This window comes from Carboxylicivirga sediminis, assembly GCF_018156225.1.
GTDB lineage: Bacteria > Bacteroidota > Bacteroidia > Bacteroidales > Marinilabiliaceae > Carboxylicivirga > Carboxylicivirga sediminis.
Window position 1 is genome coordinate 1 of record NZ_JAGTAR010000009.1, and the last position, 55,815, is coordinate 55,815.

Consider the following 55,815-nt stretch of genomic DNA (forward strand, 5'->3'; position numbering starts at 1 on the left):
TACTAAACATCAAGCATCTAACCAAATAATCAAGGCAATAATCTATTGATTATGAATACAAAAGAGGGCATCCGTTTTTTGGACACCCTCTTTTTATTGCCTTTTACCATATAATCGAGGAGCTGTCATATAACTAAAATATATAACAATACACATATGAAAATATATAAATAAAACAATATATTTGTCGTTCAAATTCGAAAATATAACTAAGACAACTATGCAGGCAGTATTTATCCAAAAACTTCAATCCCTAGCACATTCGTTTCATCCTGTAAAAACTGAAGCTCATACTATTTTAATTCTGAAACCCTTTTCAAGGCCTTAGTTTTGTTTCGATAGTCATCAATTAAGAATGCCCTAGCTAAAAATTAATGAAAACGTCAAGACCTTTTGTATTCTTTACCGCTATTCTGGTTAGTTTAATAACTTCCTCATGCGAAGAGGTGATAGAGTACAGCCCATATCAGAACATTGTTCCTAAAAAGTGGAAGAATCAGAACATAAGTAATTACAACGCATTACTGCCCGCTGCTAATGAGGAGTTTGAACCATTTAAAGTGGCGTTGATTGCCGATACGCATACCTACTACGATGAATTTGAGAAGCAGGTGAAGTTTATCAATTCCTTGGCCGATATCGATTTTGTGATCCACCTGGGAGATGTCACCCTGAGTGCCAACAGCCGCGAGTTTGAATGGTACAGCGATATTATGAATAAGCTGAATGTGCCTGTTATAACCATTATCGGCAATCATGATTGTTTGGGTAATGGTTATAGTATCTACACCGACATGTTTGGGGATTCCAACTTTTATTTTGAATACCGTGATGTTAAGTTTGTTATTTTTGATGATATCATCTGGGAGAAGCATATAGCCGACCCTGATTTTACATGGTTTAACAATGCTCTAAACAACGATGGGCGATATAAGCATGTTATTCCATTTGCTCATATTGCTCCCTGGGACGACCAGTTTTCAATGGGGAATGAGTTGTATTACAATTATATTCTTGAAGAAAACCACATCTCGTTGTCGGTGCATGGGCATGATCATCACTATAAGTGGAAACAGCCCTATGGCGAGGTGAATTATATGACGGTACCATCTCCCGATAAGCAGGAGTTAATCATTCTTGATATCCAAGCTGAAGATGTGATGGTGGAACGCTTATATTATTAAAGAGATATGGGAACTTTCTTGAAAGACGTTGCAGATCGTACAATGCTGATTGGTATGTTGTTGCTCCATGCTTTTTTTGCTGAATCGCAAGAGCAACTTAATAAGGTATTAAGACAGGGAGAAGTCGATACAACCTCAACTGTTGAGACATACATCGTAAAACCAACTGATGATGAGATAAGTGTTAAGAATGGTCGCAAGTGGTATGTGCCATCTCAATACAAACTACAATATGCAGGTAGCATTGGTTTTATGTCGGCAGGCTTTGGTTATGAAGTTACACCAACCTATCAGCCTGTGTTATTTGTAGGCTATCTGAGTGAGGATTTTGGAGGGAGTAAAAACCGTGTGTTAAGTATTTCGGTCAAAAACAGTTTTTACTTTACCAGGGAACCGCTCCTTAATTATTTTAATCCATATGGCGGTTTATCAATTACTTGGGGTAATACCAATAATACCTTTCGTTCTTTACCTGATTATTACCCAGATGAATACTATTTTCAGAACAAGGTGCACTTTGCTCCATTTGTGGGAGGTGAGTTATACTTCAAATTAAAGTACATTAACCCATTTGAGGGTGTGGGCGTGTATGCCGAACTATCGGCCTTTGATGCTTATTTGCTGGAAGCTATACGAACCAAGTATGTGAAGCCTCACATGGCGTTGTCCCTGGCGTTGGGGGTAACGGTCTATATTAACTAAGTTGAGATTTTCAACCATTTATAATAGGTTGATCGGTTTGTTTCATTGCTTAATCTGTTGGCCAAAAGTTAATCATGGTTAAAAAATAAGACATATTACCAAATCCATACCCATATCTTATTGAATGCAGCGGCTTTTTTCTATTTTTAAATCTTTCTAATGCTTAACGATCAACTTATGAACCGGAAGTTTATATTAGTTTTTGCCCTGCTTGTGCTTGGTATCTTAGCAGGAAATTGGATTTATGGGAGTATCCTGGCAAAAAAAATAGAAGAGCGACTTGAAACCAGGGTAAAGGCACTAAAAAAGGATATAGTCTTAGAGATTGAAAAAGTGCATGTGAATCCGCTTCTATCGAAACTTCAATTGAAAGGTTTGCAAGTGAGTACTGTTGAAGGGCACCAATTGGCAGCCGGTCAATCGGTTGTTCTGGATATGCCATATAAAGAAGCCATCAGGTTGCTCAATAGCAAGGAAATAGATGAACTGAAATCGCTAAAGCTGAAGGTGGAAGAACTTCAGCTTTATATTGCAGAAGCTGATGGGGAGCTGCTTATTGATAATTTGCTGATTGATTTTGACGGTGACTTAAATAGGGCAGATATTGAAGCTATTCAAACGATCTTCCCTACCGAAAAGCAACGATTACGTATTCAGGCCAAAGGTGTTAAACTGGCACAAACGCCATGGATGGATGCACTGGGCTTCAGTAAAGAACAAAGCGCTAATATTAACCAATTTGAACAGCTGATTATTGATTGTCAACTACATCCCCAAAAATCACATGTGGAGCTAATTAAGTTTCAACTCAATTCTGATGTGCTTGATTGTCAGTCAAGTGGTCTGATTACTTATACGGGAGAAGGTTTAAGTGGAGCAAAGGCTGAAAAGGCGGAGACATCGTTTAAGTTATCGCTTAACGAAAAAGGACTGACTTGGGGAAATGCCGAGACAACTGGTAAATTCACATTAGATAAGTTAACTGTTGAAACCAATGCGCTTGTCTTATACAAGGATAATGTACCGTCGGTTGAATCGCAGAAAAGCAACATCTTGCTCGAAAACCTAACGTTGGAATATGCTGGAGAAAAACGGGCACAGCTCGAAGCTCAAACAGCCTTGCTGGGTTTGAAAATGGATAAAATTATCGTGTCAAAGCTAGCTTTTAGCTCCGAATTAGCTGAAGATTGGCTCACTATTACCGATTCTGAACTGCAGTCAACGTTCATGGATATTGATCTCAACGCAAAAGTGCACATTTCGTCTCAAGCACCAGGTGCATCGCAAATTGAATCAGCAACGCTGGTTGTAAGTAATCTGGCTCCTGGCATCCAGAATGGGATTGCCACTTTTGAACTAATGACCATGCAATCATTGCCACGTAATGGTGATGCTATTGTATTGGAGATGACCGGCCCTATATCACGTCCTGTAATAAAAGGCCTCAGGTACTAATGTAAATGACTAATCTAAGTAAAACGGCATTGGTGCTAGAAGGTGGCGGATTCAGGGGCATGTATACCTCCGGTGTGCTGGATGCCTTATTGACGAAGCGACTTGAATTTCCGTATGTAATTGGTGTATCAGCTGGGGCCGCCTATGGTATTTCTTATGTGTCCAAGCAATTTGGGCGTAATAAGGAGGTGAATCTTAAATATACGGCCGATCCTCGCTACATGAGTTGGGGTAATCTACTCAAAAAGGGCAACCTGTTTGATTGGGATTTTGTGTATGGTGAGGTGCCGAACAGATTGGTGCCTTTTGATTACACTACCTTTTTTAATACATCCACCGAGTTTATGGTGGGCGTTACTAACGTATTGAGTGGCAAAGCAGAGTATTTATCGACAAAAAGAATGAATCGTCAGCAGCTGTTGGCTGCTATTACTGCCTCATCGAGTCTGCCTTTTGTGTCAAAGATAGCCCGGCTTAATGGGCAATCATATATGGATGGCGGGTTGGCTGATTCCATCCCTATTGCACGGGCTCTTAACGATGGCAATGAACGTGCCGTAGTGGTGCTCACCCGCGATACTGATTATCGTAAGCATGCGCCAAAGGGGCAGTGGTTGATGAGAATGGCTTATCGAAAGTATCCAAATCTTGTAAAGGCTATCTTATCAAGAGCTGAGCGGTATAACCACACCCTTGATGAGCTGGCGCTGCTTGAGAAAGAAGGCCGTGTGTTTATCATCCGACCACAGGAGCCAATGCCCGTGTCACGCATAGAAAATAACCCGAAAAAGCTGGATGCACTCTATCAGGTAGGGTATGAATATATGCTTGAGCAGTTTGATGCCCTGCAACAATGGCTTAAGTGTTAGACTTTAAGGGGTTTTCTCACTATCTTTTTACTCAATCTTTAAATATTGAGCTATGAGTAAGAAGGTAACAGGAGTTGGGGGCATTTTTTTCAAATGTAAAAGTCCGGCAGAAATGCGGGCATGGTATAGCCAAAATCTGGGCTTAGCCACCAACGAATATGGTTCACTATTCGAATTCAGGGAAGTGGATAATCCAGATAAGAAAGCTTATTTGCAATGGAGTCCCATGGAGGAGGACACCAACTACTTTGAACCTTCAGTTAAGCCTTTTATGGTCAATTTCAGAGTGGAAAACATTGAAGCTTTGGTGGAAGAGCTAAAGCAAGTTGGCGTGACGATTTGCGATGAGATTGAGACCTACGATTATGGCAAGTTTGTGCATATTCTTGATCCGGAGAATAATAAAATTGAATTATGGGAGCCTGTTGATGAGGTGTTTACGCAGACGAATGAAGGGGAAACATCGTAAAGGGTTTCGAGTTGCCTGTGTTGAGTTTCGAGTTGGCGTGTTAATTTGATAATCAAGGATAGCTGTCAATTTCCTTTCTTCCACTCTTCAACTTTCAAACTATCTGGCAACTCCACAAAAGAATTACATTGGCTCGGTGCCTAAAGGACCGCGGGTGAGCTCAATAATGGTAATCTCTGGTGGCATACCAACACGTGCAGGCATTCCCAGATAGCCTAATCCGCGATTGACATAGAGATATTGACTGCCTTCGTTATATAAACCGGCCCAACGGCGGAATTTGTATTTAGCCGGGCTCCACTGAAAATTTTTAAACTCAATGCCGAACTGCATACCGTGCGTGTGGCCAGCCAGTGTCAGGTCGTAATCGTAGTCTTTTTTTACTTCGGCATCCCAATGGTCCGGGTCGTGTGAAAGTAGCAGCTTAAACGGAATATCCTCCACACCTTTCGAGGCTTTCTTTAAATCGCCATATTGCGGAAACGGTGGGTGGCCCCAGTTTTCAACACCGGTAATGACTATTTTATCGCCATTGCTTTCGAGTACTTGCGATTGGTTATTGAGCAGGTTGAAGCCCAAGCGCATATGCGAGCCTTTAATCTTATTCAGGTTGTCTGTTTTATCCTGTGGTGACGGCCACTTAGAATAGTCGCCATAATCGTGGTTACCCAGTATCGAGAATTTACCTATACGGGCTTGTAGCTTCGAAAATACCTTCTCCCAACCAATGGTTTCTTCGTAAAAATTATTGACCAGGTCGCCAGTGAAACATACCAAATCGGGATGCTCATCATTGATTAAGCGCACGGCTTCCTCCATCTCTTTATAGTTGGCATTCAAACTACCTAAGTGCAAGTCCGATATCTGTACAATCTTTAATCCGTCAAATGCTTCAGGCAGGTTGGGGAATGATAGTTTTGTATAGCGTTTGTTAAAAGCGAAGCGTCCTTTCATGACTCCAAACATAAGAGATATGAAGGGGGCTGAAGCCATAAAAATTCCCACCTGGCTTAAGAATTTCTTACGTGATATAGTGGGATAACGTCCGTCATTCATCTTCTTGATCTTACCATCGCTGGAGAATTTACTTTTTACCCTGATGGCGCTATGTGTAAGCTTATAGCCCAGGTAGTAAAAAAGTTTAGGCAGATAGATGGATAGATAGGCCACCAGCAACCATTGGAAAGTTACATACAGTTGCGGGCTATCAACCGTTTTGATTGTAGCAAAGATGCCTGAGAATGATAATATGAAAACGGTTGGCACACTGTAAAACCAGAATGTGCCTAATGGAAATGCAAAATGACCAATCTGTTTCTCGTCATCTTTGTGTACCAAACGATGAAGTAAAAAGTCTATTAGAACAGTAAAAATGATAAACCCCACATACGCTTCCAAACTGTATCTCATCTGTCAACTATTCGTTACTAATCAGATTAATTCTCCTGGTCCCGGTGTTTTGTTACGCAAGAATATATTAAAGGTTTGATATATCAACTGTTTATAAACAAATTTTAAGTTTTTTTATAGGCTTTATTAGCTTGTAAATAGCTCTGTAGTAAGTGACTGTGTGTTGTTATTTTCACCTGTTAGCTTGCTTACCTACCACTAATCCCGACAAGCCCATGGATAATAGAAATTCGTGATGGTTATTACTTGTGTCGGGTAGGCGGGCATAACGGTAGCCTACAGTGATAGGAAACACAAAACGGAAGGGATGTAACTCGCCCCGTATCTCGGTTCCAAAAGAGCTGACAGATGCAGTCTGTGTTATCCATTGGTTGGTTTCAGTCAACTGTAAGTGTTGTGTAGCTTGTGCATAGTCATAAAACAGGTTGGTGGTGATACGCTTCAGGTATAGTACCCCTGGTATATTAAAATCGGGGTTGAGCACCGGCATCATATAATCGCCCTTGAAAGAGTAGAGCTCATCGTTGTAGAATCGGTCTACGCCACGGGGGAAGTTGAGGTAGTCGCTGTACAGCCGATAGCTATTATAATTGCCCATTTGCCCGTTGGTATCACCTTTTGTTTTCTTTTGCCACCCATTGTCGATGCGGATGGCATGGTGACGTCCTATACCCGGAAAATATAAGCGTGTATGCAAACCTAAAATACTTCCGTAGTTCCAACCATCCATTGGTGTATGTCTATAATTTAACTCAATAACTTGCCCCCAGCGGGTAGCCACATCACGTTGAGTTGTCCGTAATAGGTTATAGGCAAACAGGCTGTAATCAACCGATTTAATATCAATGCCTAAGTAGTTGCGTTGTTCGGTATAATCAACCACATATTTGCCGTCTTCTATCACAGGTTCGCCATTATCATCCAATTCCAGGTAGTAGCGCGTGTAATTAAAATCAGCCGAATATTGGTACGACATTCCAAGCGATGGTTCAACACGTCTTAGGTATTTACCTCTTGTGAAGTTAAGGGGCAGCTTCATCTCCAAGTCAATAAGGGAATGATTGGGTTTGGCATCAAAGCTATTGATGTAGTATTCAATATCATTGAGATACATCCCTTCAATGGCTTCATTACCCAGCCGGATATCGAGCTCAAACACCGGCCACCATTCCTGGTAAGAGAGGTTAAACCTGAATTTCTCTCGTGAAAACAGCTTATCGGCATTGTAGCCAAAGGAGGTTAAAGTGGTTCCCAACAGGTTTTGTGACAGGATGCTGGCACCTGTTGATAGTTCAGCATCATTCACATTCATATATAATGGTGCCCAGCTGTGGAAATTAAATAGGTTCCATTTAGAGTATTTCTTAGATGCATATTCATTTGTGTTAAGCGAGTCGAGCTGCGGCATGCCCTTCTCATCCTTCTGCAACTTATTGATATAGGGTTCAACCGGTAGTTGTTGAGCTATTTCGCTGCTTGGCTGCAGTTGCTTGAGTGGTGCCGAAGCAATCAGGTAACCATCCGATGTATAATCCTGGAAGTAGATGTTATTATCACTATCCATAGTTGCATAGGCAGCACCAAATTTCGATTCAGTGAGTTTTTCGAGGTTTTCGCCATTGATTCCAATACGGTAGATGTTTTCAATGCCATTATATGAGCCACTGAAATAGATGTGCTGGCCTTTCCATTTAGGAAACCTTATCTCAGTATAAGCAGGTTGGGTGATGTCGGTCCATTGCTCATTTTCGAGCGATAGTATGGTTAGCTTCTTACCGGATGGATTAATCATGGCCATCACCAGTTGATCGCCAGTCTCATTCCAGTCTGGTGTTAGGGGATAGGCATTATCCGGAATCTTAATTTCCCTAATAATATTGCCAGTTTTTGTTTCTAGCAGATGAAGGCTGTATTCATTGCTATACGAAGTATGAACCACGGCAATGATGCTGGCATCGGGTGATAATGCTGGTGCCTTGTAGCGCGATTGAGAGGTGATTTTGGTTTGTTTATTGGTGCTTAAATCCAGGGTGCGAATGACGGTAAAATACTGATTGTTCCACCGTGGATGCTGCTCCAGCTCGGTCCAGGCCAGGACGCCATTGGCATACGAGAATGGTTCCCTTTCCCGGTTGCCTGTTATCAGCAGTTTCTCCTCTTCGCCTGTTTCAATATTAATTTTGGCAAAGTGATTTAACTCGCCGGGTCCATTGATTTCGGCCAGCAAGTGCATACTGCCAATGGGAGTGGGGTAGCGGTAGTTTTTGTAGCGCGTATCCCTTTTGCTAATATACCGAACTGGTGAGTAGTTAATGCTATCAAACTGCTGCTGCCAATTGTATTGCCAATCACTAAATACTTCATCGTAAAGGGGGACTTTGTGTTTGCCAGTCACTGATTTGATCCCCCGATTAAATGGCGTTACCGACCAGCTTTTGCGTCCGGCTTCATCCAATGCCCGTTCCCATACATCGGCACCGTACTTATGGCGTGCACCGGCTGTTAACAGATAGCCCATGTTGTAGTGATTGGGCACATAGTTTTTATAGGAACCAAAATAAGCTTTGTCGTAATGGTATATCTCTTTCTCAAGCAACTGCGCTCGCAACTCCTGCTCGAATGAAGGACGACGCCCCCGGCCCGATTGCGAAAGGGTAGTTTCAGTAAGCGTTGCATCACCTTCTAAAAACCATAGCGGCGCATATAAGCCAAGTACTGCACCAATGGCTTGCTGGCCAAAGGGGATGGTCAAAGCCTTGGTAAAGCCTTTGTTCAGTTTATCGATTTGCACCACGTGCCTGAATTCATGAATTGCCAGTTGAGTCAGCCAGTCCTGGGCAATCATATCCTGATGAGGGGTTGAGTAAATTTCGATGCGTTTGGGGGCCCAGGATACGAAGCCATTGGAGTAGGCCGAACGCGAGTGAATCAGCACATCAATTGGTTTGGGTGTATGATCTAAAGTATAACCACCGTAGGTATATAGCGAGTCCATGATGGCAATAAAGCGCTTGGCTTCTTGCTCAAACTCCTCTGGGTAAACAACTCTGAATGATTCGGAGCGCAGCTGTCGCCATTTGACATTGGCCGGGTCAGCCCCCGAACTATAATACTGGGCTTTGATATTAGTGGCAAAAAGTAAGAGTATAAGGAATGAAAATATATGACGCATGTTAGATTCTTTGTGTATAAAAGTAAGAAGAAAATCTGTAGGGCTTTTCTATATTGAATATCAATCTTTAATTAACGACAATTTTATCTATTTAGAATGAAGATAAATTGCTTTAATTAATCCTATCTGCCTTTACTTCATTGCATTGATGTCGTAATTTGCTTGTACCTAAACTAAAAGGAGGTTTACCATGTCACAAGTCAGTTTCACATTCACCGCTATGTTAGACGAAGATGAATTTATTCGTATTGATGAGCATTTGTACACAACGCGCAGTTCTTTGCAACGGGAAGAACCCAAAATTCACATGATTGACACTTGCTGCCTGAAAATAATGAAGGAGTTTGAAGGGCAGCTTGATCAGCCAATGGTTGAGGAATGGTTGTTATTAACAAAAGCATTGGATCAATCCTGTAGCTTTGAAAGCCAGTGGGATGACAAGAAGATTTTACAAGAACTAATTGCAGGTGCCGAGCATCCGGTTTCGTGGTATGCAAAGCATTGCAGACTTAGTTGAGGTTAACTTTTCATGGACGGTTACAGCGGCTTATTTAAGTCGCTGTTTTTAATTGCCTTGAGAGGGGTTGGATGTTGGTTGTTGCACATTATTTTCACACTTTCATGTGAAATTCGTGAATATTTGTTCGTATTTGTGCAAATACAAATATAAAAAAATCCGAGGGAACCACCCCTCGGAAATAAACCAATAACCATGAATCGAGCCTCAGGACGAGGCGATGTAAGTCGTTTTAAAATAGAGTTACCGTTTAAAAATATCCTTCATATCGGTTAAGCTCTTCTTTTCTTTTGTTCTTACTATGGAATAACCTAAATAACCGGTTCCGAATAGATACCATAATTCAGAGGGTAATGCTTCTAAATAAGCCTTAATGCCGGCGCTAATTGACCTTGCAATTTCCGGTTGAAATGCAGCCAATATACCCATTGGTATTGAAAACAACAGTAACATATAAAACACATACATAAACGAAGGACGTGCTCGGCTTGTCCACTTGTCTTGACTTTTTGCTTCAGCAATGATTGCTGACATACGCGTTTCAAGCTCTCTTAATTCGCCTTCTTTTTCCATTTCCAAAAGAGCCACTTTTGCTTTGTCTCTTTCTGATTTATCAGGGAATAACTTGTCAATTATCTTACTCCCAATACCAACAACCTCGTTTAAAATCATATCTCAAAGTTTAAGTTTTACCATCGTGCTTCCACTTCCCACACTTGAGGATGAGGCTCATTGTGGAACGGCTTGCCAGGTGCATAATATTCGGGGCACACATCATAATGAACGAAAGTGCTGCCATCCTTTAAGTATTTCTGATAGCCAATTCTGACTTTTATCCGAAGCCTTCTTGCCGCGTGTGCAATGGCCTTAGCAAGGATGATTACTTCTGTTGGATTTTTTTCATCAACGTCAGACGCCATCTTTGCAACGTGAGGACTAGTTGTGGCCGCTCTGTAACCACGCGCCCTTAAATCATCCTGTTCTTCCTCTGTTCTATCAAAGCTATTGATGATTGTCGGCTTACCTCGCAACTCACGAATCATATCATTCATGAGGATGACAAGCTCCGATATAACAAAGCCGTTCTTGATCACCACTTTCCCTTGTAGGTTCTTCTCACCAATCCGGAAGAAATTGCCTACTTTGTTTGACCCAACTTCAAGGCCATACATATGCTGCCAGTCCTGCAGGTTTATGCGTGAGCCATGCCGTAAAATAATTGTTCCTTCATACTTCATCACACTATCTTTTAATCGGTTATTTCTTCACTTACAATCCTGTGTTCACTCTGTATGAACACGCGCTTCTTATAGTGAGGGAGGTGGTCCTTCTGGTATTGATCAACGGCCTTTTTCTTTTCGATAATCACACGTAAAGCATCGGGCTTTTCTCGTCCAAGTTCCTGCATCATTTCAACCATGCTATTGGTTGTGAACTCTTGCGATTTGCTTGCTTCAAGCATAAATAGCAAGATGATATCCTGATTGTCGGATATCTTCGTCATGGTTGAATCTAGTTGTTGGATACTATGGTCGAACTTGTCATCTCTTGCATCCAGACCGGTAAACGTACTCCACACCTTCATGGATGGAATCGTGATTAATGCACCAGTCATGATGAAGAACAGAGCCCGAACCAATCCAACCGGCACACCAAACTTTTCAAGGCTATTAATCCAACTGAGCATCGGGGTGGTGTTTTAGGATTACTTTCTCATGTCTGTCTAATCGCCTTTTATTCTCATCAATTCGCCTTTTATTCTCACCAATCTTTGAATCCTGCTTAAACACTTTATCTTGCAGCCTTTCATTTACCAACTTGGAATCCTTCATAAACTCATTCATCGTGTCGTTAGTCTTTTTCTGCTCTGTTCTGAACTGCTCAAATGACTCATTGCTCTTCTCCAATTGCTTGCTGAATTTCTCAAACTGAATGCCGATGAACTTACCGGCTTTGATACCGAAAAAGCCAATAACGACAATGGCTAAAAGCAAGACAATACACAGGATGACAATGATGGCTGTTGTAAGCGTGTCAGGGGAGCTGGATGGCTGCACCTGGGCAACATTGAGGGCTCCTAATGAAAGGGTGGACAAATACATAGCTTTTTGTTTAAAATAGAACCTAACGTAATTATGAGAGGGTGAAACGGTATATCTTGTTATATTGGTCGCCAGACATGTATAGCTTGCCGTTGATAGCTGCTAATCCGAGTGCTCCGAGGTCAAGTGTGCTGGTATCGTAAGGATCACTGTCATCGCTCAAATTTCCATTGGCAGCAATTGAATAGCGGTCAATCCTATCCGCATCAGTACCACACATGAACAATTTGCCGTTGTAGGCGGTCAAGCCCCTTGGCGTACCTTCTAAGGCTGAGATATCAAAGGAATAGCCACTGTCATACGTCAAATCTCCATTGGCATCGATGGAATAACGGTAGATATTTTCTGGTGTTGAGCTACCGCAGACATATAGCTTCCCATTGTAGGCCGCTAGCTCAGTAGGTGAGCTATTACCGTCGGTTATTGTTATGGAATAATCGTCATAGGTCAAATCTCCATTGGCAGCAATTGTAAACCGAAAAGCCTTGTCGGTGTCGAGTCCGCAGAAGTATAGCTTTCCATTATAAGCGGCCAAACCTCTAACGCGATGATCTAAGGTCGAGACATCAAAGGAATAATTGTCATAGGTCAAATCTCCATTGGCAGCAATTGAATAGCGATAAATATGCTCATTGACCTCACCAACCATGTATAGCTTTCCATTGTAAGCGGCCAGACCTCTCAAATAGTGGTCCTGACTGGTTGTGGAAATATTATAGTCATCATAGGTGATGGTGCCAAGAAATGCACTTGCCTTGGCATAAACCTGACTACCACCCAGCATTACCTTAGCAATATTAGAGGGCATTATCACCGCTGTATTTCCAATCTTTAGAGGCATGACTATTCAGTTATAAAGTAGATGGTGTTGCTGTCAGGTGTGAGTGCGTCATACTGTGCTTGAGTTCCACTCCAAAAATTCTTTCCGGCAATACTTCCAGCATCCGTAATAGTAGACAAGGTTTGATTGTGGGCTACAGGTGTTCTAGCATCACTTAACCGGCTGTCATTACCTTCACAGACGGTGCCAGCACTTGTGCCTAGGTTAAGGTTGAAAGCGCTGTTTTTGGTTGTGATAACAGGTTCATAAACATTTGTGTGCAAATGGTCAATGGCTGCAAATACCGTCGAATAGTCGTGTGTGTGATTTAAAGCCGCATAAAGACTTGCATGGTTGCCCCATCCATATGCCTCGTTTAACTTTGACAATAAAGCGTCAGTAAAAGCATTGGTGTCGGGATTACTCTCGTACTTACTTTTGATACTGGCTGCTGTTTCGGCCGTACTTATACCCAACTGTTCAACCCACTTTGCATCCGTATCATCCCAAATATAGCGTACCACATCAGAGCCTACACCTCCATCCACATCCGCTTCCCATCCGGCTTCCCCTGTAGGGTGCGCTGCCTCTAATGCTGCAAGCGTTGTAAATGAACCTTTCCACTTCGGCCCCTCTAAACCTGCCAGTTTGCTTTTTTCAGCATCAGTGAAGGCGTTGGTGTTGCTGTTAGCTTCATATGCAGCTTTAACTTCCGCATTTGTTAATGGTGGACTTTGCCAACCAGAATAACCAAGAATAGCATTCACCGCGTCAACAACCTGCTGATTGGTCAATTGGGTATCGGTAAAGATGGCACCGACCGGAACTGGTGTCAGTACATCACTTGCATCTGCTTTTTCAGCAATAAAACCAAGTATTGTATCTGAGAAGTTGGGATCATTATCAATTGCAGCCGCTATCTCTTGAAGGTTATCAAGAGCAAGTGGTGCACCATTGACGACCTGCGAAAACTTCGTATCGACGTAGCTTCGTAAAGCATAGCCATCAAACATGTTAATCAACCACTGCTCGGTAGCATGACTGTGATTGCTTGGTGAATAGCCTTGCATCAGATTCAACAGCCAGGTATCGGCAAGGTGACTGTGTGCTGCCGGATTGTACTCACTTGGTTTGTACTTGACATTAGCCCATTCCACTTCTTCAATGAGCATCTTATCATTAAACTCCACCTCGATGCAGTAGTCACCCTTCTCATCGATGTAGCTCTCTAAGTCGTATTCATCACCACGCACAGCAACAGGCATGAACAGTTCTAAGCTGTCATTCTCAAAGACCAGCTCATACTTCAAATTATCCTCAACTAATTGGGCTAGTGTGCTCATGCTTACTTCTTTTTAATGGTGAACCAAAGCGCCTTGTATTTAGCAGTGCGTACACCTCCTTCAAATCGAGCATCGTAGTATCGAAGCACCACCATCATGTCGTAGGTGCCTTCTTCGAGTGCATCCGTCTCAGCTTCACTCATCGTGGCGGTGATACTCATCTTATCAACCGGCACATGAAAATTGACATATCCTTCCTTTGTTTCACCTGTCGGATCGTAGAAGAACTTCTTAATTTCTGTGCCTGTGTGCTTATGGATGCAAATAGCCTCAATACTTTTCATGTTGGTGACTGCAGTGATGGAGCCATCTTCTAGTCTCTTGGCTTTGATGGTGAAGGGGGCACTTGCTCCAGGATATAAAGGATTCGTCATGACAGCATATTTCTTTAAAATAGAAAAGCCCACCTTTTCAAGTGAGCTCATCTAACCTTTAAATCACACTATTTAATCACCATGCTACTTCTTGGGTGCCGTTGGAGCCTCGTAAGGCTTAATCTTATACATCAATATTTGCTTGATTTTCGTGCCTGGTCCTGTTGGAACCTGCAGGTCGCAGATTTCGAGTAATCGTCCAACGTCTTCCGCTTGGATAATAAACTCTTTTGGAGGCTGAGGCATTTGTGCTTGTCCACTCATAACTTTTAGATTAATGAATTAGAAATAATTATTGATTCAGAATAAAATAGAATTAACCCCTGTATTCTTCCCATGAGATGTATTGATTAATACCTGTCTTGATAATCTTCACGCGCACAAGGTTCCCTGCAGCAACAGTTCTGATGTGTATCGGGCTATTCTCATTCTGATAGTTATACGCCTGTATAGTCGTTGTTCCACCATTCGTAATGTGAACAATTACTTCAGCGCCTTCATCGATATCTGTTTGGTTAAAGACAATCGAACAAATCGTTGATTGCGTATTGCCTTGTCGGTTGATGTAGATTATGCCGCCTGCGAAGCTGCTGACAAAGTTATCTGTGGATGTGTATTCAGCTACCTTACGAACAATGCCTTTGGCGTAGATAATCGCCTTATCAGCGAATAGACCATATTTATTGATGCCAAACAGTTTGCTGGATTGATGCCATGCTTCAAGCTTCCATTCTTCGGCACTGGTAACATTGATTTCAAGGCCTGATAAGTCAGTCCAGTCAAAACCGATCGCCTCGGCACCAACAAAGAAACGGCCTGAACTATTCACTTCAAAATAGCCGTCTGTGCCAATTTGTTTGTAGAGCTTATCTTTATCAAATGAGAAGCCACCCATTGAGTTGACATTTCCAAGACTAAACACTTCTTCCCCTGCATTATATCCTTTCAGCCCCCAATTATTGCCATCAGTGTAGTACATCTGCACATAATTAAGTGCATCAAGGTGAGCTGAGAAGAAACGATTAGTACCGTCCAGCTCAAGACCTGCTCCAACACCAAAGAATTGACCAGACCACAATGATTGTTTATCAAAAGTCCATCCGGCAATAAAGTTAGAACTTCCCAACTGAAATAAGGCACCTTCTAACGTGCGTCCTTGCAACCCCCAAGAACTGCTATTGTAATACATGCTTACATAGGCGTTTGAAGTCTCAGATGAAGTGACGTAAATAGCCGCGCTGGTATCGCTTGAACGCAGTGTTATCCGATTATTGCCTGACCAAAGTGCCGTATCATCAAAATTCCAGCCTGCAATTACTTTGTAGGTTTCCGACATAAAGAAATACACTTTGTCATCAAAGAAATTACCGAAATAAACACCGTGACCTGCATTTGGATATTTAGGAGAGGTATCGTTTACATCGCCCATAATCACAAATGGATCGGTCCTCCCTATGCGTAAGTATTCGTAAGCAGAATTTAGCGTAATATAATTAGTCGGAGATGTAATGTGCATGTTGGTAATCGTCCAACCTCCAATTTCACCTTCAGTTGCCTCAATCTTTCCTCTTAAATACACATTCTCAGACCATAGACCATAACCCTCAAGCTGCCCGAACAGTGGGTCTGTGATACCGTCTAACGCGCCTATGCGGACCTTTCCTTTGTTGGCAAAATTAAAGCTATCTACTTCGTCAATCACCTCGATATACGGTGCATGAGTGTCGGATGAAGTCAGGTAAATTGCACCTTGTCTGTTGGAGTTTGGATCGATATTACCAACTCTCACGACAACATCGCCAGGTTCCGGATCATCAATACCTTCAAAATTTGAGCTTGAGATATTGATATAATCAGCACCAATACTCGTCACCACCGCACTGTAATACTTCATTCTTGTGCCGGTGAATACCTGACACCTGATGATATCTTTGGCCGTAAAAGGAACAGGATTAGAGCCATCTTCCGTATCGAATGACAAACGCCAGTAGGAGCCACCATTCATCACACCAGACACCTTGGCGGTATCGCTCACCCATATAGCACCATTTGTGCCGCGAATCTGGTTGGCAACCAATTCATAGACGTTGAAGGATTTGCGGATGGTGAGGTAGTCAAATTCAGCGTAAGCATTGCCATCTTCATCTTTGTGTATCTGCCAGTTTTCACCTGTAAAACCACTCCTAAACAAGCCACGCCCTTTGATGAGCTGACCCATTGTTGCTTGCTTGTTGACGAACACTTCTCTAGCTATTGGATCAAGCGTGATGAAGTCTGAGTTATCAGTGCCTAAATAAACAGGTGTTTGATGAAGCCCTCCAATGAATACACTCTCGCCAACGCCAAATATCTGATTATGTGTCAGCCCAACACCGTCAAACTGATTGCCAATAGAGATGTTACCTGCCGTGATATCATTAACAATAGTTCTTTCAGTGGGAGAATGAAGCTGGCCTGTTAACTCATTTAAAGCCATCAAGTAGGTATTCCCATTAAATCGTGCGTCATTATGTACTTCTAGTTCATCGGTCCATACCTCAAGCGCAATCAGCATGTCAATATTTAGGTTCTTAGTGGCCCTGAACCAATTGTCTGTACTACTCCAAACAGCTACACCGCCATCAAGAGGGCTATTTTCCCTCGTAGCAATGGCCTGCAATACGCCATTTTCCCAGCCCACACGAGCCACACCGGCACTATCACCAACGAGCATTAGGTTATGAGTGCCATCGGCCAACAACATTTTTAATCCGGCATATTCATTGGCACCCAAAGCAGTAGCAGCACCATCACGCACATTAATCAGGTCATTAGCCGAGTAGATGTGCTCCACATGCGTTTCGTAAAACTCACCGTTCTGGTAGATATTGCCATTGATGTGCATGTCACCAAAGAACACGTTATCACCGACTAATCTGGCAAAATTCAAACCCACCCAATCACGTGTAGCGCTGTCACCCACACCAGTTGACTGACTGCTGATGGTTATCTGATCAACCGATTGCTGGATGCGGTTTTCAAGCTCCTGTTCCCAGGTCTCTTCTAACACGTTGGCAATCTCAGCCACCACATCATAAGGGTTCTCAACAACAATTTTGAGCTTGACAATACGGATTTGCTGGTCAATGCCTGCAGGGGTGTCCATGGCCCGAACCACATCCCCAATATTTAGGTTGACATTATTATCACGCAGATAACGAGGATTAAGGTTCAGCTCATACTTAACCCGAAGTTGTGAATAGCGGTTGAGCCATGTTGTGCCTTTGGCTAATAGTTCCGCTTCTGCTGCATCAATGTATGATTGCGGCATGATGATATCGACAAGCGTAAACTCATCACCAACGCGAGGGTAGAAATCAGCATTTGGATAAGTGACATTACCGTCCTCATCAATCTCTTCAAGGGTAATTGCTTTGGCTGCATTATCCCAACTAAAAGTAAATTCCTTACCCGATAGGTCGCCAGTCAGAAAGACCACCTTGGGGGGGGTGGCATTCATTTGCTGGGCTTCGATATCAAAATCGATGGCCGAACACACGAATTTCTTAATGGTGCCATTCACAGCCTCTGTGCTTTCGATGGCTCCGTTGAATCGTGGATACACCTCGTCAAAGATGACATTGCGCTCAACAATACGGTTGAAGTGCGTGGTGTTCTCAATGTATCGGTTGCCAATTATCAGACGCTTGGAGCCGTTGCGATAGTCGGCTGTGATATTCTTGGTTGAGCCATACAAATACGCCCGGGTGATGGTGTTGTTCTTATCAACGTTTTGGCGTTTCAGCTCATACAGTCCAGTAGTACGGCCCACTTGAAAGCTCAATATGGTTGGCGTCTCAAACTTCTCTACGAAGTTGATTTGCTTGCCCACCAAATAAAATTCGAGCCCGAAGTTGTTGGCTATTTTATTCAGCACATTTCGGCAGGTATCGCCTTCAAAGTAGATATTTTTGCGGTCAGTGCTCCAAACTGTGCCTTTCGTCCAACCGGTGCTTTGCGACTGATTGATATTCTGAAGCAACAGGTCAACCAAACCTTCGGCATTTTCCACAATGTAAAAATCACCCAATCCGGTTGTTGGATGGATGAACATCTTATCAAGCAGCTTATAGATTTCGCCCTCAAAGAAGAAAGTGTACTTGTGCTTATTGGTCTTTAGCTTGCTGTATTCAGGCGGACGATTCAGATAGTAGTTATTGCCCTGAAAAACGATGTAGTCATCAACCTGTATGCTGTTAGGGCCAGTGATATCACTTACGATAATCGGGCAGGTGATCACATCGTCGCCCATCAGGCCTTTTTCCAGAACAGTCTTTTCATCAATAACAATAGTGGTCCTTTCGGAGCCATCGGGTTGTCTAACTATCAAGTCCATGCGCATCTACTTTAAGCAGGGGTGGGTTCCCTTAGCTTAAAATAGAACTGAGCAATAGACTGACCACCCATCGTGTAAACCTTAGTCACTTTAAGCCCATCTTTGCAATACACTTGATGGGTGCTGCCATCAGGAAAAGTCAGCGTTCGTAAGCCTTCTAATGCCAATAGTTGATGAAGCCTTCCCATGCGCTGTGTAAGTACATCTAGGTTGCTGGCCTGCATCAAGCAGTTGAGCTGGATGTTTCGAGGCTGACGGTTATTGATGTCACTGATATACTTCTCTGTGGTGTCAAGGTCAATCACCGATGAGATGCTTTTATTGTCCTTACGTTTCTGAACATAGATGCCAAAATCAGCCACGAAGTTGTAGTTGTCAATCAGGAAACCATTGCCACCGGAAGCCGCGCCTAAAACACCTGGCAATAATCCATTGGTGACGGTAAATTTTGCTAATCCAATGGCTGAGTGGTGTCTTATGTCCTCTGTAAAAGTTATGCCTTTATTCAGCCTTATTTCAAGCGATATACCAAAGGAGCTTGTGAGAGTAGTAGAAGCGAGACACGTGTTTTTGAAGGCTTCAATCTTACTAGCTAAATCGGCTGCATTAGCGCCTTGGATGAACACACGAAAGGACACTTCGCGATCGGCCAATTCGATATCGTCGGCCTCAACTAATGCTTCGTAACCATCGCCCCAATCGTATTCGGTTTCACCGATGCGTTTCGGGAAATCAAACAGGCCGGTAAGGGCCAGTTCGCCAACTGAAGCAGGAGAGGGGATAGCTCCAATTGTTACCGGATTAGTCGTATTAAAATTATAAAGGGCCATAGCTTATCGTTTACCTGTGGTTGATGTATTACCGTCACGTATATCAGAGAGGATAGTTTCAATCTTCTCAAGACGGTCTGTGTTGTCAGCCGTGCGGCCTGTGTTCTCCTCAATCTCGTTGAGTATAGTGATGGTCTGCATCATCATATTGGCCTGAGTAGCTGCATTAGTCTGGTAGGAGGTAAGCAAAGCCCTGACATCAACACTCATGATGTTGAACAGACCTGCCAACATACTGCCTGTTTCTTCGGTCAGTTCGCGCTTGATGGCACCGGCCAGACCTGAACTTTCAGAACCACCTTCACCAAAAATGCTGGTGCCAAATATCTCTTTGGTCATCTGGTCAAAGGCTTCGAACTGCTCTTTTAGCTGAGAGGTGGAGTTATCCCACATCTCTTTCAATGCTTTGATTTCATCAGCCGTCAGCCCTTCTCCATCTTCCGGATTAACGGCTTCACCAAAAGCAGTGTAAAAGTCTTTAACCGCTTGCAGAACGAATTGCTTTTTGAAGCTTTCCAGCAAGGCTTCTTTCATCAAGTCTTCGAAGGTGCCTGTAAAATCCTCCATGGCTGTTTTGCCAGTCCGGAAGCCTTCGATAATGGAATCAGCAATGGCATTTTCATTGGTCTGCGTGAACTCTTCAAACAGCTTATTGCGTTGCTCAATCAGCTCGTAATACTTATCAATGAACTCCTGCAGTTGATCAAGGTTTTCGATTTTGAAACCTTTTCCTAAAAGGTCTTTAAGCGTCTCTGATAAACCAATACTTGTGAAATTTGATCCATAAAATGGATTATTAATTTCATCAAGGTGCGAAAGTATCCATTCCAGACTTTCAACATCATCAGCCAAATCAAACTTAGCTGACAAATCACCTTTTTTGAATTTTATATCGGCATCCTTCGCCAGTTGGTTGAGCTCATCAATCTGCTCCTGTATGATGTTAAGGGTTTCGGTTTCAGATTCCGTTCGTTCTGTTCCTGTTAACTCTCCCATCAAACGCAATTGACGTTCTAATTCAAGGTTTTGTAGCTGAATGATATCCAGTAAGGCCTGTGCCTTATCAGCGGCTATTTGCTGCTTCTTGGCTGAGTTATCAAACAGGCTAACTAAACTACCAACAGCGCCAACTATACCGGCTCCTGCCATCAATGGATTTTCACCCCAATTAGCAACAGCGGTTCCAATGCTGGCAGCCAGGTTGCCCATGGTGCCTAATGCACGAGACAAATTCTCATCGAAGTGCCCTGCTGTCTGTGCCATTTCTTGCAGTAATGCTCCTGAATCAGCAAGTTTATGCCCAAATTCAACCTGCTTTTCTTCTTTGAAGGCTGTGTTCATCACTTTAGCCAGCCATTCCCATTTATGAATAAGCTTATCCATTGATTTGAGCGTCTTGGTGTCAATCTCAAATTCTTTGGAAACATCAACTTTAGTAGTGGGAGCCAGCTTCTTCATGTCCTCACGAAGCAGTAAACTAATACCGGCTTTATTTGCTGCTTGTGCAATACCAATTTTCGCTTCTTCGTTATTAGAAAATAGTTGAAGTTGCCTGTTTAGGTATTCTTCATAAGACGCTCCTTGACTCAGTAGTGTGGCAAACTGCTTATCTGCAAACTTCTTCCCAAGTTGGAATTTAGCATTCTCATACTTGGCATACTCATCGTATTTAGCCTTTAAATCGTCACTGTATTTCTTGGCATCGAATTGAACCGCTGAATCATTTTCCCCTTCATCATTCGTACTTTCTTTCTTTAGGATACCTAAGGCTTTCAGGTAACCAACCAGCGCATCTTCGGCTCGTTTAGTTGCATCAGCTTCTTCGTTTTTCGCCTCTGCAATATCAAGTGAGTAATTTGCTAAGGTCATAAATTCGCCTTCCTTGATGTCAATACGAGGCTGGAAACCTTCATCTTTGAAGATCTTCTTAAAAAGGTCAGCCGTTGTAGCTATTCCACTGATTCTGCCTTCCTGTATTCCTTCGATAACCTTATCAAAGCGAGCTATCAAAACCCCTTCAAGCTCTCCTTCGATATCTGCACGATTAAATATATCACCAAGGGCCTCTTTGTATTCCTGATTGAGTTTTTTAACCTTGTCCTGAGCTGCGATAATATTATCATCACTATATTCTTGGATTAACGACTTCGCACGCGCTTCAATAACAGCTTCCTGAGCTGCTTTTACATCTTCAAGGGCCTCTTTTTCTGTAAGCAGATTCGGCAGATATTCACTGTACTTATCATTTAATTTGGAGATAGCCAGCTTATGAGCAACCGTTCCTTTTGTTACCTTATCCAGTACACTAAAATCCTTCTGGATTGAATCGCGTTCTTTAGCAAGATTTTCCTTGAACTCAGCCGATACAGATGCAGCCTTTTTACCTTCTCGGTTAAAAATCAACAAAGTTGCAACAATGGCAGCGATGCCGGCAGCAATAAGGCCATAAGGATTGGATTTGGATGCCAGGTTAAATGCAATCTGTGCATCTTTAGCTGAACGAATACCCGAAGCCAATTGTAACCAAGCTTTAGCATTCTGAGCGGCATTAACTGCCTTTTGAGCCACAGCAACGGATATTAGGGCCGTTTTATAGGTGCCGTAAGTAGCAACAATAACTTTTAAAACATCAATTATCTCTTCGTAATTCTCAACGGCATTAGTTAAGGATTTGATTGTTTTGAATATTGTACCTTCGTTGGCCTTACCAATACTATTCAACATCCGGTTCCAGGCATCTTGAAACAAGCTCACCTGACCGGTAACTGAACCCATCTGCTTATCCATCAGGTTGGCAAATCGACCGCCTTCTTCACTCATAGATATGAAAGCCGCCTCCACATCTGCAAAGCCAATTTCACCGGCCGATACCATCTCTTTAATAGCCTTTTCTGATTGCCCAAGGTTTTTAGATAGTTCAGCCACGAGAGGAACACCGGCCATATTAAAGTCACGTAATTCGCGAGATGTCAACGTAGTTTGAGTACGAACTTGTCCAAAGTTGATGATTAATCTCTCTAGGGGCACCGATAACCCTGCAGCCACGTCACCAAGCGCTTTTAATGTTGGCAGTGCTTTTTCAGCTTCCACACCAACGGCCAATAATTGCTTTGTGCCGGTGGCTACTTCGGTCAATTGAAAAGGCGTACGAGTGGCAAAGTCAACCACCTGGGCCATTAAGCGGTCAGCCTGTTCCTTGTTGCCCAACATGGTTTGAAAAGCAATGTCTAACTGCTGGAATTCACCACGAACCCGAACGATATCACTGATAAATTGCTTGGAAGAAGTAAGCGTGAAATAACCGGCCATGGCAGCACCAAGGCGACGAAACACCTTATTCATTTCTTCTCCTTCTCTTACGGCTGTTTGGCTGATTCCTTGTATAATCTGCTCTGAACGTCGAGCACCCGAAGCCAACCCTCGTGTATCTATTCCGGTAGCAAAATACAGTGCTCCTTCGCGGTTATTTAATGGCATAGCATTTTGCCATAAAATAGAAGCAATGGCTTATTTCATCTTAACTCCTGGTATTTGTGCAAGGGCACTAAAACTTGAGGATTCGGTTTTATCCTCATCCTTTTTATAGGCTTTTTTCTGCTCCTGGACCAACCAATAGTTTTCTTCAAATAGGGCATTGAGGTTTTGCCAGGTCATATTCAATACATCATCAGGTTTTAAGCTTGGGATGGCTTTGATGGCATAGAAGATGATTTGGTGGATATTAAATGGCTTTGCAGATTCTTTCGACAGGCTATTATCCCCTTGTCGTCCATCGGGCTCATCTTCTTTGTGAGGATGATAGAGTTGAGAAAAGACTTATGGTTCATCCGGAAGAGTATCGCATTTAAAAACACATGCAGATCTTCCCAGGTGAAGTTAGCCTTCAAAAAATCTTTGAACCATGCCGGATAATCATCTTTACGGTTATGGAGACCAATACAGATAACCTCAAGCAGCGTATCAGCATGCTTATGCAGTAACTCAATTGTTTTAGTATTGAGGTTAAACTTCTTATTGGCAATGATCTTATCTAAATCGCTCTTTGGAATGCTTAAACAAAGCGGGGTGAGGTGCATTACAGTGATAACTTTTAATGGCCGGATCGCTATTTCGTTGACGGCTTTTCCTTCGGGAATCATTGAGTCATCATCAATAACAAAACCATTAACGTCACCAGCTTTGAATATGAGTGGTTTTTCTGTGACAGCATCGGTTTGTTCGGCTATTAGCTTGGCAATAAACTCGGGGTTAATGAGCTTATCGAGTTCCTTTTCTTTCATTGGTTTTGAGTAAAAATAGAAGGATTTTTAAGGTGAATCGTGAGGGGGAGTGGTTGTTAATGGATTAATTTGGTGTGAATTGGTGTTTTGTATTGTTTTTTTTTGCAAATTTGACAAACTAAATCCAATAACCTAACGATTTATGGTAATCAATGGAAGTTGTAAGTTTATCCATGTTTTGCATAAAATCGTCAATATTTTGAACCAAATCAGCTAATTTTGACACAAAACCCTAGACAAAATCATCGTTTTGTTCGTATATTATTGTTAGTCGTTGTATCGATATGTTGTATACAAAGTGGTTTGTATTGTCAACAAAATAGCACCAACAGTGTTGTTGTTGATAATGACAGTATTGAAATTAGTATTCTCAAAAAGGATATTGAGAAGTTAAAATTAGATCTGTATGTTCATGAATTTACGCTTGAATCAAACCGTGATTATATAGATAGTATTAATGGGACTACCGGGCATTTGATAGACTCATTTGGCATAATAATTGGGTTTGGAACACTTTTATTAACCATTCTTGGTGTTGCTGGCTATCGTACTGTGAGAAGATTAGCTTACGAATTTGTTACGAAATCTGTCATTAAAAGGGTTGAAAACAGGATTACAGAGCTTGACGATAAGGTAGGAAGATATGATGGAACTATTGAAATTTTGGAGGAGCTAGTATACACTGAAGGAGATCGATATGGGACGATGCCTCATGACTTATCGAAACCAAGTGAAGATTGTTCCGTAGAAAACTCAAATAATGACCTAGTTTCAGAAGAGCAGAGTAAGTTGGATGCTGAAAAGGAGAAGTTGGAAAAGGAGCAGAGTAAGTTGGAAGCTGAAAAGGAGAAGCTGAAAGCTGAGAAGAAGAAATTATCTCAGGAAAAGAGAAGGGTGACTCTGGATAAAAAGAAGTTGGAAGCTGAGAAATTAAAACTATCAGAAGAACAGAAAGATTCTAAAAAATAATTGATATGTGCAAATCAAGCATTAAAAGAATAAATCAAAGGATCCGCAATTTGGAAGCGGGTATTAATGATTTTGCAATGCTGGAAAACTTCATCAAAGGAGTAAATAGGCATTCTGAGACAGCCATAAAGCATGTATTCAAGGGTAAATATGCTTCATGGGAACAATATGTTTATGATAGAGATCGCGATCTAAGTAACCAAAGAAACGTGTATAAGCACAATGTATACGCCGGAAGGATTGTGGCTTATGGTATTTCTGTTCTAGTAAGACGAAATATAGTTGCAAGAAGGGCGGAAATGATGAGGCATAATAAAGGAGGAGGATTCATGCCTCAGGCTGATTCCAAGTTAAGTCCGCTAACATATTAAACAAAAGGCTGTTTCGTTGTGAAACAGCCTTTTTTCTAACTCAAACCTAATCTATGAAGAAAACAAACCCACTTTAACCTTCGGCACCAGATTCGATAATCATCCAATCGGTCAAGTTTCCTGCTCCGTCATCCGGTTGAAGCACTTTACACTTCAATTGCCAGCCTCGAACATCATTCTTGGTGATTGTTCCAGGAACAGAGTATAAGATTTTCGTTTTGGGCAATGACACAATCACATCTTCACCATCGGCATTTTTGCCAGCAAATTCAATTGCCTTCAATACAGAGCCAACGCCTGCACCAATAGTGATTTTTTCGCGATTACCGGCACTGGCAGCCGTATAGGTTCCACCAATCAGTGGTGCCAATTGCTGCGCTTCCGCTCCGATAATCTCAAGCGTCAGATCCACTTCGCGTGAACCTTCTGATGACGCAAAAGGAGTGTCAGACTCCTCGATGTTGATATCGGTCACTTCCGGCTCACCAATGTTCAAACTGGCCGAGCCTTCTTTAATACCGGCTAACGCAGCAAGCGATGTTTGCATGGTTCCATTGGCCATGACATCACCGGTTTTAAAAGAAGCAATCTTTGCAAAATTCACTTTAGCCATAATATAATAATTAAGCTGTTATCACTAAGTTAAACCGCGTGGTAAGGATATCGTAATCCTTATCATGCGTAGTATCGAGTTCAGAAAATGACTTTTCAATATCAAATAGATAGCCTGGTTGTTCACCGTTTTCAATCAGTTGAAAAATAGCTTCGCGCAACGTATACATGTCGCGATCAATCATGCCGGTGCTATTCTTTTTAAAATAGATGTTGATGTTTAAGGGAATAAGATTAACAAATTGTCCAAAGCTGTCTTTAGCATTAACTACGAAGTATTTATCAGGCTTATCCTTGATAGGAGCCTTGTCTTTATAGCCCTTCTCACCACACGATTTAATCCAATCGTAAACAATATCAACAGCGTGTTCACTTGTCATTATTAGTATTTTAATATCTTAACCATCAACTCTTTCAAATACGTTTGGGTAGAGAATACGGCATTGGTTAATACATCTTTATTCTCCATGTTTTCGACATAAACGGCGTAATCCATACCGGCTACAATGATGAGTACTAATCCAAAATGGTGTTGTTTGGCCACTTCATTAGCCAGGCGTTTAGCTTCGGATAATCCTTTTTCCTGATCAGTTCCGACACCTGCTTTCTGGAAGTTCTCTACCTTGATAGAGCCACTGTCGGCCACTGCATAGCCAATTGAGCTTCTTAAGTTTCCAGTGTGGTCGATATACCTTCCTTCTGTTCTGGCAATACGGACGCCATGCTCACCAGCCTGTACAAAAATGTCATAAAAACGTTGCTTTGTTTCCTTCTGAAACTTATCGATGAAGCGGCTCACATCATTATTTGAATACAATGGCTGTAACATATCACTTCAGATAAATAATGGAATATGTTTGCCAAGCCTCCCACTTCACAACATTGTATTTTTGGCCGTCAAAGGTCACGCTCACTGCATCAGAGATAGGCTTTACTTTGGTGAATACACATAACGAAACCTCAACACTGTCACCACCTTCTTTTAATACTACTTTAGGTATTGAAAGCGGCTCAAATCGACCTTTTATAGTGGCTTTAACAGTATCCTGCTTCTGCAGTTGGCCATCCACCTCTTTAAAAGAAGGCGATTCGATTGTGATTGTATGAGGGAAGCGCTTTACCATGAGTCGGTGCCGTCAGTGATGTTGGTTTGCTTTACACCAGCTTTTTCGAGGTATTCTTCCACACGAGCCATTAAAGCCGCACGTGAAATCTTCTCACTCACTTTTCCGTCGGAGAAATCGGGTAAAGATGCCGCATGTTTGGATAAGTCAGCAACAGCAAGGCAAAACTCGTTTGTTTCACCTGAATAAGTAGCCGTGGCCTGAAGGCCACGGTCTACTAATATTTTATTCACCAATACCTCATCGAGGTTATCGATACCAGGAAAAGAATATATGGCTTCAAAATTTGTCATTTTCTGAACTCGTTAAGAGATTATGCGCGTTTATTCGCAGTATCAACAATCAACATACTATTCACCACGTTAGGTGTTAAGAATGCATTCAATTCATATTCCATGATGCGTTCGTCTTCACCTTGAGTGTATTTGAACAGTACATTGTCAGATTTCGAATAAGTCTTGTTATTCTTCTTATCTGGCAAGCGCTCTTCAACAGCATATGAGTGCCATGCATCGCCAAACATATCATCAGCATGTAATGTAAACACGTCGTCCTTGAAAGGATAAACCAAAGTGCCGTCGTAAATCTGAACTCCATATTCAATCAACTCAACGATAGGCAATCCAAGAGCCGCAAACTGAGCATTGATCATTTCAAGGGTAATAATGTTTTGTGGCGTATTGGTGTAAGTCTTATTTCCAGACTTAAACGACATATTAAACGTACCGGCAATCTCAGAAGATGCAATCATCTTATTGAAGGTCACGCGACTCATCTTAATCTTAGAGTATTGCTTACCTTTCGCTTTTTGCTCTTCAAGAATTGTGCGGATGTCGGTGATAGGCTTATGATCTGCATATAAAGTAGACCAAGCTTTTGTAATCACCTTGTCTTTAGTCACACCAAAATCAACGGTGAACTGAACTCCATTTGGGTTATCACTTGCGTCAACCGTTGCAGTACCATTTGACATGATTTGACCAGACCAAATATCCAAACGCTTGTGAGGAGCAAGCATTAACGCCTGAATATCCGGAAAGAGGTGATTCATAACTGCGTCGCCATTGACAACACCGCGCTTAATCGCATCTTCCAAATCCAACATATCACGCATCTCTTTGTGACCAAGCTGAAAACCATCTTTCATGGAAGCAACGCTTCCGGTGAATGGCTGCAAGTTTTGCCTTTCACGCCTTGGAGCACGAGCACCTTCGGCTACAACAGTACCGGCATATACACGAGCCGACTTCGCAAGGATTCCTTCAAAAGTCAACGTTGGAGTGTACTTCCATCGGAACCACTTTTTCCATTGAACACCGTCCAATTTCTCAGAAACCTTGTCTAAGTAAGCTTGAAACGGTTTTGCTTTTCCAAAAATATCATCTATAACCATTATTCAAACATTTAAAAATTAGACAAATAAGAATCTGTCGCCCAACGAAGTCTTGTTAAGCGCATGAACAGCATAAGGCAATTTCGATTCGATGATTTCGAAAATACGAGCGGCCAGGTTAATAGCATTGTGCTCTTCTAATTTCTGATCGTGAATCAAAACAGTGTTAGCCACATTCTTTTCAGCAGCTACATCAGCGCCTTCAGCAGAAGATTCGAAGAAAACAACATCGTCCGCAGCAGTAAGAGCCACACCAAGAGTTGTTCCAAGAGTAATCACATCATATGCAGCGTTTGAAGTATCAACTGCAGTAATGGCATAAGCAGCACCACCTTTTGTTGCAGCAAAGTACTCCCCAACTTTGAATTGATGATTCTTACCAACCTGGTAATCTGTTGCCGCATTTGTAGCATTAGCATGAAGCTTTGCAGTCTTCACTAATTTGGCCGTTTTATTGGCGTAATCAGCGGCAAACAAAGCTCCTTTTTCCAACATATCAACCCCATCCTTCAGGACGGACCGGTCGAATGTAAAACCACCAGTCAGTTTATAGACCGATTCTTCGGGCCATAATTCCTTTTTGATGGGATCGGGATTTTTAATTACAAATTGCATCTCAATGTCCGTTTTAGTTAAACATTAATTGATTTCAAGCCTATGACGGAGACCAAGTTTTAATAGACTCGGTGGTTGTCTCCTCGGTAGCACTGCCACCAGACGGCTTGTAGTCACCACTTTCAATCAGTTCAGCCTTAATGCCTTTTTGCAACGTGTCGTAGCTGTTGTAAGCTGCTTCCACTGATGCATTCAAGTCTTCGGCTTCCAGATCCACCTGTTTGGCGTAGGTGTCAAGAAACTTGTCGGGCACCCCTTTTTCTTTCAGTTGTGCTTTGACGGTTTCTAGGGCTTGAGCGCTCTTTTGCGACTTAGTTATTGACTCCTGAGTAGTAGCCATTTGGTCTACTTTCTCTATCAATCCCTTAGCCCAATCAGGAACGTTCTTATCATCACCAGGCTTTGGGGGCGTCGGTGATTCAATGGGTTTACCGTTCTCATCCAGGTTGTGCTTTTCGCGCCAAGCCTTTAAGCCGTCATTCACCCTGCGATCGCCTTCTGTTTGAGCGAACTGAGCCGAGAACTTTAAACTGGAAATGACCCCATCAGTCAAGACGGTTTCGATTTGTGCCTCCTCGGTAATGGTTTTGCTAAAGTCGGCAGCAACCCCTTCCAAAAACGTTGTCGGAACCCCGCTTAATTTACCCTTGAGGAAGTCAAGAATTTTTTGTTTCATACTTCAAAAATTTGTTTGTTATCCGATTGATTCGGTAATCGTCTGTGAAAAAATAGAAGCACGAAATCTCAGTGACTAGATATGTTAAATTGAAGAAAAAAGGAGAGGAGGGAGTTTTTCGCGTACGCGTTTGTATACAACTTCCCTTTCTATTTCCCTTTCTATTTCCCGAAGGGTTACCCAATGGTTCGAAAGGGTTTCGAACGGTTTCGAATGGTTCGAAAGGGTTTCTTAATATACAGATATACAACGTATTATAAAATATCTAATTTTTAACATATTCATAACAACACCGTTAGAAATGACTAACCAACTTTAAACAAAATGAGTCTTAAAAAACTGATTTAATCCTTTGAAATGGTTCGAAAGGATTTCGAATGGTTCGAAAGGGTTTCAAACCGTTTGAAAATATGTTGTAAAACATGTTTTTAAGGGGTGTAAAAAGAGTGTTGTGTTTAACAGAATGTCATTAAATCAGGTCTCATTAGCATATTTCTTATAACTAAAGATACCTGGCTTAATTCCTTCACGACGCATAATTGAGCGTAAAGCATTTAGCTCCTCCATTCTGTTTGATTTTTGACGAACAGCGTCAACTATGACAGATATTTTACCTTTGCCATCTGCATACAGTAGGCCCCATTTATCTGGCAACTCTTCGGGCTTTATTAGCCCTTCAGGACATAAGTAACTTCTGTGGTCACCCATTCCCCAGGCAGGAAATCTACGCCATTGTTTTTTCTTATCTGAAAGAAAGTCGGAGCGAGATACCTTTACTTCGATTAGTTGGGTTGAATTGTTTGAATAGCCGAATGCATCCGGGCATTCTCCAATCTTTTCGAGTTCACAAACAACGTGTGTGCATTTGCTGAATTTTACAATCCCTTGATTCTTTAGATATCTGGCAGCTTTTAAGCAGAGTTCGCGGTGAGTGAATTGTTTCATGGTCGGTTTCTCTTAAAATAGAAAAGCCAACTGAATGTATTAATTAATGCTCAAGAAATAATTTCCATGTACCTAATCCAACGGTTATGATTAGTGTTATAGCTGCGACAGGTCCTTTGTTGTAGTCAAGGATACGCCAACATATAAACCGACTGATAATTACTAGTAGTTTAATAACCAATATCAATAACATTAATGTGAATGTTATTAAAATTGATATCAGAAAAATAAGCGAAGCAGGATATAGTCCGGTGACTATGAAAAGCCATGTGCTCCAATCGGAACCCATATTTTCTCCAATATAATCAGAGGTTAATAGAACAATTAATGAAACAGTTAAAATAATAATTGATTTCAAGAAAAACTTAATTGGATGGACATCCTTTACTAACCATTTAGACAAAGGATATCCATAAAGGAAAACAGGAATTCCGGCAACGATAATAAGGAATAAGGCAAAAATTAAGTCTGATGAAGAATAGGCAACGCCTGAAAATACACGTGTGATTTCAAGAATTAGCACCGTGATTAACAATAACACAACTATAACAATTGCTAATAAAAACTTCTTATTTATTAATTTTTCCAGCCACTTAATTGGCTTTGTATATTCTAATCTCAAGACCAGTGTTTCAACTGCTGATTCGATAATCTTCTTTTGTTGTGGTTTTAAAAGCAAATCAAAAACCTTTACTAATTGAGCTATAATGCCCACTATAAAAGCCAAGTTAATTGCTATATCAGGTATAAAATCCATATATCTAAATTATCAATAACATACAATAATGTCAATAAAAGAAAAGCCCCCTTTCGGAGGCTAATCATGGGCAACATGCAAACAAGTAAAAGAGGAAAAGAACCAGAGCAATATTTTTTAATGTAATACTATCGGAAGTGTGTTGTGCTTTCTACAAAATAGAAGTGCTTCTTTTTTGTGTTGCATCTTTATATGCTGCATGATTTCTTCTTCGGTGGCGTAACGTAGACAAGTAACCCCATAACCATTAATTGAATCTACCTGCCGATAGTTACCTTTGTACTCAATCTTCCTGGTTGTAATAACTTTCACCTCATCTCTGTATCCATAGGTGATTGTCTTGTATTTACCATCCTTGTCTAGATATGGAACATCAGGTCTGAATACAGCTAAAGGCCTGCTTAAATCAATATCCTTAAGCGACTTAAAAGGAGAACTCAAATACAATTCTTTTGCTCTGATATGGTAAGGGTCAATTTGATAAGCCAGCGATCCACACCGGTGTTCTTTCAATGCCTTATATAAAAATTCTCTTTCGCCCCATCTTCGATTGGCCCAGGTGAGCATTGCCTCTCTGATTCTATTGACTGTGTTTCCTTTATCTAAGGCTGATTTGATTATATCATTATGCTTAACTCGCCACCTCTCAAAAAAGAGTGTGTATTTAAGCCACCAGAATAGATTCTTAATATTGAATACAAACAGCTCAAAGCCTTTTATATCAGTGCCTCTTTTCCTCATCACTACAGCTTATAAAATGGGTTGCGAATGAATATTTCAGTCAGTATCTCATTAGCCCTCGAAAAAACACCTTCCTTCATTTCATATCGGTTTGATATCGAATAGTCGAACTCATCACGTCTCATCGTGAACTTACCTTCGTCACGCTTCACACGTTCCTCATCGGCATGCTTGGTTCGCGCTTCTTCTGCTCTCCATATTCGAAGGGAAATAATGTTGTAGTCACTACCAAAGGTCTGCTTCAGGTACTTCAAACCATGCTCGTCAATTACGTAGGTGTTGATTTGCTCAATATCCTTTTTAAGACAGCAATAACGATAATCACCAAACTTTGTGAAGGCCAACATATCGTCCTGCTCATAAGTGTCAAATTCCTCATCCGAAACAAACGTATGGCCTTTTTCATCTTCATGACGCGGTGGGCGTGTCGTCCGGCTTTCAATCATCTTAATCCCATACTTCTCTTCCATGTGTTCGGCCAGCATCGTTTTTCCGGAACCGCTTTCACCAACGATGCCAATAATAACCGGCTTGCACATGTTCTGAATCATGGCATAGATATCGATCCATTTGGGCAAACCGTTGATATTACGATCGTCGATGTACACATCAGCGCCAATCTTACGACACTCGTAATACTTTTTGATATTGGCCGGTGAATTCTCATTAAAGTGATGGTAGTTAATACCATGTTGTTCGAGCCACCTTTCGGCCTGGTGTTGATAAACGCCTTCTCTCAAGCTGTTAATGATGATCGTATGGCCTTCATCATACAGCTTATTGATAACGTCTTTGGCATACTCCTGAGGTTGTCCAATCTTGGGCCACTGTGCATAGGTGCAAACAGTGCCGTCAAAGTCGATGGCGATGGTTAGCTTTTTCATTTCTTCAATCGTGGAGGGTTCGACAATAGGTCATCAGGCTTTTTCGTGGTCATCAAGATTGGCTGCATCGGTTGAGCAAATGATAACTGTACATGCCAAAGCTTTTTGGTTTTCACAATCTCCTCAATCTCTTCGTCGGAAAGTTCAAAGCATGTGATAATATGACATTCCGGCTTATCAATTCGGATGCATGCCGGCAAGGTTTCGTACTCTTCTTGCTTCTCAGCAATACGCGAGTTCACTTCTTCAAATTCAAGTGCTTTCATAGTTGATTTGTTATTGATTCATAGTAAAATAGAACCGTCAACACCAACTTTTTTGAATCAGCTTAACTCCCAATACTTTCGATAACTCTGTAACATATTGCTGAACTGTGGGTGCGATATCATCGCTTTTTCTCTTTTCCGGCTCAATATTGTTTAGTATTTCAGCCAGCCGGAGCCGTTCTTTATTGAGTAAGTCGAAAGCGAAATTAGTCACCGGCTTACGTCCTTTGCCAACACGTCGAGCCTCATCATACAGCGAATTTTTAAGGCTTTTGAGGTTGGCTTTGTTTGCTAATTCTTTGAGATAGTATTCGGGGTAGGTCATTAATTAAAAAGTGTGGTGAACTTCTTACTGTGTTTATTAAACAAAATCAACTGTCGCTTACCTTGCGCCGATATGAGAGCAGAACAAAAAGCCCAGGAAGTTAAGCCTTCGTTATAGCCGTGCTCCATCTTACAGGCTAAACCAACCTGGTAGGAGCCACCTTTGATTGATGGAGTGTGCGAATGTGCAATAAGTGTTTTAAATGGTAGTTTTGAATAAGATGTAATAGACCCTTTTGAGCCATTAGCACCAACATGGCCATGTTGCATATAAACCCCCTTATATTCTAGAATATCATTAATGCCAAGGCCAATGACGTTTTCAAACCGCTTATTTATAATCGAGGGTATTAATCCTTTGAAGTTTTCATCCTCTTGGCCCTTAAGCAGCGTGTGTAATAATTCAGCCATAATTAGTGCATTTTCTGAAACACTTGAGAAATCAGTTTTTCGAATCGTTCGATCAAGCATATCATCATGATTTGAGCGGATGACATAGGTTTCTTTTACATTTAGACTAAACCAGGTTAACTCATCAATCATGGCTTTTAACTCCTCCTTGATATTGCTTTTACCTTCAATGTAGTTCCTAAAACGATCCACAACATCCTTATGATGTACATTGGCTGAGGATGAATCAAAGATGTCATTTAGTGCAACATGTTTAATGCGAAATTGCTTGATTATTTGTCGATGTTGACGTGTAATTTCTTTATCAATCTGTGCTAAATGGGAATCACCCATAAATAACCAAGGGATATCTACCTGACTTATTTCGCTATTACTTACGTGTAGATTAAACAAGGTAAATGAACCATCTTTTTCGGCCGAAACATTATGTGTATATACGATATCTTCGTTTTCGATATCAACAAAAACAAAACCATACGAATGGTGTGCGGCAGCAACGCCACCCGCTACTGTATCTGACATGTTTATATCACTAACGGTGCCGGTTGAATGTAAATACACGTTTTGCATCTGAGGGAAGACAGGCAAAGAGCGGAGTTCGATACGCGGAGCACCAACAATTACAGATTTGCCACCACCTATTAACTCAATACGACTGGTGGGAATTGCAGTTGTGGCTTGTATTTTCAAATCACCGGCAACTACAAGGTTTTTATGTAATTCGATTTTTTGAGCATATAGATAATTGTCTAAACGCTGATCCCAGTCATAGTGCATTTTTGCCTCTACCGCCGTAGGATTCTTATATCGCGTTGGAATCACTATAATTTCAGCTTTAACATGTTTAGCAAGTGCTTTTATGTTGTCAAGGAATTCAATATTAGTGGTAGTGTCGTTCTGTGCAGACGTCACTATATAACGGTTTGTTTTAAACAAATGTCGGTGTTTTGCTTTAGCAAACTGTTTATTCTTCACCTCAACGCCCATTTCAGACATCCAGCCTTGAACCTCTTTTTTGGATATTTGATACTTCTGAGAAATGATATCCACTTTTTGTTGATGAAGCAAACTTTGGTTGCTGATTATCTTACTTACTTCTCGTTTATCAATAATGGATGATGTGGTTGCTTGATGGGAGGTTTTTAGCGTTTGTTGTTCACGATCTGTGAGTATAATCGCCAGCTTACGCGCCTGGCTTTGTGTTAGATTAAAATGCTTTTGCAGTGCGACTCTACCTCTTCGTGGTAACTTGAGAGCCTCTTGAATAAGGTCTTCGGTTATCATACTGTTGTTTAGAGGAAAATAGAATTTTGTTAACTTTGGGGAAACCTCATAATCATGAAGAAAAACAATGAAAAGCTTTTAGAAAAACTAAGGAAGCGTTATAGGCTTGCTATTTTTAACGAATCTACTTACGAGGAAATCTTTGGTATGCATTTGTCAAGACTTAATGTTTACTTGATAATCGGAGTAAGTCTGTCCGTTTATACTACTATGATAATAGTCTTAATTGCTTTTACTCCATTAAGGAATTATTTGCCAGATGCACAGTCAAAAGAAATGGATAGTGGAATGATGATTATATTCTATGGTGTGCTTTTAACAATGGCTATAGCCTTAATTTTTGTTGCCTCATCTAATAACTACACTTCAGTATTAAAAAAGAAGAAGAAATCTAACAAAATAAGACATTTATTTAAGCTTCAAGATAGGTTTCAGGAACTAATAAAAAAAAGGAAAAGAGCCGCTAATGCATATTTAGTCATTGGAATATTAATTTCAATTGGAGCCCTCTCAGTATTGGGATTTACATTGTTTTTTCAGGAATTAAACGATAAAGAGTTGTCAAATTATTATATACCTAGGATATCCTTCGCCTTTTTTGTTCAAACGATTTCATTTTTCTTTCTCCGATTATACTTAAACTTATTAAAAGAAGCTAAGTTCTTTGAAGATGAACTTACCTCATTGCAATATAAAATTGCAGCCTATAAGTTATCCACAAATAACCAAGATGTTATACCCGATTTAATTAAGTCATATACTAATGTTGAGAGAAATAATTCTTCATTGGTTATCAAGGATGAAGTCAATGGTATAGATATAAATACGCTTCTAGCGGAGCTATTAAAAAACAAATCGTAATGTGTAAGATTTATTTCTTCTTTTTGGAGCACCCTACAGAATGTATGGCGGTGTTTATTTCTATACTGGCGTTGATAACTACGATTATTTTTAATGTTAGGGATCACAAGCATAAGAGATTGTCTGTAAGGCCATTTATGTCTATATCCACTATTAATGAGGTTGATAATATAATTGAAGTGTATTTGTATAATGGAGGAACAGGACCAGCTATTTTAGAAGAAATAGAATACACGATTAATGATAAATCATTTACAGATTTTGAATACCTAATCGAAGATTGTTTTGAGCACTACAATTGGGTGGAATATCTCAAGTACACAAATGAATACTACCTTCGATCTGTTGAGAGTTATTCTGCTTGTAGTGGCGATAAACTGGTTTTATTCAAAGGGGATTATAAAGAACTTAATGATCATAAATTCGAAGTGTTTCTTCGGTTTATATATTCAGTAAGCGTAAAAGTTGTTTACTCAGATATTTACGACAAGCAATATGTTTTCGAAACCAATAAAAAAAGCAATAACAAATGAATGATTCAATATGGTGTGGGATATACTGCTTCATAAGAGACAATGCCGCCATATTGGTTGCTTTTATGAGTTTTGTGGTGTCTGTTCTAGCATTAAGGTATACCGTTCGAGCTGGTAAAAAGGAGCAAGAACATAAGGAACTGTCGGTGAAACCATTTATTTGTCTATTAAAAAAGCCACAACCTACAGGTGAATTTCAATGCATTATAGAAAATAATGGAATTGGTCCCGCAATTATAAAAAGGGTAATATACTATTGGTTAGATGAAGAGTTTGATAGTTGTGAGAAGTTTTGGGATGCCTTTATTCATTTTGTAAGAGGTAAGGTAAGTATTGGTTTTAGAAATGTTGCTCGTTCAGTTATCAATAAAGATGTTGTACTGAAAGAAGGTGCCAATATGAATATAGTGAAAGGTGAACTAATTTGCTCTAATAAGGCTGAATTTAAGACGTTTATCAATTTCTTTAATGGAATTAGAATTCGCGTTGAGTTTCAGGATTTGTATGGCAATGAATTTTTATTTGATACATCTAAGAAGATAATCAATGAACAAATTTGTAAAAAAGACTAAAGAGTTACTTTAGTATATGGATTGCTTATTTACATTTCACATACAATAGAGTTGTTCTATCTATTTTAACCAAAACGCCTTAACTTTATGTGTTAATGGAAACAGTATTTCAACATAGTATCACTCAAGAGGAGAAAGAAGCCATTGGTGTTTATTTCCCTAATGAAGTTGCCTATCTGAGGGTTCTTGGAAAAGAGACGGCCTTATTTCATTTAGCCTTTCTTTACAATCATCGAAACGATATCGAAAAGGCCGAATTCTATGCTAATCAACTCCCGGAACAAGATAAGCTTGACTGTCTAAGAACTATGCATCACCCTTAAGGAGTTTCATAAATTCGCTTTTCCTCCAATATAGACATTCGGAAATCGCATTAGCAGCTTTTACATTATACTGCTTAAAGAAGGTAGCTATATAGCTTGACATGTCCTCATATGGTTTACTTTGGATGATGTCTTTAAAATAATTGTAAGCAACCTTTTCGTCGATACTATAGTGCTTAAGCGCCGTTCTGAAGTTATCCAGTAAGTTCTTATATCCGAATCCTTCCTCAATAATTGCCTTCTGATGATAAGCCTTACCACCTAGCTGTTTTAAAAAGCCATCGTATGAATGACGCGCACAGAATTGATTCAATGTTTCCATTGGCACCTTTCTTAGGTCGGTGCCGTATTTGTAGTGATGCCAACCTTTTGCACCGGCATGTCGAATCTCATGCCATAAACTTTCGACTGCATATTCCTGGTTAAAGGTCAATGGCTTATTCTTTTGTATAGCCACAAAAGCTTCTTTCAGTGCTTGTGCTGGATTATAACCTCCACCAACATCATAAAAAGCATCTCTGATAGCAATCGAATTGCCATTTTCAATAGCATATCTACCTGTGAGCGTATTATATGAGCGGCTATTGTGCATCATGCCGTTCATGTTTTGACGGATAGATACTTTGTTAAGCTTGCCATGAAACTTATTTGGAAACTCAGAGGCGTAGGAGTGTATGACATCCCTAATTAATTGATTAGTAACATTGCCACCATTACGAAGTAGCTTAGCTGTCTTTGAGAGACTTTCATGTTTGGGTTTAATTGGCTCCACACTCTCCACCACCAGCTTAATAGCTCTCTTATTGCCCATCTTCGGCACATAGGCCCCATTCTTAAATACAAAGTTATCTTGCAGCCAATACGGTTCGTTCTTCCATCCGCGAAACCTGGTTGTGTTAGCAGCAATGTATTTGTTGGCATTATCAGGCAGCGTTTGAACGTATTGTTTCGAAGCGTCTAAGTCGCCATGCAAATGCTTCACAAAGTCATCCTGAGAGAGCAGGACCGGCACTGAGTAGCAGATACAATTTGGGTGCCAGCCGATAAATTTGAAGCCCTTTGGATATTGGCCTTGCATGTAATCGCAAATATCGACCATCGGATGTGCATTGGATAACTTCACCTCAACGCCAAGTATCGTTTCATTATCCTTCCAACGCTCATGATCAGCCGAACGATACGCCATGTTCGTTTCAGTGCGTGATATACGTAAAGCATTTTGAACAGCACTGCGATATACACCTTGGCCCGGGTGATAGTTACGAGCTGGTTTGGATAGTTCCAGCTTGCCGGTTTTAGGATTTAAAACTCTTCGAAAGCGTTTATCCGGATTATTCAGATATTGGCGCAAATCACGTGCTATCTCAGCGGCACTTCGGCCTGTTGCAATACCTCCCTGCAGGAAAAGTTCAATATGTATCTTATTTTGCTTCGACAGGTTCCATACACGAGAAGATAAATCAATACCATCCATCTTGCGCTTTTGAAATGCGGCCAGTGCATCCATATTACGCACGAACAGGCCTTCTTTAACAGCCGACGAAAGACCCATTCCTTCGATGTAATTTTTGAAGATACTGTCATTCTTCATGTCTGATAGGTTCCATCCGGCTTGCTGTTGAGCCTGTATGATATCTAATACATCCTGATGAAAAGAAGCCAGCTCCATTTCAATGGCATTCTCAATTCGCGAATTACGAATCCACACCGAGTTGCGATTGTTGGCCGTCCATTTTGCCAGGTGAGGACTAACGTTGCGCACCAAATCATTGAAGGCGCTATTGATTAACGCCTCCTGAGCTATCAACCGTTGAATAAGCTGCCTCTCGTAGTTCGATATAGTTTTGGTGAGTACTGGCATTATTCCTGACTACCGATGATTGTATCGCCTTCTCTGGATGCGTTGCTTTGCTGCTCTTTGCGGATACTTTCAAGCTCTTTCTTCTTGTCTTTAGCCAATGGGTTATTGTCAATAATAGTTTCGAGACTCATAACACCATCCGCTTTGGCCTGACCAAGCGATTCGAGCCATTCTTTGAGGTCGTCAGGAATCGGATCGTTATGCTTCACCTCGATATCAGCTTCTTCAAGGTCTTTTTTGTATTTTGATTCCCAATAGCCAATACCGGCAATTACAACTGATACCATACGCTGAATAGCTTCACCGAAGGTCTCTTGGTTTTCCTGTGCTTTAAGAAGTGCATCAAGGAACATCATTTTAAGAGCGATGCCCGATAGATTGGCACCAATACCTTTCACGTTATCGAAGGATAAATCAGGTGTTGAAGTCATGGAGAAAATGCCGTTCCAAAGCTGCTCAAGCTCCAACTTTGTACTGTCCGGCATCTGATCCCAGGTTAGGTATTCTGCATCACCATGTGACACCTTGCCATCGCCACTCAAGTTCTTTTCCATCTTAAACTTCACCATCTTCCCAACCTTGTCTTTACCTGGCAAGCTTTCAACCTCTCCAAAAAGCTTTAATAATGGTTCAGCGAAGTAATCGTTCGAATCAGCTAAACGACTTAGACGCATTTCAAAAGCATCCATTAGTGTTACGATATCCTCCCACTCAGGCTGACTCTGTTCGGCATATACAACAGGTATTTTTCCAAAGAGATTCTTCTTCGCCGTCATCTGATAATCACCACTCTCCTTTGTGAAGGTGGTAATCTGTTCGGCGGTATAAACCTCAACAACAGTAACATCCTTATCATCCTCGTTCTTGGTCTTGTAACGCCGTGTAAAGGCGTCCATGTCCTTGTACTTATCAAAGTGAGGATAAAACTCACCACTTTCACTATCAAGCAAAGACACTCTCAGCCCCATCACCTTATCATCCTCTTCGCCTTCAGTAATAGGGTAGAAGAGAAGAGCCGCTTTTGTCTCGATCATCACGGTGCGAACAAACTTCTTGATGTTATTCTTCATCTTCAGCTTCTTCTCCCAGGTTGTCTTAAACAGGTTAAATGCATCATCCGCATCACCGCCGGAAGACACCACCATGTCGCCACCAACACAGAAGGCAACGGCAGTACGCACAATCTTTTTAGGAAAGTTAAAGACCAGCTTAGCTACCTCAACAATCTTCTTATCGGTTCCTTCGCCAATAATCTTGTTTTCACGCTTGCCAACCGACTTACTCCGTCGTTCACGCTTGCCTTTATATTCGTCGATATATTCTTCCGTTTTACGGTCGTCTATCGTGTCTTTGGTTAGCTCCGATATGATTTTATCATAGTCTTTACCGTGCTTTGCAAGGAGGTCTTTAAATGAGGGCATAATGCATTTTAGCTTAAAATAGAAGCTGTATGCAGTTACGTATAATATATTGGTTGATAGGTGGGATTATATGTAATTAGAGATAATATGTTAGCTTTGTGGGGCCAAAGGGCGACTGTTGTGGTTCCGAAGGTGCAACAGCATTTTATTAACTTTTTAACACAACTGATATGACAATTTTAGAAATAGTGGGGTTGATTGGCTCCGCGATAACAATCTATAATGCCATAAAGGGTGTGTATCGTAAACATTTTGCTGAAAATAAACTTTCCGACGATAACAAAGAGATAACAAATGATGCTACAGTAGAAATACGTGCATACCCTTTGGCAATAATAAGCCCCTTTTAGGGGCTTTCTTATTTTATTTGCAACTCTTCACCAGTTAATTCAAACCAAAGGTTCTGCAACCTATGAACGTGCTTGATATACGTTTCCTTGTACTCATTATCAGCGATAACAAGCATATATCCTAAATCACCTCTATCAACAAAGCTGTAGATTGAATCACCTTTGGTCCAGTAGCCAAGTTCATCTTTGGTGAAGCCGAAGTTTTGGAAATAATGATTTGTGAGGGGGATGGGTTTTAAGTCTTTAAAATACCAGGTTAGAGGATGACCAAACATAGCTTCTGTGTGCTGTTCAACCTTACAATCTTCTTGTCTCAAAAATTCAAATCCATCTATTCTAAAAGGACATTGAGCTGGATTGCTAACATTAATAAGGTTCCCAATCCTTAGTTCGTTTGCTTGCATGGCTTATTCTTTATTGGATAACTAAAATCAACATGAATAAACGGTAGTGAGAAGCCGAAATAAAAGCGTTCACCTACCATATTAGCGCCTATCATTAAACCGATATCGAATTCTAAATAGATATCGATAATAAAGCCGTTTTTGAAGGTTATTTCACGTAGTTTCATACCATTCAATTATTTCTTTAATACCGGCTCCAAAAAAGCGCCACTTATTATGTGAGTAATCATAAACAGCCGTTGCATTGCGTTCTTTGCCTTGGATTGTTAGGCACTTAGCAAAAACAGGTGAGCTGGTTGTACCATCGTAAAAACCTGATTTAGGAGGAAGTTCTTGCGGTGTATACACTGTAAATTCAATAGTTTTCATACCTCCACATTTTTAAGGGTTAATTCTCCTTTTGTTGCTTCGAATAGATCACCTAAAGTTGTACAATTAAAATTCCAATTGCCTAAACTGTCTGTTCTTGCAATAAATTTGTTGTTAACAAACAGGTCTTTAATTGGAGAATGATGTGTGTATGGTTCGATTCTTACATCTTCAAAAATCACCTTCTTTTCGGCTTCTCTGAACTGCTTAACTTTAACCTGATAGTTTTCACATGGAGCGATAGGACATTTCTTATTATTCACAAACATCTCTTTCGTCAATGGCTGCTTGAGGAACTCATTGTAACGATAGATTAAATCAGATTCCTTCCATCCGTCAGCCTTCATAATATCAACAAACTGACTTAGCGTGTATCCTTGTGTGATTTTCATGACTTAAATAATTCAGGTTGTCTCTCTTTTAATGCTTCATATCCCTGTTCAGGCCCAAGAACAGAACTTCTCCACCATCCGGCGGTTTCAATTACACCAGAAAACACCACACCGCATATCGAGCGAACATCGGCGATTCTTACAAACATTTCTTTCGGATAAAAGCGCATGTCTTTGAATTCATCTAGTGTGCGTGTAAATACAGCAATTTTCAAATTATCCATACTTCATCATTATTGGTTCACAATAAAATAGAAAGTCCAGTCTATTAGTTAATAAACTGGACATCCAAAACAAGCAAGCAAGTATCAGAATTGAGATAGGAGAGATGCACCTGAGGTGAAGGACCCTTTATCAATGGTTTCTCTTCAGTGGCAAATAGGTGAATAGTTCATTCACTAAAAAGGAAGGTCCTCTTCCGGACTGTCAGGCGTCAGGTCGGCTGGTTGCGTCAACTCCTGGTTGTTCGTTCCTTGGAAGCTGGAAGCGTCCTGCTCGGGAATGTATGAAGTATTAACCTCAATCTTCCACGGTTCCAGATTGGTGAAATAGCTCACTTTGCCATCTTTCTCCCATTTCTTACCTCGGATGTTGAACAATACTTTGATGAAGTGGCCTATTTCGTGACCATCAATCAAAGAGCATCTATCACCAGTCAGTTGAAACTTGATGAAATCGTTCCATTCCTGGTTCTTTTCGTTGATGACTTCAATAACAAATTCACGCTTGTAAAAGCGGTTTCCTAGTTCTTGTACGTGGCCTTTTTCACGTAGATAGCCGGTTAGTTCGAAGTTTGGCATGGTACAATGGGTTTGATTATCTTACCTAAAGTTAAAACAAAATATCGTTTCCCTTTCGTAGCTCCCCAATCAGGGTTTCCGGTGTCGATATTGATGTTGAGCTTTTCAATTTCGAACTGATCGCGCGTTTTGGAATAGCCATTGGAAAAGGTGATGGTGTCGAAGGGTTTGAAGGTGAATAAGCCCTTATCAAAGCCTTTTTGAAGCTTCTGAATGATATCCCCATGAAACACATTCCAAGCCCACCAATCGTTTGAGCAATGGATTCCTTCGTACAATAAGAGCCTGCTACACCAATAAGGCGTAATCTCACGGTATTCTTCCTCTTTGATGCCATTTCTCACCATGTCAAACCAATGGCGCAGGAGGTTAAGGTGTAGTGTTTTCATCGTCCTTCGGTATTAAGTGAAACTCTTTTTTAATCTCCTCAACCATGCCTGACGCGCCATCTTTGCAGCCTTTTTTATAGCCCTGCAAACGTCCTTGACTCTGAAACAATGTGATTGCAATGGATATAAAAAACCAAGCAACCATTGGTCGCCAATCGTTTAGTTTTATACTGAAAGGATTCAATGTGATTTGTAACCCTCCGACGTAACAAAGGGCCACTAATGCGATTATTATTTGAATAGCTGTTTTCATGCTCTCAACTCGTCTAAAATTTCCAATGCTTTATATGAATCTTCGATAGTCACGGTGTACTTATCGGCGTGTGCAAGCACCTTTGCTGCTATCTTTTCAGTGTCCTTTTCGTCGTTGTTTTCACGAAGGCGCTTCACCAATGGACGCACATCCCAAATAGGGAAGGGGTAGCGTGACGAAAGCTTTTCGGATAGTGGAGTGAACTCGTCTTCCTCGGGAGCTGGCAGGTGTTCCATCCGATCTACAAAGTCGCGGATTGCTTTGTCTGACCATGGGCATTTTTCTTTCTGCTTTGAGGTTTTTAAATCAACATTGCCACCGTAAACAGTGAATAGATAAACATTGTGGAAGAAATCAATCGTCGCAACAATTGAAAACATTAGGACCATAAAAGGCCATGCGAAAAAGCGTTTTACATACTTCATAGTTATTGAATCTTAGTTGTTCGATATTGGCACATGTTCACGGAGCGTGAACACATGATAAAATAGAATGGTGTGTATTTACGGATTAAAAGAAGCCGTAGCCCGATTTGTCTTTGGGCTTTTCGTCTTTTGGCATGTCCAGGTATTCGGCAAACATGCGCATCATCATCATATCCATGATGTCGGGAGAATGGCCGATAATAGTCTTCATTTCATCCTTTGGAATAATACGGAGCTTACCGTCCATGTCTTTCTTGTCGCGTTTTATTGCGCGTCGTTCATTCATAATTAGCTCCCTGATGGTCTTATTGTTAAATTTTCGATTTGCCACCTCGGGGCTGATGTACATTAGGCCTTTATTGATGAGCTCGCCCAACTTATAGTACATCTGAGTTTTGCGATTGAAGTAGTTCTCGCCCATAATAGGCCTTGCACCGTTATTAAATGCAACAGCCGTTTCAATGAATCCATCGATAAAGGAACCGGCTCCATCGTCATCATACACTATCTGGCTTTGTGGGATAGCGTATTTCTTAGCTAAATCCTTTAGTGCATTAATGATATCATTGCCCTTGGCAAGAGGCCAAATATCAATGTCTATGAGTCTGAAACCATCCCAAACGCCAATTATCAATAAGTCGGAACCCTTCAGTGCGACATCGGCAGTAATACACTTGCGCCCGGGCTTTACAAATTCATTGGTGAAAGCATCTTTCATCTTCACGAAGTTGATGATATCAGTGCCATCGGTTCGAATCTTCCAGTTACCTTCGAGTAATTGAGCTTTGGCCGCTTCATCCTGAGCCAATAAGTTACCCAAATAGCCAGGGTCTTTCTTTAGCAACTCTTTGTTGTTGTAGATGCTACCAGGAATAAATGTAGCCGACTTAACCAATGTTTTAGGGTCGGTGTCTGGCTCAGCTTTAAGTACCGTTTCAACAATATGGGGGCACCTATCAAGCACTTCTTGTTTAGAGTCGCCCCAAATGATGTTATCACCGTCTTTCAGAAAATAACGCAGCTTACCGGCTCGTTCTGGTATTGGATAGCCTGTGTCCTGATTAATCCACCACTCGATAAAATCAGCTACCCAACTATCCGGATCGGGGTTGCAGGTTGCGCGAACATATGGTTTAATGCCGCAGGTTGAACGGTTACGAGAAAGCAGGTAGAAGAACATGCTTTTCGAAAAATGTGTCAACTCATCAAAAGCGATGAAAGCAATTTGTGAACCTTGCCAGTCGAGTACGTTCTTTTCATATTCGAGGTGTGAGAATTTAAGCTTTACCGGCTTATCGTGTTTGCCTGGGAATGTCCATTCAAGACTTGATTCGCGAGGATTACCGCCTACGATAGGGAATAGTAGCTTAGAAGTATCCCACAATCCACCCTCAGAGCGTATCTGTGGCGATGTACGACGAAAGATAACACCACCAAAGCCTTCAACGTTGATGTGGCGCAATGGCTCCATCAACAAGGCAAATGTTTTACCGGCTCCTGCAGCACCTCCACCAATAGCTATATCGGCAGGAGTTGACAGGAAGTCCATCTGAAAGCCTTCTTGTGGTTTTATTTCTTTCATTTGTGAGCACGGTAAATAATATTATATTTGATATTGTAAAATAGAACCTCACAACTATGAATGACGATAGAAAAGAAAGTGATGAAAACAACGGCTTAAGACGCTGGGATAAATGGGCGCTTGGACTACTTGGCTTAGGTATGTTGTTATTAGCTGCACCTTGGTTATTAACTAAATCTGCCTGGCATGAGGCTTTAGACTTTACAAAAACTGGTCAAATAGGTGATACGATTGGGGGTATCACCGCACCATTTATGAGTCTTGTGGGAAGCGGCTTAGTTTATCTGTCGTTTCGCATGCAGGTTGAGATGAATCGGATTCAATTTAAAGCTATTAATAAGCAGTTTAAAAGAAATAATGATGAGGATAAAGAAGCTCGTTTTGGCAAATTATTGGATTTAATAATGGTTTATAAAGAAAACTATAGTGAACGATATATTGGTTTGTTTTCTAATACCAGTAAAAAGGAGAGCATAACTTATACTCTAAATAGTTTGTTAAATACCCTTAGTATGAGGTCTAATAATAACCTATTGACGACTCAGCTAAGTAGTGAAATTGTTCGATTAAATCTTAAGTATTCCTTTATTAGTTCTTTACTTGACTTGCATCGAAGAATTGAAATAGCTGATATAACAGAAAATGATATGTCAATTATAAAAGTGCAATTAGAGTTATTCTATTCAGATGTGGAAGCCTATAGCGGAGTTCATCGATGGATGGCTTACATAGATAGAATCGATTCTAGACTTACAAATGAAACAGATAAAAGCATCATTGAAATAATTACTAAACTGCAAAAGGCTCGAGATCAAATTCTTTCAACGTCTGAATATTTTAATCCAAATAGTTAATCATTCTTCACATCGCGCCCATTAGATGGTAGCATAACAACGGCAGCTTGCATTTCTTTACCTCCGGATGTATGGTCAATCTTTTCGCGCCATTGTTCAGGCTTACGGTTCTTCAACCAAAAAGCAATAGCGCCAACATCGGGAGGCACACGCTTGATGGTTTTCTTGGTTTTAACAGGTGTTGGCTTACCTGTTTTGGGATCTTTCTCATACTCGGTTGATACCTCTTCATATTCGAAACCAAGGGCTCGTTTAAGAAGTGCATTCTCCACATCTGCATCCACAGGGGCCTTTCCTCTTTTTATGGCGTCTAAAAAGTCTACATGTTGTTTTTGATAGCGATAATAGGCAGCACGGCTTATACCTAATTTTTCTGCTATTTGCTCATCATTTAGGCCATCTCTTGCATATCCTTCAGCAAGCTTCGGAAAAGTTGCGCTATCGTATTTAGGTTTTGCCATTTAAACTTCTGTTCCTTGTTTATTCACTCATTTTCGCCTCATGTCCTTCAGATAGAAGCTGGTTATATAAGTCCTTGGCCTCATCTGCTGAATCAAAATCAACATACACACGAATCACCGCTTTATCGATAGGCTCTTCTTCCTCTTCTTCCGGTGGTTCCGGAAAGTGAATATCAAGGCCCCAATCTTCGAGTTCTTCTTGATTCCACTCATTAGCTAACATATCCATATCCCAGGAGCCGAAACCTACATTATCAACGATGATAAAGCGCTTCTTTTCTTCTTCAGAGAGGTCTGAAGCATCCATCACCCATTCATCAGGGATTATACCTTTGAAGATAGGTTCGAGCAGCTTGATATTATCGCTTTTATTGGCTGCTTTTAATCGTTCAAGTACAACATCCCGACCAAGTGTTTTTATCTCCAATAAGGCCCTTAAACGCATATTACCGCCAAGGCTTTCATTGTTGCTTTTGCTATCAAACACAATAGGCCGTTTGCTCATCATTTTTGGAAACTCGATAATGGAGCGGACTAAATCTTCAAACTTATCGTCTTTGATATAGCGAGGATTGCCCTCTTTAGGCTTGAGGTCGGATAGTTTCATTAGTACTTTCCAATAAAATAGAAGCTATCACAAACAGCAGTAGAGTAGGTTTAAAATTGGAAGATTAACTGAGTTAACGGTGTACAAGATTTTACCGTGTTAATGTAAAGAATATTACAATTGGTAAAAGACTCGATAATTATAGAGGTTTTTTGGGAAATTGTTTTCTACTTTCGAGGCATGGACCGCAGGATAAAATTAGAGATCCAAATGCTAGGCATAAGGATCTCTTTCAAAGTTTCATTGGAACACTTATTGTTCCTCGTGTTTGTCCTTTCCTACATGTTGTGATATCCTTGTAGGATGTTGAATATAAAGGTGGATGGAGGTCCACCTTTATTCTTTACAAATATATTGTAAAGAAGTTAACTTTGGCAAATAATTATTTGATGTTCATCAAAATATGCAGCACACTATCAAAAAAGTCATTGACGCTGAATTTGCAGCAAATAGCATGGAGGTAACATGTAAGGTAGAGCCGTACATCTGGCAACACAATATACCCACAGATTATCGTACTAAATTACTATTTAGAGGCGGTCAGATTTTTATGGAGATCATCTGTAAGGCTCAACGGCCATTTGTGCCAAAAATGAAGCCTAATGCACCGATTGAGCCACATAAACTTATTAAGCTATGCGAGATAGTACAGGAGGCTTTTAAGGAGCTGGAGAGAAAGAGTGAGGAGGGAGAAGGGCAGTTTAGATAAAAAATTTATATATTAAACACCGCAAAAACTTAATCACTCCAGTTATGAGAAATACACTCGTGATAATCTTGTTATTATGGTCCAGTATCCTGGTTTCGCAAATACCAGCAGGCTATTATGATAATGCTGATGGTAAAACTAAAAACGAACTAAAGGCGGCACTAAATACCATTATCAAAGGACATACGGAATACTCTTATACATCAACAAATACTGATACATGGGATATTCTTAAAGAGTCAGATAGGGATCCAAATAACGCAGATAACGTAATTTATTTTTACACTGGCCGTAGTGAAAACGCTGCCCAAGAATACAATAGTGGCTCAGGATGGAGTCGAGAGCATGTATGGGCTAAGTCCAGAGGTGATTTCGGCACCACCAAAGGACCCGGTACTGATTGTCATCATTTACGGCCGGCTGATATTTCCGTTAATTCAACACGTTCCAACCGGGCATTCGCTGAAGGCGGTGATGAAGTGTGGGATAATGGTGTCTTTACCGGATGTTACAAAGGGGCTACAGACTTCACCTTTGAGCCAAGGGATGCAGTGAAAGGTGATGTGGCTCGGATGATATTTTATATGGTCGTTAGATATGAAGGCGAGGGTGACGAACCTGATTTGGAATTGACAGAGCAGATTCTCCCAAGTACTGACAAACAGCCGATACATGGAGTTGGTAGTGTCTTACTCAAGTGGCATTTAAATGACCCTGTTGATGATTTTGAGAGAAACAGAAACGAAGTAGTCTATTCATACCAGGGCAATAGAAACCCATTTATTGATCATCCTGAATACGCTGAATTGATTTGGGATATTCAGAATGATATCAAAGAAGTAAGGGGCGGTGCATATAAAGTGTTCTTTAATAATGGAGCAGTTGAAATAGAATCCAACACCCAGTTGGTAAATTCTATTGAGGTGTTCACGATTTCCGGAAAAAAGGTCTACGCCAAGAATAATATAAGCACTATGGCATACAACATGCCGTTAAAGCTCGAATCGGCAAGTATTTATTTGGTTCGAGTTAACCAGGAAGAGGTGTTTAGGATTTGCCCAAGATAAAGAGGGATAGGGACAAAATCGCTAACTCTTTGCAATTACGCGTATAAACGCGCCATGCAGGTTAGTTGTAGCCCATTGACAGATTCACGAAATTCAATACACAAATAATATAATGTAAGAAATGAGCAACTTCAAAGATATTACAGTTTCATTTGCAAATCTTGTAAAATCAAGAGGAAAGAATCCTTTTTATGGGACTCTTGTATTAGTTTATATTTTTAGAAACTATAAAGAAATATATCAGTTATTCTTTATTAAACAGACAACACTTTCTTCGAGATTAGAAATATTAGATACTTTATTAAGCTCAGAGGTATTCGTTAAGGAATTATCTAAGACTATTCTAGTGACTTTTGCAGCGATGTTAGTATCATATGTTCTAATTAATTTAAGTGAATTACTAAAAGGAGTATTTAAAAATGTAATTAATGTTTGGGTTTCTAAACTAATTGATTTGATTACAGATAAAACGAATACATACAGCAAGGATGATTATAATGAGCTAAATGACTTAAAGAATGATTTTGAAAAACGATATAATGCAGAACGAGAAAAGCGTCTAAGAAGTGAGAATGAGGTTGATGAACTTGAAAAAAGAGTAAAGGAATTACTTAATCCTGACGAATTTAATTCTATTTTGCATAAAAAGATTAGTGATAAAAATTTAATTAATCCATTTAGGACAATTAGAGATTTGGTTAATGAGAAAAAACCTTTGGTGAATTTTCCTCCAGAAGAAAATCAACTTTTAGAAATTCTTAAAAAAGAAAGAGTTATAAAACTAATAGATGAAAAGAACAGAATATATGACTTCACAAATCCTAAAGGTGAAAGTTATGTTGAGTTTTTCAACAATTGGGAAGATAGTCCTTCAGCCTTAGGGATAAATTAACAACGGGCTACAACACGCTAGTATAAAGCATATGGCGCAGGAGGTTTTAATAATTTAGTGTGCCAGAGGAGTTTTGGGAGTTTTGGTTAGTTAAATTGCCATACGCATCATCTAGCCACCATTATACCCAATTGAATGAGACGCAACAGGAATAAACAATTTAGTAATGAACCTATTAGAATTATTAATTAAGACAAAATTAGACTTAACGAAACTAATTGTTATTCGAAGTGGTGGCGATGCATCTGTTTATTCGGATATTGCAATTAGACCTATAGATTTCTTGAAATTTGCAAAGGAAGATTTACGTGCGGAAAATGACCGGGGGATTATTAATGCACTCTCAAATGCAAAAAGGGCAATTGATTGTCAAATTGATATCATTCTAGACGATATTGGAATTAATTATACGGAAATTCAGGATTCAGTAACTCCTTTCATTAATTGTTTTGAGGATAAAAATGACTTATCATATAAATTAAAAATAGTACAAGGACTAAATCTAGCGCCAGGATTTGTAATTGGTAAGTATAGAACTTTGCGTAACAAGCTTGAACACTTATATGAGATCCCAACAATTGAAGAAGTTAAAGAAGCCATAGATATTGCAGAGCTTTTCGTACGGTCAATCACAGGATATTATAACAGCCGACTAAATGATTTTTATATAACAGACGAGAAAAATTATTTGAAGGACTTTGATTATAAGAAAGGTTATGAGATTTCCTTCAGAGGTGGTAAGTTCAATATTTGCGAAATGGATAATAAAAATAGAATTAATGAAATTGATTTGACCCCAAAAGACTCAGCTTATTTTGGCTTAGTTCGCGTAATGAATTCTTTTGATGATTCTTTTGAGGTGATAGAATCTTTAAAGATTTTAATGTCATTACTAAATCATCCAATGCCGATTAAACACATAAAAGCTACAGTATATTAAAAAGAGGGCGCACACAATGTATATAGCAAATAGGCGTGACCCTAGTATAATCAAGGGTTTTAGTTTGCCTCAACTTCATCTCTGTTTGATAGGTTTGAAGCACGCAATCGCCTACTTGCCATATGCCTACCGTTAACTTTCCACCATCACATCGCACTCCACCTCATTGCCCCAAACATGCCAACCAAGAGGTGCAGTTCTGGCAAACATTTCAAGTCGGTTAAGTCCGTTTTTCACCTTTTCATCAATGCGTTCACGAAATATTGAGGGCTTCTGTGAATGCTTGCCGGTGTAGTTTTCGGTGACTACGGTGTATTGATTCTTCTTATTTCCATTGTAGAGGCTCATATAATTGCCTTTTCCGAATAAAAGAAGGTATTCAGCATCAGTCATGCCGTGAGGGCCACAAACGCCATGTGGAGAGCCTGAGCCTTTAGTCTTGCACCACACAGAATCAACGCGGATGTACTTAAAGCCCCAGGCGTCAGCTACTTTGTTTGCGTCCATCATAAAGGGTGAAGTCGCCCACATGAATAGAAAACAATCATCATGTGCAGGTACTTTTAATTGGCACATTTCCTTAATGGTCATGCTTGGATAAGGCAATTCACCAAATTTGCCACTTCTGGCACCCTTACTGCCATATTTCCAAGGAGGATCTGCGTAGATAATCTCATATTGATTCATGACATTGTACTTTTATAAGCCAATCGATATACATCATATTTCTTCGCTATAACATAGAATTCAAAGAAGCTGTCGGTGTTTGGTTGAACATTGGGCACGTGTATTACTCTGAATTTCTCGTTATCGTAGGTGTGTTCTTCAATTTCAATATGGCTATTGAAATGCTCTTTCAACGAAGCCAGGAGTAAACGTAAAAAATCTACTCCAAAAGCTTGTTGAATTTTTTGCTGGTTCCGTAGGGCATAGCGTGGCATGCAGTTTTAAGTTTATTCATTTGCTAGATGCGTTTTACTAGATGGTTGACATTGCTTAAATAATTTCGGAATATTGTAGTCTTATTTCTACATCGGGATAATATTGGTAAGCGTTTATCTGACGTGTCAATTGGTGATTGTATAATGTTATGCCATTTTTACAATTATTAACTATTATCCTATTATCTAAAATATTCATAACAGGTTAGGACTTACCAAATTCATTAGCTAAAGTAAATAGTTAACCTAAAGACTTATGTCATGAGCAAAAAAAATGTAAGTAAAGTAAAAACTTACCGGTATAAGGATTTATCGTTTCCAGTCTCTGATAATGATGACGTTTATGTGGAAGTGAAATTTAAATCGAACGCAGATATTGCAGCAACGGCCATCAATGTACCTGGTCCAAATGATAAAGAAATTGAAGACTCTGGAATCGAAGTTATTGGAAAAGGAAAAGATTTGAGGAGTGAGATGACGTCGATAGTAACAGTAGTTATGTTTCCGTCGCCAGTTGATGATAATATTGCCATGGACTATTTTATTAATGGAAAGCTAATAGTTTCCCATGATAATCCTAAAACTGAGAGTGAAAATCCTATTGTTGTTCTTTTGGTTAAATTTCCTAAGCTATGAAATATTCAGTAGTTTTATTTGGATGGTTACTGGGTTTATCGTTTATCTCGGGCCAGGAGAAACTTAACAACCTTAAAGCTCCGTCATCACCTGCATCATCCATTTTAGGATTGCAGCCATCAATAGTTTTAACACCTAAGTCCTATCAAGCTCTCGAAACAGCATTGTTCTCAAATTTTATTGATGACAATAAGGTGGTTGTACCTAGTGATCTTGCAATTGAATTTACACCATACTGGGTTGACAAGAAAGGTATGACCATTAAGGATTACTTATTGCCAGAAACTTTTGAAAGTCTTAAACGAGGATCTTCATTCTCATTGGCAAGCACGCAGAGCTTCGCTCTTGGAGATGAAACGAATACAAACGCTCTGGCATTTGGGTATCGAACCTCCATCTTTCTTAAAAGTGATGATTATGAAACTTATATAACCGAAACAATTACGAAGCTAAGGTTAAGTGCTTCTATAATTGCTTTTATTAATTCTCAGGCTTCGTCTATGATAAATAGATTGGAATACGAGGAATTTATAAAAGAAATTGAAAGTGTGATATTTAATGCAATACATAGTAAGCTAGTTGATGTGGATGTTTCACAACTAGTTTCAAATTTAATGACACATGTTAGAGAAATTCCAATTCGATTATATTTAAATAACCCTGATAAGTTTGGTGATGAATTTAATAGCATCGTTTTCTATTTTTTTAAAGATCAAAGTGCTTACGAAGGATTAAAAGACCATATTAAAAACCGTTATGGTTTTATTCTGGATTTCGCATATGCAGGTGTTCTAAATTTTCCAACTAATGAGTTTGATTTTTCCTATGTTCCAAAACAATCGTTATGGTTTGCTCCTTCTTATGCTTTCCAGAAAAAAAATGGTTCAACTCTAAAGTTGATAGGAGTATTTCGCTATGAATGGTATCATGTTGATTATTACAAATATTACTTCCCTGGAAATGATGTGTATGAACACAACTTTGATTATGGGTTAGCAATAAATTCAGAAATCAAAAGATTTAGCTTCAACTTCGAATTTGTGGGGCGCAGTAGTAATTCAGAAGAGTTTGCCGGAATGGATGAGAATGGCAATGAATTGTATCGCAAAATTAATAACTCAGATATTCAATACTTAGGTTCATTTAATTATAATTTATATGACCAAGTTGTTTTGAGTTATACTATTGGAAATCGTTTCGAACCATTGCTGAATTCAAGAAATACGTTGGTTTCAACCTTAACTTTAAACTTTGGATTTGGAGCGCCTGACAAAGAAACGTTGGGGTTACAAAAGTAATCCATGTTATTTATAACGGTTGTTTAAAGATTAAAGTTTTGCATTACGCCTTAATGCAAAACGATGCAATGTATGGTTTTTCAACATTACGCTATTAGTTTTTGGCCGTTTATGATGAAAATAGTAATAGCATATTTTGGTTTAGCTTTCTGAATAAATGAATTCTCATTTGCGATTATTATGATAGATTTTAGTTTTTAATGAAGCTTGGAATAATTTGTAATTTGATGTTTAATTTAATCCAGGCAAAATGGCAGATTTATTAGAGCAGCTTAGTAGAGAGATAATCAGAGATCTTTCGTTTTGGTTTCGAAATCTAGAAAATGTTACTAGACCCGGAAGTCCAATTAGAGTAAATGATGATATGTCCTTCGATGTGTACGCTTTTAATCGTTCATCTGTTGAGATAAAAGATTTAACAGGAACAATAGCAGAGGGTGCCGCGACTAATTTCAAAACTATCCCAATTTCAATTGCTTCAATCCAAGCAAATAGTGAAGTTCATCTGGGAAGTGTGAAAGCAAAAGTTATTGCAGATCCAAATGATTTATGGTTTTGGGATACAATAGCTAAAATTAAGGTTAATGCGATAGCTGATTTATCTAATTTAATAATTCGTGATAAAGGCGTATTATTTACCATAATTAGACCAGCTTAATTCTCTTGTATCCAAGCTTCATTTTTAGTTTAATCTTTACGTTTTTAATGCATAAGTTTCTTTTAAAATAAGCTACCCTGCACAGCTTCTAAGCTATTGAGGTAGTCAGAATTAAATTTGGTTCGTAGCAGTCTGAGTGTTTCGGCATAAAGCCGTCGTATTTCTTTTATCGGCTCGTCACCAGCCCAGTCATTGAGGCTGTTGCCATCGAAGAATTTAAAGGCAAAAACACGCTGTCCGAGCTCCCCAATGCCCAACTTATCAAGTTCGGCGCGTATCAGCTCAGTGTGTTCAATGATCCATTCACTGGCGTCATGCCCTTCCTCGTACTCATTATCCTCTAACTCAATGCGCGAATAATCAGCGTTGGCGTCAGTCGGTGGTTGTCTGAGGTATTTCCACTTGTATGGTGCCCGGGGTGATATAATATTTAGCTTAAGGCAGCTAATGAAATAGAAGTCAAACTCACATAAAGGAAACCTGTTGCCATTGCGTTTGTAAAAGGTGGCCATTCGTTTGTTTTTGGCAATCGTCAGGTCAGCTTCTTTTTTTATCAACTCTATAGCTAAGCTGCGTTTATCACCAAAGAAGGAAGTCATCACCTCCATGTACACATCTTCCCAATGGTCTTCAATGTCTGCATTCCTGCTTTCGTGCCTGGCAAATTCCTTATAGCGGTGTTCTCGGTCAATGAAAAAACGTTCTAACAGGTTATCGTTAGTATTCATAGAAATTGGCGTGTGGGTGGTTTAAATCACTTGGTAGTAGCGACAGTGCATTGCGTCTCTTGTTCTGATCTTTCCTCTGTCGATAAGAGCTTGTAGCGTGACATGGGGTAGTGTTCCCAGGCGCTCAAGAAGGTCTCGGTTACTGGCAAATACAGGAACTATCTTTTTATCAACTTTTGATTGTTGAATTTCCTTTATTGCTTCTAGTACTGAAT

Annotated in this window: 67 protein-coding genes; 20 read left to right on the forward strand and 47 right to left on the reverse strand. The window is 40.2% G+C overall.

What is annotated here, in order from left to right:
* Positions 1-374 precede the first annotated feature (374 nt).
* The 5 genes from KDU71_RS07315 (at position 375) to KDU71_RS07335 (ending at position 4,679) form a co-directional block, all read left to right on the forward strand.
* Positions 375-1,184 carry a metallophosphoesterase family protein gene (locus tag KDU71_RS07315; protein WP_212189272.1) on the forward strand — a complete coding sequence of 270 codons (810 nt, stop codon included), beginning with the start codon at positions 375-377 and terminating at the stop codon, positions 1,182-1,184.
* A 6-nt stretch (positions 1,185-1,190) separates the two neighbouring features.
* Positions 1,191-1,886 carry a hypothetical protein gene (locus KDU71_RS23000; RefSeq protein WP_244828274.1) on the forward strand — a complete coding sequence of 232 codons (696 nt, stop codon included), beginning with the start codon at positions 1,191-1,193 and terminating at the stop codon, positions 1,884-1,886.
* Positions 1,887-2,045: 159 nt separating this feature from the next.
* Positions 2,046-3,341, forward strand: a complete 1,296-nt coding sequence (locus KDU71_RS07325; RefSeq protein WP_212189273.1) for a hypothetical protein — start codon at positions 2,046-2,048, stop codon at positions 3,339-3,341.
* 5 nt (positions 3,342-3,346) lie between these two features.
* On the forward strand, positions 3,347-4,210 hold the full coding sequence (locus tag KDU71_RS07330; protein WP_212189274.1) for a patatin-like phospholipase family protein: 864 nt from the start codon (positions 3,347-3,349) through the stop codon (positions 4,208-4,210).
* 52 nt (positions 4,211-4,262) lie between these two features.
* Positions 4,263-4,679, forward strand: a complete 417-nt coding sequence (locus KDU71_RS07335) for a VOC family protein (RefSeq protein ID WP_212189275.1) — start codon at positions 4,263-4,265, stop codon at positions 4,677-4,679.
* A 123-nt stretch (positions 4,680-4,802) separates the two neighbouring features.
* On the opposite strand, the gene KDU71_RS07340 is transcribed toward KDU71_RS07335, so the two are convergent.
* Complete coding sequence (locus KDU71_RS07340; protein WP_212189276.1) at positions 4,803-6,089, reverse strand: metallophosphoesterase; 1,287 nt, start codon at positions 6,087-6,089, stop codon at positions 4,803-4,805.
* 172 nt (positions 6,090-6,261) lie between these two features.
* On the reverse strand, positions 6,262-9,261 hold the full coding sequence (locus tag KDU71_RS07345) for a TolB family protein (protein ID WP_212189277.1): 3,000 nt from the start codon (positions 9,259-9,261) through the stop codon (positions 6,262-6,264).
* Between the two features lie 190 nt (positions 9,262-9,451).
* On the opposite strand from KDU71_RS07345, the gene KDU71_RS07350 reads away from it, so the two are divergent.
* Positions 9,452-9,778, forward strand: coding sequence for a hypothetical protein (locus tag KDU71_RS07350; protein ID WP_212189278.1), 327 nt, complete (start codon positions 9,452-9,454; stop codon positions 9,776-9,778).
* Positions 9,779-10,021: 243 nt separating this feature from the next.
* Here KDU71_RS07350 and KDU71_RS07355 read toward each other — a convergent pair whose 3' ends face one another.
* The 13 genes from KDU71_RS07355 to KDU71_RS07415 are packed head-to-tail and all read right to left on the reverse strand — an operon-like array spanning position 10,022 to position 23,902.
* On the reverse strand, positions 10,022-10,450 hold the full coding sequence (locus tag KDU71_RS07355) for a holin family protein (protein WP_212189279.1): 429 nt from the start codon (positions 10,448-10,450) through the stop codon (positions 10,022-10,024).
* A gap of 17 nt (positions 10,451-10,467) precedes the next feature.
* On the reverse strand, positions 10,468-11,016 hold the full coding sequence (locus KDU71_RS07360) for a hypothetical protein (RefSeq protein WP_212189280.1): 549 nt from the start codon (positions 11,014-11,016) through the stop codon (positions 10,468-10,470).
* Between the two features lie 11 nt (positions 11,017-11,027).
* Positions 11,028-11,465 carry a hypothetical protein gene (locus KDU71_RS07365; RefSeq protein ID WP_212189281.1) on the reverse strand — a complete coding sequence of 146 codons (438 nt, stop codon included), beginning with the start codon at positions 11,463-11,465 and terminating at the stop codon, positions 11,028-11,030.
* A complete protein-coding gene (locus KDU71_RS07370; protein ID WP_212189282.1) occupies positions 11,449-11,880 on the reverse strand; it encodes a hypothetical protein in 432 nt (143 codons plus the stop codon). Before KDU71_RS07370 ends, KDU71_RS07365 begins: the two co-directional genes overlap by 17 nt.
* A gap of 31 nt (positions 11,881-11,911) precedes the next feature.
* Positions 11,912-12,721: an NHL repeat-containing protein gene (locus KDU71_RS07375; protein WP_212189283.1), complete on the reverse strand. Its 810-nt coding sequence runs from the start codon at positions 12,719-12,721 to the stop codon at positions 11,912-11,914.
* 2 nt (positions 12,722-12,723) lie between these two features.
* Positions 12,724-14,043 carry a phage upper tail fiber protein gene (locus KDU71_RS07380; protein ID WP_212189284.1) on the reverse strand — a complete coding sequence of 440 codons (1,320 nt, stop codon included), beginning with the start codon at positions 14,041-14,043 and terminating at the stop codon, positions 12,724-12,726.
* A gap of 2 nt (positions 14,044-14,045) precedes the next feature.
* Positions 14,046-14,468, reverse strand: a complete 423-nt coding sequence (locus tag KDU71_RS07385) for a hypothetical protein (RefSeq protein ID WP_212189285.1) — start codon at positions 14,466-14,468, stop codon at positions 14,046-14,048.
* A 33-nt stretch (positions 14,469-14,501) separates the two neighbouring features.
* The gene (locus tag KDU71_RS07390) at positions 14,502-14,681 is read right to left on the reverse strand and encodes a hypothetical protein (protein WP_212189286.1); all 180 of its coding nucleotides are present in this window, start codon (positions 14,679-14,681) and stop codon (positions 14,502-14,504) included.
* Between the two features lie 52 nt (positions 14,682-14,733).
* On the reverse strand, positions 14,734-18,792 hold the full coding sequence (locus KDU71_RS07395) for a phage tail protein (RefSeq protein ID WP_212189287.1): 4,059 nt from the start codon (positions 18,790-18,792) through the stop codon (positions 14,734-14,736).
* Positions 18,793-18,803: 11 nt separating this feature from the next.
* Positions 18,804-19,622, reverse strand: coding sequence for a hypothetical protein (locus KDU71_RS07400; RefSeq protein ID WP_212189288.1), 819 nt, complete (start codon positions 19,620-19,622; stop codon positions 18,804-18,806).
* 3 nt (positions 19,623-19,625) lie between these two features.
* Entirely contained in the window at positions 19,626-23,099 is a 3,474-nt protein-coding gene (locus KDU71_RS07405; protein WP_212189289.1) for a tape measure protein, read from the reverse strand.
* Positions 23,100-23,129: 30 nt separating this feature from the next.
* On the reverse strand, positions 23,130-23,276 hold the full coding sequence (locus KDU71_RS07410) for a hypothetical protein (RefSeq protein WP_212189290.1): 147 nt from the start codon (positions 23,274-23,276) through the stop codon (positions 23,130-23,132).
* A gap of 20 nt (positions 23,277-23,296) precedes the next feature.
* On the reverse strand, positions 23,297-23,902 hold the full coding sequence (locus KDU71_RS07415) for a hypothetical protein (protein WP_212189291.1): 606 nt from the start codon (positions 23,900-23,902) through the stop codon (positions 23,297-23,299).
* A 303-nt stretch (positions 23,903-24,205) separates the two neighbouring features.
* Between KDU71_RS07415 and KDU71_RS07420 the strand changes: the two genes are divergently transcribed.
* Positions 24,206-24,871 carry a hypothetical protein gene (locus tag KDU71_RS07420; RefSeq protein WP_212189292.1) on the forward strand — a complete coding sequence of 222 codons (666 nt, stop codon included), beginning with the start codon at positions 24,206-24,208 and terminating at the stop codon, positions 24,869-24,871.
* A 5-nt stretch (positions 24,872-24,876) separates the two neighbouring features.
* Complete coding sequence (locus KDU71_RS07425) at positions 24,877-25,242, forward strand: hypothetical protein (protein ID WP_212189293.1); 366 nt, start codon at positions 24,877-24,879, stop codon at positions 25,240-25,242.
* A 73-nt stretch (positions 25,243-25,315) separates the two neighbouring features.
* Here KDU71_RS07425 and KDU71_RS07430 read toward each other — a convergent pair whose 3' ends face one another.
* The 15 genes from KDU71_RS07430 to KDU71_RS07500 all read right to left on the reverse strand — a co-directional run bounded on the left by KDU71_RS07430 (position 25,316) and on the right by KDU71_RS07500 (position 35,274).
* Entirely contained in the window at positions 25,316-25,855 is a 540-nt protein-coding gene (locus tag KDU71_RS07430; RefSeq protein WP_212189294.1) for a hypothetical protein, read from the reverse strand.
* Positions 25,856-25,865: 10 nt separating this feature from the next.
* Entirely contained in the window at positions 25,866-26,234 is a 369-nt protein-coding gene (locus tag KDU71_RS07435) for a hypothetical protein (protein ID WP_212189295.1), read from the reverse strand.
* Between the two features lie 2 nt (positions 26,235-26,236).
* Positions 26,237-26,683 (reverse strand): hypothetical protein, encoded by a 447-nt coding sequence (locus tag KDU71_RS07440; protein WP_212189296.1) that lies wholly within the window; start codon positions 26,681-26,683, stop codon positions 26,237-26,239.
* Position 26,684: 1 nt separating this feature from the next.
* Positions 26,685-26,978: a hypothetical protein gene (locus KDU71_RS07445; RefSeq protein WP_212189297.1), complete on the reverse strand. Its 294-nt coding sequence runs from the start codon at positions 26,976-26,978 to the stop codon at positions 26,685-26,687.
* On the reverse strand, positions 26,972-27,271 hold the full coding sequence (locus KDU71_RS07450; RefSeq protein WP_212189298.1) for a hypothetical protein: 300 nt from the start codon (positions 27,269-27,271) through the stop codon (positions 26,972-26,974). Before KDU71_RS07450 ends, KDU71_RS07445 begins: the two co-directional genes overlap by 7 nt.
* A 20-nt stretch (positions 27,272-27,291) precedes the next feature.
* A complete protein-coding gene (locus KDU71_RS07455; RefSeq protein ID WP_212189299.1) occupies positions 27,292-28,302 on the reverse strand; it encodes a major capsid protein in 1,011 nt (336 codons plus the stop codon).
* A gap of 87 nt (positions 28,303-28,389) precedes the next feature.
* A complete protein-coding gene (locus KDU71_RS07460; protein ID WP_212189300.1) occupies positions 28,390-28,986 on the reverse strand; it encodes a hypothetical protein in 597 nt (198 codons plus the stop codon).
* Positions 28,987-29,026: 40 nt separating this feature from the next.
* Entirely contained in the window at positions 29,027-29,602 is a 576-nt protein-coding gene (locus KDU71_RS07465) for a hypothetical protein (RefSeq protein ID WP_212189301.1), read from the reverse strand.
* A 534-nt stretch (positions 29,603-30,136) separates the two neighbouring features.
* Positions 30,137-30,607 (reverse strand): hypothetical protein, encoded by a 471-nt coding sequence (locus KDU71_RS07470; protein ID WP_212189302.1) that lies wholly within the window; start codon positions 30,605-30,607, stop codon positions 30,137-30,139.
* Between the two features lie 43 nt (positions 30,608-30,650).
* The gene (locus KDU71_RS07475; protein WP_212189303.1) at positions 30,651-31,364 is read right to left on the reverse strand and encodes a hypothetical protein; all 714 of its coding nucleotides are present in this window, start codon (positions 31,362-31,364) and stop codon (positions 30,651-30,653) included.
* Positions 31,365-31,481: 117 nt separating this feature from the next.
* Positions 31,482-32,105: a hypothetical protein gene (locus KDU71_RS07480; protein WP_212189304.1), complete on the reverse strand. Its 624-nt coding sequence runs from the start codon at positions 32,103-32,105 to the stop codon at positions 31,482-31,484.
* Positions 32,106-32,107: 2 nt separating this feature from the next.
* Positions 32,108-32,989, reverse strand: a complete 882-nt coding sequence (locus tag KDU71_RS07485) for a hypothetical protein (RefSeq protein WP_212189305.1) — start codon at positions 32,987-32,989, stop codon at positions 32,108-32,110.
* A complete protein-coding gene (locus KDU71_RS07490) occupies positions 32,986-33,255 on the reverse strand; it encodes a P-loop NTPase family protein (protein WP_212189306.1) in 270 nt (89 codons plus the stop codon). The genes KDU71_RS07485 and KDU71_RS07490 overlap by 4 nt, the downstream gene beginning before the upstream one ends.
* A 37-nt stretch (positions 33,256-33,292) precedes the next feature.
* Positions 33,293-33,580, reverse strand: a complete 288-nt coding sequence (locus KDU71_RS07495; protein WP_212189307.1) for a hypothetical protein — start codon at positions 33,578-33,580, stop codon at positions 33,293-33,295.
* The gene (locus KDU71_RS07500) at positions 33,580-35,274 is read right to left on the reverse strand and encodes a hypothetical protein (protein ID WP_212189308.1); all 1,695 of its coding nucleotides are present in this window, start codon (positions 35,272-35,274) and stop codon (positions 33,580-33,582) included. The genes KDU71_RS07495 and KDU71_RS07500 overlap by 1 nt, the downstream gene beginning before the upstream one ends.
* Positions 35,275-35,328: 54 nt before the next feature.
* Here KDU71_RS07500 and KDU71_RS07505 point away from each other — a divergent pair, with 54 nt between their 5' ends.
* From KDU71_RS07505 to KDU71_RS07520, 4 genes are all read left to right on the forward strand, one after another.
* Positions 35,329-36,135: a hypothetical protein gene (locus KDU71_RS07505; RefSeq protein ID WP_212189309.1), complete on the forward strand. Its 807-nt coding sequence runs from the start codon at positions 35,329-35,331 to the stop codon at positions 36,133-36,135.
* Positions 36,135-36,668 carry a hypothetical protein gene (locus KDU71_RS07510; protein WP_212189310.1) on the forward strand — a complete coding sequence of 178 codons (534 nt, stop codon included), beginning with the start codon at positions 36,135-36,137 and terminating at the stop codon, positions 36,666-36,668. The genes KDU71_RS07505 and KDU71_RS07510 overlap by 1 nt, the downstream gene beginning before the upstream one ends.
* Entirely contained in the window at positions 36,665-37,240 is a 576-nt protein-coding gene (locus KDU71_RS07515; protein ID WP_212189311.1) for a hypothetical protein, read from the forward strand. The genes KDU71_RS07510 and KDU71_RS07515 overlap by 4 nt, the downstream gene beginning before the upstream one ends.
* A gap of 95 nt (positions 37,241-37,335) precedes the next feature.
* Positions 37,336-37,563 carry a hypothetical protein gene (locus tag KDU71_RS07520; protein WP_212189312.1) on the forward strand — a complete coding sequence of 76 codons (228 nt, stop codon included), beginning with the start codon at positions 37,336-37,338 and terminating at the stop codon, positions 37,561-37,563.
* Here the strand turns inward: KDU71_RS07520 and KDU71_RS07525 are convergent.
* The 12 genes from KDU71_RS07525 to KDU71_RS07580 form a co-directional block, all read right to left on the reverse strand.
* Positions 37,547-39,424 (reverse strand): hypothetical protein, encoded by a 1,878-nt coding sequence (locus KDU71_RS07525; RefSeq protein WP_212189313.1) that lies wholly within the window; start codon positions 39,422-39,424, stop codon positions 37,547-37,549. The genes KDU71_RS07520 and KDU71_RS07525 overlap by 17 nt on opposite strands.
* Positions 39,424-40,845, reverse strand: a complete 1,422-nt coding sequence (locus tag KDU71_RS07530) for a phage portal protein (protein WP_212189314.1) — start codon at positions 40,843-40,845, stop codon at positions 39,424-39,426. Before KDU71_RS07530 ends, KDU71_RS07525 begins: the two co-directional genes overlap by 1 nt.
* A 358-nt stretch (positions 40,846-41,203) precedes the next feature.
* Positions 41,204-41,599 (reverse strand): hypothetical protein, encoded by a 396-nt coding sequence (locus KDU71_RS07535; protein ID WP_212189315.1) that lies wholly within the window; start codon positions 41,597-41,599, stop codon positions 41,204-41,206.
* A complete protein-coding gene (locus tag KDU71_RS07540) occupies positions 41,581-41,766 on the reverse strand; it encodes a hypothetical protein (RefSeq protein WP_212189316.1) in 186 nt (61 codons plus the stop codon). The genes KDU71_RS07535 and KDU71_RS07540 overlap by 19 nt, the downstream gene beginning before the upstream one ends.
* On the reverse strand, positions 41,753-41,968 hold the full coding sequence (locus tag KDU71_RS07545; protein WP_212189317.1) for a hypothetical protein: 216 nt from the start codon (positions 41,966-41,968) through the stop codon (positions 41,753-41,755). Before KDU71_RS07545 ends, KDU71_RS07540 begins: the two co-directional genes overlap by 14 nt.
* Positions 41,965-42,360 (reverse strand): hypothetical protein, encoded by a 396-nt coding sequence (locus tag KDU71_RS07550; RefSeq protein ID WP_212189318.1) that lies wholly within the window; start codon positions 42,358-42,360, stop codon positions 41,965-41,967. The genes KDU71_RS07545 and KDU71_RS07550 overlap by 4 nt, the downstream gene beginning before the upstream one ends.
* Positions 42,357-42,584 (reverse strand): hypothetical protein, encoded by a 228-nt coding sequence (locus KDU71_RS07555; RefSeq protein ID WP_212189319.1) that lies wholly within the window; start codon positions 42,582-42,584, stop codon positions 42,357-42,359. The genes KDU71_RS07550 and KDU71_RS07555 overlap by 4 nt, the downstream gene beginning before the upstream one ends.
* Before the next feature lie 174 nt (positions 42,585-42,758).
* Complete coding sequence (locus tag KDU71_RS07560; RefSeq protein WP_212189320.1) at positions 42,759-43,160, reverse strand: DUF3127 domain-containing protein; 402 nt, start codon at positions 43,158-43,160, stop codon at positions 42,759-42,761.
* Positions 43,142-43,549: a hypothetical protein gene (locus KDU71_RS07565; protein WP_212189321.1), complete on the reverse strand. Its 408-nt coding sequence runs from the start codon at positions 43,547-43,549 to the stop codon at positions 43,142-43,144. The genes KDU71_RS07560 and KDU71_RS07565 overlap by 19 nt, the downstream gene beginning before the upstream one ends.
* Positions 43,530-43,802, reverse strand: coding sequence for a hypothetical protein (locus tag KDU71_RS07570; RefSeq protein ID WP_212189322.1), 273 nt, complete (start codon positions 43,800-43,802; stop codon positions 43,530-43,532). The genes KDU71_RS07565 and KDU71_RS07570 overlap by 20 nt, the downstream gene beginning before the upstream one ends.
* A complete protein-coding gene (locus tag KDU71_RS07575) occupies positions 43,799-44,191 on the reverse strand; it encodes a hypothetical protein (protein ID WP_212189323.1) in 393 nt (130 codons plus the stop codon). The genes KDU71_RS07570 and KDU71_RS07575 overlap by 4 nt, the downstream gene beginning before the upstream one ends.
* A 121-nt stretch (positions 44,192-44,312) precedes the next feature.
* Positions 44,313-45,809, reverse strand: a complete 1,497-nt coding sequence (locus KDU71_RS07580) for a terminase large subunit domain-containing protein (RefSeq protein WP_212189324.1) — start codon at positions 45,807-45,809, stop codon at positions 44,313-44,315.
* A gap of 56 nt (positions 45,810-45,865) precedes the next feature.
* Here KDU71_RS07580 and KDU71_RS07585 point away from each other — a divergent pair, with 56 nt between their 5' ends.
* Positions 45,866-46,663, forward strand: a complete 798-nt coding sequence (locus KDU71_RS07585) for a hypothetical protein (protein WP_212189325.1) — start codon at positions 45,866-45,868, stop codon at positions 46,661-46,663.
* On the opposite strand, the gene KDU71_RS07590 is transcribed toward KDU71_RS07585, so the two are convergent.
* A complete protein-coding gene (locus KDU71_RS07590) occupies positions 46,660-47,124 on the reverse strand; it encodes a helix-turn-helix domain-containing protein (RefSeq protein ID WP_212189326.1) in 465 nt (154 codons plus the stop codon). The genes KDU71_RS07585 and KDU71_RS07590 overlap by 4 nt on opposite strands.
* Positions 47,125-47,143: 19 nt before the next feature.
* Positions 47,144-47,731, reverse strand: coding sequence for a ParB N-terminal domain-containing protein (locus tag KDU71_RS07595; protein WP_212189327.1), 588 nt, complete (start codon positions 47,729-47,731; stop codon positions 47,144-47,146).
* 403 nt (positions 47,732-48,134) lie between these two features.
* Here KDU71_RS07595 and KDU71_RS07600 point away from each other — a divergent pair, with 403 nt between their 5' ends.
* The 4 genes from KDU71_RS07600 (at position 48,135) to KDU71_RS07615 (ending at position 51,339) form a co-directional block, all read left to right on the forward strand.
* Positions 48,135-48,440, forward strand: a complete 306-nt coding sequence (locus KDU71_RS07600) for a hypothetical protein (protein WP_212189328.1) — start codon at positions 48,135-48,137, stop codon at positions 48,438-48,440.
* A 44-nt stretch (positions 48,441-48,484) separates the two neighbouring features.
* The gene (locus tag KDU71_RS07605) at positions 48,485-49,507 is read left to right on the forward strand and encodes an endonuclease I family protein (RefSeq protein ID WP_212189329.1); all 1,023 of its coding nucleotides are present in this window, start codon (positions 48,485-48,487) and stop codon (positions 49,505-49,507) included.
* Between the two features lie 121 nt (positions 49,508-49,628).
* Positions 49,629-50,399, forward strand: a complete 771-nt coding sequence (locus KDU71_RS07610) for a hypothetical protein (protein ID WP_212189330.1) — start codon at positions 49,629-49,631, stop codon at positions 50,397-50,399.
* A gap of 166 nt (positions 50,400-50,565) precedes the next feature.
* Positions 50,566-51,339 carry a hypothetical protein gene (locus tag KDU71_RS07615; RefSeq protein WP_212189331.1) on the forward strand — a complete coding sequence of 258 codons (774 nt, stop codon included), beginning with the start codon at positions 50,566-50,568 and terminating at the stop codon, positions 51,337-51,339.
* A 132-nt stretch (positions 51,340-51,471) separates the two neighbouring features.
* On the opposite strand, the gene KDU71_RS07620 is transcribed toward KDU71_RS07615, so the two are convergent.
* Together KDU71_RS07620 and KDU71_RS07625 are read right to left on the reverse strand one after the other, a co-directional pair.
* Positions 51,472-52,026, reverse strand: coding sequence for an MT-A70 family methyltransferase (locus KDU71_RS07620; RefSeq protein ID WP_212189332.1), 555 nt, complete (start codon positions 52,024-52,026; stop codon positions 51,472-51,474).
* Complete coding sequence (locus KDU71_RS07625; RefSeq protein ID WP_212189333.1) at positions 52,023-52,280, reverse strand: hypothetical protein; 258 nt, start codon at positions 52,278-52,280, stop codon at positions 52,023-52,025. The genes KDU71_RS07620 and KDU71_RS07625 overlap by 4 nt, the downstream gene beginning before the upstream one ends.
* Positions 52,281-52,541: 261 nt before the next feature.
* Here KDU71_RS07625 and KDU71_RS07630 point away from each other — a divergent pair, with 261 nt between their 5' ends.
* The 3 genes from KDU71_RS07630 (at position 52,542) to KDU71_RS07640 (ending at position 54,872) form a co-directional block, all read left to right on the forward strand.
* The gene (locus KDU71_RS07630; protein ID WP_212189334.1) at positions 52,542-52,916 is read left to right on the forward strand and encodes a hypothetical protein; all 375 of its coding nucleotides are present in this window, start codon (positions 52,542-52,544) and stop codon (positions 52,914-52,916) included.
* Entirely contained in the window at positions 52,913-54,214 is a 1,302-nt protein-coding gene (locus KDU71_RS07635; protein ID WP_212189335.1) for a hypothetical protein, read from the forward strand. The genes KDU71_RS07630 and KDU71_RS07635 overlap by 4 nt, the downstream gene beginning before the upstream one ends.
* 250 nt (positions 54,215-54,464) lie before the next feature.
* Positions 54,465-54,872 (forward strand): hypothetical protein, encoded by a 408-nt coding sequence (locus KDU71_RS07640; RefSeq protein WP_212189336.1) that lies wholly within the window; start codon positions 54,465-54,467, stop codon positions 54,870-54,872.
* A 62-nt stretch (positions 54,873-54,934) separates the two neighbouring features.
* Here KDU71_RS07640 and KDU71_RS07645 read toward each other — a convergent pair whose 3' ends face one another.
* The gene (locus KDU71_RS07645; protein WP_212189337.1) at positions 54,935-55,600 is read right to left on the reverse strand and encodes a hypothetical protein; all 666 of its coding nucleotides are present in this window, start codon (positions 55,598-55,600) and stop codon (positions 54,935-54,937) included.
* Between the last annotated feature and the right edge of the window lie 215 nt (positions 55,601-55,815).

Bases quoted from the DNA above. Each gene is read 5' to 3' on its own strand.
- KDU71_RS07495 (WP_212189307.1), bottom strand. From the start codon at position 33,580: ATGACCTACCCCGAATACTATCTCAAAGAATTAGCAAACAAAGCCAAC.
- KDU71_RS07595 (WP_212189327.1), bottom strand. From the start codon at position 47,731: ATGAAACTATCCGACCTCAAGCCTAAAGAGGGCAATCCTCGCTATATC.
- KDU71_RS07610 (WP_212189330.1), top strand. From the start codon at position 49,629: ATGAGCAACTTCAAAGATATTACAGTTTCATTTGCAAATCTTGTAAAA.
- KDU71_RS07620 (WP_212189332.1), bottom strand. From the start codon at position 52,026: ATGAATCAATATGAGATTATCTACGCAGATCCTCCTTGGAAATATGGC.
- KDU71_RS07555 (WP_212189319.1), bottom strand. From the start codon at position 42,584: ATGGATAATTTGAAAATTGCTGTATTTACACGCACACTAGATGAATTC.
- KDU71_RS07315 (WP_212189272.1), top strand. From the start codon at position 375: ATGAAAACGTCAAGACCTTTTGTATTCTTTACCGCTATTCTGGTTAGT.
- KDU71_RS07485 (WP_212189305.1), bottom strand. From the start codon at position 32,989: ATGAAAAAGCTAACCATCGCCATCGACTTTGACGGCACTGTTTGCACC.
- KDU71_RS07630 (WP_212189334.1), top strand. From the start codon at position 52,542: ATGAGCAAAAAAAATGTAAGTAAAGTAAAAACTTACCGGTATAAGGAT.
- KDU71_RS07400 (WP_212189288.1), bottom strand. From the start codon at position 19,622: ATGGCCCTTTATAATTTTAATACGACTAATCCGGTAACAATTGGAGCT.
- KDU71_RS07645 (WP_212189337.1), bottom strand. From the start codon at position 55,600: ATGAATACTAACGATAACCTGTTAGAACGTTTTTTCATTGACCGAGAA.
- KDU71_RS07535 (WP_212189315.1), bottom strand. From the start codon at position 41,599: ATGCAAGCAAACGAACTAAGGATTGGGAACCTTATTAATGTTAGCAAT.
- KDU71_RS07615 (WP_212189331.1), top strand. From the start codon at position 50,566: ATGAACCTATTAGAATTATTAATTAAGACAAAATTAGACTTAACGAAA.
- KDU71_RS07590 (WP_212189326.1), bottom strand. From the start codon at position 47,124: ATGGCAAAACCTAAATACGATAGCGCAACTTTTCCGAAGCTTGCTGAA.
- KDU71_RS07410 (WP_212189290.1), bottom strand. From the start codon at position 23,276: ATGACCTGGCAAAACCTCAATGCCCTATTTGAAGAAAACTATTGGTTG.
- KDU71_RS07560 (WP_212189320.1), bottom strand. From the start codon at position 43,160: ATGCCAAACTTCGAACTAACCGGCTATCTACGTGAAAAAGGCCACGTA.
- KDU71_RS07405 (WP_212189289.1), bottom strand. From the start codon at position 23,099: ATGCCATTAAATAACCGCGAAGGAGCACTGTATTTTGCTACCGGAATA.
- KDU71_RS07480 (WP_212189304.1), bottom strand. From the start codon at position 32,105: ATGAGGAAAAGAGGCACTGATATAAAAGGCTTTGAGCTGTTTGTATTC.
- KDU71_RS07475 (WP_212189303.1), bottom strand. From the start codon at position 31,364: ATGGATTTTATACCTGATATAGCAATTAACTTGGCTTTTATAGTGGGC.
- KDU71_RS07430 (WP_212189294.1), bottom strand. From the start codon at position 25,855: ATGGCTAAAGTGAATTTTGCAAAGATTGCTTCTTTTAAAACCGGTGAT.
- KDU71_RS07440 (WP_212189296.1), bottom strand. From the start codon at position 26,683: ATGTTACAGCCATTGTATTCAAATAATGATGTGAGCCGCTTCATCGAT.
- KDU71_RS07540 (WP_212189316.1), bottom strand. From the start codon at position 41,766: ATGAAACTACGTGAAATAACCTTCAAAAACGGCTTTATTATCGATATC.
- KDU71_RS23000 (WP_244828274.1), top strand. From the start codon at position 1,191: ATGGGAACTTTCTTGAAAGACGTTGCAGATCGTACAATGCTGATTGGT.
- KDU71_RS07395 (WP_212189287.1), bottom strand. From the start codon at position 18,792: ATGGACTTGATAGTTAGACAACCCGATGGCTCCGAAAGGACCACTATT.
- KDU71_RS07500 (WP_212189308.1), bottom strand. From the start codon at position 35,274: ATGATAACCGAAGACCTTATTCAAGAGGCTCTCAAGTTACCACGAAGA.
- KDU71_RS07360 (WP_212189280.1), bottom strand. From the start codon at position 11,016: ATGAAGTATGAAGGAACAATTATTTTACGGCATGGCTCACGCATAAAC.
- KDU71_RS07415 (WP_212189291.1), bottom strand. From the start codon at position 23,902: ATGAAAGAAAAGGAACTCGATAAGCTCATTAACCCCGAGTTTATTGCC.
- KDU71_RS07575 (WP_212189323.1), bottom strand. From the start codon at position 44,191: ATGGTCCTAATGTTTTCAATTGTTGCGACGATTGATTTCTTCCACAAT.
- KDU71_RS07460 (WP_212189300.1), bottom strand. From the start codon at position 28,986: ATGCAATTTGTAATTAAAAATCCCGATCCCATCAAAAAGGAATTATGG.
- KDU71_RS07390 (WP_212189286.1), bottom strand. From the start codon at position 14,681: ATGAGTGGACAAGCACAAATGCCTCAGCCTCCAAAAGAGTTTATTATC.
- KDU71_RS07525 (WP_212189313.1), bottom strand. From the start codon at position 39,424: ATGCCAGTACTCACCAAAACTATATCGAACTACGAGAGGCAGCTTATT.
- KDU71_RS07375 (WP_212189283.1), bottom strand. From the start codon at position 12,721: ATGCCTCTAAAGATTGGAAATACAGCGGTGATAATGCCCTCTAATATT.
- KDU71_RS07515 (WP_212189311.1), top strand. From the start codon at position 36,665: ATGAATGATTCAATATGGTGTGGGATATACTGCTTCATAAGAGACAAT.
- KDU71_RS07545 (WP_212189317.1), bottom strand. From the start codon at position 41,968: ATGAAAACTATTGAATTTACAGTGTATACACCGCAAGAACTTCCTCCT.
- KDU71_RS07570 (WP_212189322.1), bottom strand. From the start codon at position 43,802: ATGAAAACAGCTATTCAAATAATAATCGCATTAGTGGCCCTTTGTTAC.
- KDU71_RS07565 (WP_212189321.1), bottom strand. From the start codon at position 43,549: ATGAAAACACTACACCTTAACCTCCTGCGCCATTGGTTTGACATGGTG.
- KDU71_RS07365 (WP_212189281.1), bottom strand. From the start codon at position 11,465: ATGCTCAGTTGGATTAATAGCCTTGAAAAGTTTGGTGTGCCGGTTGGA.
- KDU71_RS07340 (WP_212189276.1), bottom strand. From the start codon at position 6,089: ATGAGATACAGTTTGGAAGCGTATGTGGGGTTTATCATTTTTACTGTT.
- KDU71_RS07370 (WP_212189282.1), bottom strand. From the start codon at position 11,880: ATGTATTTGTCCACCCTTTCATTAGGAGCCCTCAATGTTGCCCAGGTG.
- KDU71_RS07345 (WP_212189277.1), bottom strand. From the start codon at position 9,261: ATGCGTCATATATTTTCATTCCTTATACTCTTACTTTTTGCCACTAAT.
- KDU71_RS07580 (WP_212189324.1), bottom strand. From the start codon at position 45,809: ATGAAAGAAATAAAACCACAAGAAGGCTTTCAGATGGACTTCCTGTCA.
- KDU71_RS07380 (WP_212189284.1), bottom strand. From the start codon at position 14,043: ATGAGCACACTAGCCCAATTAGTTGAGGATAATTTGAAGTATGAGCTG.
- KDU71_RS07445 (WP_212189297.1), bottom strand. From the start codon at position 26,978: ATGGTAAAGCGCTTCCCTCATACAATCACAATCGAATCGCCTTCTTTT.
- KDU71_RS07470 (WP_212189302.1), bottom strand. From the start codon at position 30,607: ATGAAACAATTCACTCACCGCGAACTCTGCTTAAAAGCTGCCAGATAT.
- KDU71_RS07625 (WP_212189333.1), bottom strand. From the start codon at position 52,280: ATGCCACGCTATGCCCTACGGAACCAGCAAAAAATTCAACAAGCTTTT.
- KDU71_RS07335 (WP_212189275.1), top strand. From the start codon at position 4,263: ATGAGTAAGAAGGTAACAGGAGTTGGGGGCATTTTTTTCAAATGTAAA.
- KDU71_RS07605 (WP_212189329.1), top strand. From the start codon at position 48,485: ATGAGAAATACACTCGTGATAATCTTGTTATTATGGTCCAGTATCCTG.
- KDU71_RS07635 (WP_212189335.1), top strand. From the start codon at position 52,913: ATGAAATATTCAGTAGTTTTATTTGGATGGTTACTGGGTTTATCGTTT.
- KDU71_RS07520 (WP_212189312.1), top strand. From the start codon at position 37,336: ATGGAAACAGTATTTCAACATAGTATCACTCAAGAGGAGAAAGAAGCC.
- KDU71_RS07530 (WP_212189314.1), bottom strand. From the start codon at position 40,845: ATGCCCTCATTTAAAGACCTCCTTGCAAAGCACGGTAAAGACTATGAT.
- KDU71_RS07350 (WP_212189278.1), top strand. From the start codon at position 9,452: ATGTCACAAGTCAGTTTCACATTCACCGCTATGTTAGACGAAGATGAA.
- KDU71_RS07490 (WP_212189306.1), bottom strand. From the start codon at position 33,255: ATGAAAGCACTTGAATTTGAAGAAGTGAACTCGCGTATTGCTGAGAAG.
- KDU71_RS07435 (WP_212189295.1), bottom strand. From the start codon at position 26,234: ATGACAAGTGAACACGCTGTTGATATTGTTTACGATTGGATTAAATCG.
- KDU71_RS07355 (WP_212189279.1), bottom strand. From the start codon at position 10,450: ATGATTTTAAACGAGGTTGTTGGTATTGGGAGTAAGATAATTGACAAG.
- KDU71_RS07385 (WP_212189285.1), bottom strand. From the start codon at position 14,468: ATGAGCTCACTTGAAAAGGTGGGCTTTTCTATTTTAAAGAAATATGCT.
- KDU71_RS07510 (WP_212189310.1), top strand. From the start codon at position 36,135: ATGTGTAAGATTTATTTCTTCTTTTTGGAGCACCCTACAGAATGTATG.
- KDU71_RS07325 (WP_212189273.1), top strand. From the start codon at position 2,046: ATGCTTAACGATCAACTTATGAACCGGAAGTTTATATTAGTTTTTGCC.
- KDU71_RS07425 (WP_212189293.1), top strand. From the start codon at position 24,877: ATGTGCAAATCAAGCATTAAAAGAATAAATCAAAGGATCCGCAATTTG.
- KDU71_RS07550 (WP_212189318.1), bottom strand. From the start codon at position 42,360: ATGAAAATCACACAAGGATACACGCTAAGTCAGTTTGTTGATATTATG.
- KDU71_RS07330 (WP_212189274.1), top strand. From the start codon at position 3,347: ATGACTAATCTAAGTAAAACGGCATTGGTGCTAGAAGGTGGCGGATTC.
- KDU71_RS07640 (WP_212189336.1), top strand. From the start codon at position 54,465: ATGGCAGATTTATTAGAGCAGCTTAGTAGAGAGATAATCAGAGATCTT.
- KDU71_RS07585 (WP_212189325.1), top strand. From the start codon at position 45,866: ATGAATGACGATAGAAAAGAAAGTGATGAAAACAACGGCTTAAGACGC.
- KDU71_RS07600 (WP_212189328.1), top strand. From the start codon at position 48,135: ATGCAGCACACTATCAAAAAAGTCATTGACGCTGAATTTGCAGCAAAT.
- KDU71_RS07505 (WP_212189309.1), top strand. From the start codon at position 35,329: ATGAAGAAAAACAATGAAAAGCTTTTAGAAAAACTAAGGAAGCGTTAT.
- KDU71_RS07450 (WP_212189298.1), bottom strand. From the start codon at position 27,271: ATGACAAATTTTGAAGCCATATATTCTTTTCCTGGTATCGATAACCTC.